Source organism: Bifidobacterium amazonense (assembly GCF_018555435.2).
Lineage (GTDB): Bacteria > Actinomycetota > Actinomycetes > Actinomycetales > Bifidobacteriaceae > Bifidobacterium > Bifidobacterium amazonense.
This window is the reverse complement of sequence record NZ_JAFEJT020000020.1, coordinates 1-49,986: the sequence shown is the minus strand read 5'-3', so window position 1 is coordinate 49,986 and position 49,986 is coordinate 1. Positions and strand designations below refer to the sequence as shown.

Annotated in this window: 49 protein-coding genes; 30 read left to right on the top strand and 19 right to left on the bottom strand. The window is 59.9% G+C overall.

Annotated features, from left to right (window positions below):
- The 11 genes from JS533_RS06405 to JS533_RS06355 form a co-directional block, all read left to right on the top strand.
- Positions 1 to 213 (top strand): hypothetical protein (locus tag JS533_RS06405; protein ID WP_241513608.1); only part of this gene is annotated, 213 nt, incomplete at its 5' end.
- A gap of 113 nt (positions 214 to 326) precedes the next feature.
- Complete coding sequence (locus JS533_RS06400) at positions 327 to 2,156, top strand: FTR1 family iron permease (RefSeq protein ID WP_420838631.1); 1,830 nt, start codon at positions 327 to 329, stop codon at positions 2,154 to 2,156.
- Between the two features lie 52 nt (positions 2,157 to 2,208).
- Positions 2,209 to 2,910: an iron transporter gene (locus JS533_RS06395; RefSeq protein WP_420838630.1), complete on the top strand. Its 702-nt coding sequence runs from the start codon at positions 2,209 to 2,211 to the stop codon at positions 2,908 to 2,910.
- Between the two features lie 251 nt (positions 2,911 to 3,161).
- Positions 3,162 to 4,439: a DUF2318 domain-containing protein gene (locus JS533_RS06390; RefSeq protein ID WP_241513606.1), complete on the top strand. Its 1,278-nt coding sequence runs from the start codon at positions 3,162 to 3,164 to the stop codon at positions 4,437 to 4,439.
- An 18-nt stretch (positions 4,440 to 4,457) separates the two neighbouring features.
- Positions 4,458 to 5,765, top strand: a complete 1,308-nt coding sequence (locus tag JS533_RS06385) for an ABC transporter permease (RefSeq protein WP_241513605.1) — start codon at positions 4,458 to 4,460, stop codon at positions 5,763 to 5,765.
- 44 nt (positions 5,766 to 5,809) lie between these two features.
- Positions 5,810 to 7,096, top strand: coding sequence for an ABC transporter permease (locus JS533_RS06380; RefSeq protein ID WP_241513604.1), 1,287 nt, complete (start codon positions 5,810 to 5,812; stop codon positions 7,094 to 7,096).
- Positions 7,097 to 7,135: 39 nt separating this feature from the next.
- On the top strand, positions 7,136 to 7,927 hold the full coding sequence (locus JS533_RS06375; RefSeq protein WP_241513611.1) for an ABC transporter ATP-binding protein: 792 nt from the start codon (positions 7,136 to 7,138) through the stop codon (positions 7,925 to 7,927).
- A gap of 159 nt (positions 7,928 to 8,086) precedes the next feature.
- Positions 8,087 to 8,668 (top strand): FMN-binding protein, encoded by a 582-nt coding sequence (locus JS533_RS06370; protein WP_241513603.1) that lies wholly within the window; start codon positions 8,087 to 8,089, stop codon positions 8,666 to 8,668.
- 474 nt (positions 8,669 to 9,142) lie between these two features.
- Positions 9,143 to 10,435 carry a putative ABC transporter permease gene (locus JS533_RS06365; RefSeq protein ID WP_420838629.1) on the top strand — a complete coding sequence of 431 codons (1,293 nt, stop codon included), beginning with the start codon at positions 9,143 to 9,145 and terminating at the stop codon, positions 10,433 to 10,435.
- Positions 10,436 to 10,475: 40 nt separating this feature from the next.
- Complete coding sequence (msrB, locus tag JS533_RS06360; RefSeq protein ID WP_241513601.1) at positions 10,476 to 11,495, top strand: peptide-methionine (R)-S-oxide reductase MsrB; 1,020 nt, start codon at positions 10,476 to 10,478, stop codon at positions 11,493 to 11,495.
- A 63-nt stretch (positions 11,496 to 11,558) separates the two neighbouring features.
- Positions 11,559 to 12,251, top strand: coding sequence for a hypothetical protein (locus JS533_RS06355; protein WP_241513600.1), 693 nt, complete (start codon positions 11,559 to 11,561; stop codon positions 12,249 to 12,251).
- A 607-nt stretch (positions 12,252 to 12,858) separates the two neighbouring features.
- On the opposite strand, the gene JS533_RS06350 is transcribed toward JS533_RS06355, so the two are convergent.
- Positions 12,859 to 13,320 (bottom strand): ATP-binding protein, encoded by a 462-nt coding sequence (locus tag JS533_RS06350; RefSeq protein WP_241513599.1) that lies wholly within the window; start codon positions 13,318 to 13,320, stop codon positions 12,859 to 12,861.
- Here JS533_RS06350 and JS533_RS06345 point away from each other — a divergent pair.
- On the top strand, positions 13,319 to 13,960 hold the full coding sequence (locus JS533_RS06345; protein ID WP_241513598.1) for a tyrosine-type recombinase/integrase: 642 nt from the start codon (positions 13,319 to 13,321) through the stop codon (positions 13,958 to 13,960). The two genes, JS533_RS06350 and JS533_RS06345, sit on opposite strands and share 2 nt — an antisense overlap.
- Positions 13,961 to 14,014: 54 nt before the next feature.
- Here the strand turns inward: JS533_RS06345 and JS533_RS06340 are convergent, their stop codons facing one another.
- The 14 genes from JS533_RS06340 to JS533_RS06275 all read right to left on the bottom strand — a co-directional run bounded on the left by JS533_RS06340 (position 14,015) and on the right by JS533_RS06275 (position 28,077).
- The gene (locus JS533_RS06340) at positions 14,015 to 14,953 is read right to left on the bottom strand and encodes a chitosanase (protein WP_241513597.1); all 939 of its coding nucleotides are present in this window, start codon (positions 14,951 to 14,953) and stop codon (positions 14,015 to 14,017) included.
- 3 nt (positions 14,954 to 14,956) lie between these two features.
- Positions 14,957 to 16,585 carry a phosphoenolpyruvate--protein phosphotransferase gene (gene ptsP, locus JS533_RS06335; RefSeq protein ID WP_241513596.1) on the bottom strand — a complete coding sequence of 543 codons (1,629 nt, stop codon included), beginning with the start codon at positions 16,583 to 16,585 and terminating at the stop codon, positions 14,957 to 14,959.
- A complete protein-coding gene (locus JS533_RS06330; RefSeq protein ID WP_241513595.1) occupies positions 16,585 to 16,845 on the bottom strand; it encodes an HPr family phosphocarrier protein in 261 nt (86 codons plus the stop codon). The genes ptsP and JS533_RS06330 overlap by 1 nt, the downstream gene beginning before the upstream one ends.
- Before the next feature lie 43 nt (positions 16,846 to 16,888).
- Complete coding sequence (locus tag JS533_RS06325) at positions 16,889 to 18,325, bottom strand: 6-phospho-beta-glucosidase (RefSeq protein WP_241513594.1); 1,437 nt, start codon at positions 18,323 to 18,325, stop codon at positions 16,889 to 16,891.
- A 33-nt stretch (positions 18,326 to 18,358) separates the two neighbouring features.
- Positions 18,359 to 18,685, bottom strand: coding sequence for a PTS sugar transporter subunit IIA (locus tag JS533_RS06320; protein WP_241513593.1), 327 nt, complete (start codon positions 18,683 to 18,685; stop codon positions 18,359 to 18,361).
- 57 nt (positions 18,686 to 18,742) lie between these two features.
- Entirely contained in the window at positions 18,743 to 19,042 is a 300-nt protein-coding gene (locus JS533_RS06315) for a PTS sugar transporter subunit IIB (RefSeq protein ID WP_241513592.1), read from the bottom strand.
- 171 nt (positions 19,043 to 19,213) lie between these two features.
- Positions 19,214 to 20,575 carry a PTS sugar transporter subunit IIC gene (locus JS533_RS06310; RefSeq protein WP_241513591.1) on the bottom strand — a complete coding sequence of 454 codons (1,362 nt, stop codon included), beginning with the start codon at positions 20,573 to 20,575 and terminating at the stop codon, positions 19,214 to 19,216.
- Positions 20,576 to 20,839: 264 nt separating this feature from the next.
- Entirely contained in the window at positions 20,840 to 21,538 is a 699-nt protein-coding gene (locus tag JS533_RS06305) for a GntR family transcriptional regulator (RefSeq protein ID WP_241513590.1), read from the bottom strand.
- Between the two features lie 171 nt (positions 21,539 to 21,709).
- On the bottom strand, positions 21,710 to 22,423 hold the full coding sequence (locus tag JS533_RS06300; protein WP_241513589.1) for a TetR/AcrR family transcriptional regulator: 714 nt from the start codon (positions 22,421 to 22,423) through the stop codon (positions 21,710 to 21,712).
- A gap of 82 nt (positions 22,424 to 22,505) precedes the next feature.
- Entirely contained in the window at positions 22,506 to 23,111 is a 606-nt protein-coding gene (locus JS533_RS06295) for a DUF624 domain-containing protein (protein WP_241513588.1), read from the bottom strand.
- Positions 23,108 to 24,454, bottom strand: a complete 1,347-nt coding sequence (locus JS533_RS06290; protein WP_241513587.1) for a glycoside hydrolase family 30 protein — start codon at positions 24,452 to 24,454, stop codon at positions 23,108 to 23,110. The genes JS533_RS06295 and JS533_RS06290 overlap by 4 nt, the downstream gene beginning before the upstream one ends.
- 86 nt (positions 24,455 to 24,540) lie before the next feature.
- Positions 24,541 to 26,169: a type 2 periplasmic-binding domain-containing protein gene (locus JS533_RS06285; RefSeq protein WP_241513586.1), complete on the bottom strand. Its 1,629-nt coding sequence runs from the start codon at positions 26,167 to 26,169 to the stop codon at positions 24,541 to 24,543.
- A gap of 30 nt (positions 26,170 to 26,199) precedes the next feature.
- The gene (locus JS533_RS06280; protein ID WP_241513585.1) at positions 26,200 to 27,111 is read right to left on the bottom strand and encodes a carbohydrate ABC transporter permease; all 912 of its coding nucleotides are present in this window, start codon (positions 27,109 to 27,111) and stop codon (positions 26,200 to 26,202) included.
- Between the two features lie 12 nt (positions 27,112 to 27,123).
- A complete protein-coding gene (locus tag JS533_RS06275; RefSeq protein ID WP_241513584.1) occupies positions 27,124 to 28,077 on the bottom strand; it encodes an ABC transporter permease in 954 nt (317 codons plus the stop codon).
- Positions 28,078 to 28,411: 334 nt separating this feature from the next.
- Here JS533_RS06275 and JS533_RS06270 point away from each other — a divergent pair, with 334 nt between their 5' ends.
- Positions 28,412 to 29,338, top strand: coding sequence for a serine hydrolase domain-containing protein (locus JS533_RS06270; RefSeq protein WP_241513583.1), 927 nt, complete (start codon positions 28,412 to 28,414; stop codon positions 29,336 to 29,338).
- A gap of 132 nt (positions 29,339 to 29,470) precedes the next feature.
- Entirely contained in the window at positions 29,471 to 30,286 is an 816-nt protein-coding gene (locus JS533_RS06265; protein WP_241513582.1) for a Cof-type HAD-IIB family hydrolase, read from the top strand.
- A 50-nt stretch (positions 30,287 to 30,336) separates the two neighbouring features.
- Here JS533_RS06265 and JS533_RS06260 read toward each other — a convergent pair whose 3' ends face one another.
- On the bottom strand, positions 30,337 to 30,741 hold the full coding sequence (locus tag JS533_RS06260; protein WP_241513581.1) for a hypothetical protein: 405 nt from the start codon (positions 30,739 to 30,741) through the stop codon (positions 30,337 to 30,339).
- Positions 30,742 to 30,985: 244 nt separating this feature from the next.
- Here JS533_RS06260 and JS533_RS06255 point away from each other — a divergent pair, with 244 nt between their 5' ends.
- The 16 genes from JS533_RS06255 (at position 30,986) to JS533_RS06180 (ending at position 48,210) form a co-directional block, all read left to right on the top strand.
- Complete coding sequence (locus tag JS533_RS06255) at positions 30,986 to 31,381, top strand: MobC family plasmid mobilization relaxosome protein (protein ID WP_241513580.1); 396 nt, start codon at positions 30,986 to 30,988, stop codon at positions 31,379 to 31,381.
- Positions 31,378 to 32,574: a relaxase/mobilization nuclease domain-containing protein gene (locus JS533_RS06250; protein ID WP_241513579.1), complete on the top strand. Its 1,197-nt coding sequence runs from the start codon at positions 31,378 to 31,380 to the stop codon at positions 32,572 to 32,574. Before JS533_RS06255 ends, JS533_RS06250 begins: the two co-directional genes overlap by 4 nt.
- A 334-nt stretch (positions 32,575 to 32,908) precedes the next feature.
- Positions 32,909 to 33,397, top strand: a complete 489-nt coding sequence (locus JS533_RS06245) for a hypothetical protein (protein WP_241513578.1) — start codon at positions 32,909 to 32,911, stop codon at positions 33,395 to 33,397.
- Positions 33,349 to 33,819 carry a tyrosine-type recombinase/integrase gene (locus JS533_RS06240; protein WP_241513577.1) on the top strand — a complete coding sequence of 157 codons (471 nt, stop codon included), beginning with the start codon at positions 33,349 to 33,351 and terminating at the stop codon, positions 33,817 to 33,819. The genes JS533_RS06245 and JS533_RS06240 overlap by 49 nt, the downstream gene beginning before the upstream one ends.
- A 535-nt stretch (positions 33,820 to 34,354) precedes the next feature.
- Positions 34,355 to 37,249 (top strand): lantibiotic dehydratase, encoded by a 2,895-nt coding sequence (locus JS533_RS06235; protein WP_338024165.1) that lies wholly within the window; start codon positions 34,355 to 34,357, stop codon positions 37,247 to 37,249.
- Complete coding sequence (locus tag JS533_RS06230) at positions 37,239 to 38,534, top strand: lanthionine synthetase LanC family protein (protein ID WP_241513576.1); 1,296 nt, start codon at positions 37,239 to 37,241, stop codon at positions 38,532 to 38,534. Before JS533_RS06235 ends, JS533_RS06230 begins: the two co-directional genes overlap by 11 nt.
- Positions 38,535 to 38,542: 8 nt before the next feature.
- The gene (locus JS533_RS06225) at positions 38,543 to 39,835 is read left to right on the top strand and encodes an MFS transporter (protein WP_241513575.1); all 1,293 of its coding nucleotides are present in this window, start codon (positions 38,543 to 38,545) and stop codon (positions 39,833 to 39,835) included.
- 1,201 nt (positions 39,836 to 41,036) lie between these two features.
- The gene (locus JS533_RS06220) at positions 41,037 to 41,930 is read left to right on the top strand and encodes a tyrosine-type recombinase/integrase (protein ID WP_274619192.1); all 894 of its coding nucleotides are present in this window, start codon (positions 41,037 to 41,039) and stop codon (positions 41,928 to 41,930) included.
- A 340-nt stretch (positions 41,931 to 42,270) separates the two neighbouring features.
- Positions 42,271 to 43,122, top strand: coding sequence for a tyrosine-type recombinase/integrase (locus JS533_RS06215; RefSeq protein WP_241513574.1), 852 nt, complete (start codon positions 42,271 to 42,273; stop codon positions 43,120 to 43,122).
- A gap of 164 nt (positions 43,123 to 43,286) precedes the next feature.
- Positions 43,287 to 43,811 carry a hypothetical protein gene (locus tag JS533_RS06210; protein ID WP_240541018.1) on the top strand — a complete coding sequence of 175 codons (525 nt, stop codon included), beginning with the start codon at positions 43,287 to 43,289 and terminating at the stop codon, positions 43,809 to 43,811.
- Complete coding sequence (locus JS533_RS06205; RefSeq protein ID WP_240541019.1) at positions 43,808 to 44,416, top strand: ATP-binding cassette domain-containing protein; 609 nt, start codon at positions 43,808 to 43,810, stop codon at positions 44,414 to 44,416. Before JS533_RS06210 ends, JS533_RS06205 begins: the two co-directional genes overlap by 4 nt.
- A complete protein-coding gene (locus JS533_RS06200; RefSeq protein WP_241513573.1) occupies positions 44,410 to 44,748 on the top strand; it encodes a hypothetical protein in 339 nt (112 codons plus the stop codon). The genes JS533_RS06205 and JS533_RS06200 overlap by 7 nt, the downstream gene beginning before the upstream one ends.
- Before the next feature lie 92 nt (positions 44,749 to 44,840).
- A complete protein-coding gene (locus JS533_RS06195; protein WP_241513572.1) occupies positions 44,841 to 45,530 on the top strand; it encodes a hypothetical protein in 690 nt (229 codons plus the stop codon).
- Positions 45,531 to 45,667: 137 nt separating this feature from the next.
- Positions 45,668 to 46,153, top strand: coding sequence for a hypothetical protein (locus JS533_RS06190; protein ID WP_214358577.1), 486 nt, complete (start codon positions 45,668 to 45,670; stop codon positions 46,151 to 46,153).
- A gap of 375 nt (positions 46,154 to 46,528) precedes the next feature.
- Positions 46,529 to 47,719, top strand: coding sequence for a hypothetical protein (locus tag JS533_RS06185; RefSeq protein WP_214358576.1), 1,191 nt, complete (start codon positions 46,529 to 46,531; stop codon positions 47,717 to 47,719).
- A 215-nt stretch (positions 47,720 to 47,934) separates the two neighbouring features.
- The gene (locus JS533_RS06180; protein ID WP_214358575.1) at positions 47,935 to 48,210 is read left to right on the top strand and encodes a hypothetical protein; all 276 of its coding nucleotides are present in this window, start codon (positions 47,935 to 47,937) and stop codon (positions 48,208 to 48,210) included.
- A 26-nt stretch (positions 48,211 to 48,236) separates the two neighbouring features.
- On the opposite strand, the gene JS533_RS06175 is transcribed toward JS533_RS06180, so the two are convergent.
- The 3 genes from JS533_RS06175 to JS533_RS06165 all read right to left on the bottom strand — a co-directional run.
- Entirely contained in the window at positions 48,237 to 49,436 is a 1,200-nt protein-coding gene (locus JS533_RS06175) for a histidine kinase (RefSeq protein ID WP_240541021.1), read from the bottom strand.
- Entirely contained in the window at positions 49,412 to 49,744 is a 333-nt protein-coding gene (locus JS533_RS06170) for a response regulator transcription factor (protein WP_214358574.1), read from the bottom strand. The genes JS533_RS06175 and JS533_RS06170 overlap by 25 nt, the downstream gene beginning before the upstream one ends.
- A 6-nt stretch (positions 49,745 to 49,750) precedes the next feature.
- The coding region (locus tag JS533_RS06165) for a response regulator (protein WP_241513571.1) at positions 49,751 to 49,986 on the bottom strand (236 nt) is incomplete at its 5' end.

Below are 49,986 nucleotides of genomic sequence, written 5' to 3'. Positions count from 1 at the left end.
TCTTCGGTTCTATTCTTGGCGGAAACAAACCTAACAGAAGAACGCCCCTCTCATACCCGCACACACGAAAGCCCCGGCAACGACGCCGAGGCCCACAACCTCACCACACAAACTGGCGAAGACTCGAATTTCCTCGTAGGTTGGTGCGCGATGGGCGAAAGCCCGTATGCGCATATCGAGAGGAAGCTTCAGGAATGTCGAATCGTGCCATGATGAGTCGCGCCGTCACGCCGGTGCAGGCTGCGGCGCGCCGCCGTATGCCGGGCATGCGCGTGCAGCGTGCCGGTCGAGCCGCGGGTACGGCGATGAGGACGATCGCGACCAGGATGGTGGTCGCGACGATCGCGTTCGTCGCCGCGCTTGTGACCATGCTGACGCTCGCCGTTGCCCCGATTGCAACGACCGGCGCGCTGTCGCCGTTCGCGGCGACCGTCGCGCGCGCCGATGATTCAGGCAGCACCGTCGACTACGAGACGTGGACGGCCGTCGCCGAGGCCATCGACAGCCAGTTGCAGGACGGCCTCAAGGAATACACGTCCGGCAACACGGCCGGCTCGACGTCCAAGTTCATGGCCGCGTACAACACGATCTACATCGCGTCCAACTTCACCGCCGTCGTGCGCGACTCGGTCAGCTCCGACAAGCAGGCGAGCCAGCAGCAGGCGTTCCAGGACATCCAGAACCTCTCGTACACGAGCGGCAACGACGACCAGCTCAAGACCAAGATCACCGATCTGGTCAACGACCTGAAGGCGACCGCCCAGCAGCTCGACGCGAACACGGCCGTCTCGAACCCGAAGAAGTACTCCGAGGACCTGCAGGCGCAGATCGCCAAGGAGCGCAAGGAACTCGACGCGAAAAAGAAGAAGAACCCGGGCAAGGGCAACCGTTCGTGGACCGACGTGGCTAACGAGATGACCCCGATCCTCGACAACGCGTACAAGGCGTACGCGGCGGGCGACGCGGCCAAGGGCGCGACGCTCGTCAACAACGCGTACTACCAGTACTACGAGAAACTCGGCTTCGAGAAGAACGTGATGAACGCCATCAGCGGCGACCGCGTCTCGCAGGTCGAATACCAGTTCAAGATGTGCCGCAAGTCGATGAACACCGGCGCGGACCTCAAGAGCACGAAGAAGCTCATCGACGATCTGAAGACCATGCTGGTCACGGATGCGGGCATCCTCGACGGCGGCGCGGCCGACAAGGAGGGCGGCTTCACCAAGCTCATCACCAGCGCGGTCGGCCAGGCGTTCCTGATCCTCATCCGTGAGGGTCTTGAGGCGTTGCTCGTGGTCGCCGCCGTGGTGGCCTACCTCGTCAAGTCCGGCAACAAGCGCTTCACCAAGTGGATCTACCTCGGTGTGCTTGTGGGTCTTGCTGGTGCAGGCGTGGTTGCGGTGATCTTTGTGCTCGCGTTCGGCGGCTCCGGCCCGATCCAGGAGATCATGGAAGGCGTGTGCGCGCTCGTCGCCATGGGCATGCTGCTGTGGACCAGCAACTGGATGCTCAACAAGAGCTCGGTCGAGGCGTGGAACCGCTACATTCGCACCAAGACCGAGGCGGCCGTCAAGTCTGTTTCGGAACAGGTCTCCAACGGCGATCACGTCGCGTTCTCCACGGTGGTGTCGCTTGCGATGCTGAGCTTCCTCGCGGTGTTCCGTGAGGGCGCGGAGACGGTGATCTTCTACCAGTCGATCTACACGATGAGCCAGGATACGCACGGCATGTGGGTCGGCGGCATCGCCGCGGCCGTGGTGCTCGTGATCATCTTCTTCGTGATCCGGTTCACGTCGGTGAAGATCCCGATCGGCCCGTTCTTCCTCGTCACGTCGATCCTGATGTCGGTGCTCGTGGTCGTCTTCGCGGGCGGCGGCGTGCACTCGCTCATCGAAGGCGACGCGCTGCCGGCCACCTACCTGCAGGGCGTGCCGACGAACGACTGGCTCGGCTTCTACCCGTACGTCGAATGCATCGTGGCGCAGGTGATCGCGGCTATTGCGGTGATCGCGCTGTTCGTGGTCGGATTCGTCAAGCAGCGCAAGGCCAAAGCCGAGCTCGCCGCGGGCGGTTCCGGCAAGTCCGGAACGGACGACGACTCCGACGATGCCGCGTCGGCCGCCTCCGCGGTCGTCACGACCGCCGCGGTCAACTGATCCGAGAATTTAAGATTTTCCCCAAAATTTCATCCAAACAACAAAGGAAGAGATTATGAAGAACAAGAAGATCGCCGCCCTGCTGGGTGTGCTCCTCGCCGGCTCGATGGCCTTCTCGCTGGCCGCCTGCGGCTCGACCACCGCGTCGAACACCGACAGCACCAAGTCGGACACCTCCACCTCCGACACCAACTCCTCCGACAACTCGTCGGACAGCTCGGATTCCTCCTCCGACTCCGCCGGCTTCGAGGAAGTCCCGGTCGGCCCGTCCGGCACCGCCGAGGAGCAGGATCAGGACAACGGCCCGCTGACCGTCGGCGCCGTGTACTTCCAGCCGATCGACATGGAGCCCGCCTCCTCCGGCCTGAAGGCCGCGGACGCCTCCTTCCACCTCGAGGCCGACATCCACGCCAACGAAGAGGGCACCAAGCTCGGCTACGGCAAGGGCGACTTCGTGCCGGACCTGACCGTGAACTACACGATCATCGACAAGTCCACCGGCAAGGAGGTCGAGGGCGGCAAGGCCACCTCCGGCACCTTCATGCAGATGAACGCCTCCGACGGCCCGCACTACGGCGCCAACGTCAAGCTCGACAAGGCCGGCACCTACCAGCTCAAGCTCTCGATCGAATCCCCGGCCGCCAAGGGCTGGATGCTGCACGTCGATCCGGAGACCGGCGTCACCGGCCGCTTCTGGACCGAGCCGATCGAGGTCACCTTCGACAACTGGGATTACACTCCTCGCCAGTGGTAATGAAATCCGCGGAACGCGGTTTCATTACCACGACGGAATGGCCGAGCCGTGAAGCAAACAGCCCGGTGGGCTGTTTGTAGGCGAGGGCGAGCGATAGCGAGCCAGCAGCAACGCGTTCGCGATAGCGAACGTCCGAATACTACCGGCGGTATCGTTGATTCCATTGTGGCGATAGGCAAAACGCTCCCTTCCGCACGAGGGGAGCTTTTGCTGTTTTTACGGCGTGCTGAACAAGGGACGAAAGGACGCGGATGCTTGAACAATTCGTGGCGGTGATGCCGGGGACGCTGGCCCCCGCATTGCTCGTGATGTGCCTGAGCGTGATGCTCACGGTCGGCGAGGGGCGCGACAAGCCGGTCAGCACGCATTGGCGTCTGGGCGGCCTGCTTGTCGGCACGGTCGCCGCGATCGTGTTCGCGGCCCTGCGCGCGACCGCCGTCATCAACCAGCGCACGTTCGTCAACTATCCGGTGCTGTGTGTCGCGGTCGTCGTCGACCTGCTCGCGATCGCGGTCGTCGTCGCGGCCCGCCGCATCACGACGAACTGGCAGCGCCACGCGGTCTGGATGCACGTCGCGAACGCGATCGCCGCGGTCGACATCGCGCTCACGCTGTTCTACGCGCTGCCCGACGTGATCCTGCAGCTGACGATCTGGGTCGAGCCCGGCGACCCGGTGTTCACGTCCGCGATGCTGCTGCGTGCGCTCGGATTCGCGCTGGGGCTTGCGATGTCGATCGTCGTCGCCGCGATCTTCCGCACGATGCGCTCGACCGCGGTGCGTCCCGCGTTCACGGCCGCCGTCGTGATCGTCATGGCGCTCCTGTTCGTGCAGCATCTGACCGGTCTCATGCAGATCCTGCAGGCGCGCGGATTCCCGATGAACCACACCGAGTTCGTGCTGCTCGCCTGGTCGATCAACAACAACCGCGGCATGATCATGGCGCAGGCGTTCGCGTTCCTGATCCCGGCCGTCGCGTCGATTGTGGCCGGGTTCCGCATGAAGACGAAGCCCGTCGACGGCGAGAACGACGCGACCGTGCGCCGACACAAGGCGTTCCGCCGTCGCGCGGTCGCGGCCGCCGCGTGGAGCGTCGTCGCGGCGCTCGGCGTGGCCGCGACGCTCACGTTCGGCGTGGCCTCCACCCAGCAGGAGATCACGCTCTCGCCGCCGGAAGCGTATTCGTTGAAGGACGGCGTGGCGACGATCCCGTTCACGCAGGTCGAGGACGGTCATCTGCACCGCTTCGAATACAAGGCGAAGGACGGCACGGTGATGCGGTTCATCATCATCAAGAAGAACGGCGGCGCGTACGGCATCGGCCTCGACGCGTGCGACAACTGCGGCGATGCCGGCTACTACGAGAAGGACGGCAAGATCATCTGCAAGAAGTGCGAGGTCGCGATCAACCTGGCGACCATCGGCTTCAAGGGCGGATGCAACCCGGTGCCGTTCCCGTACAAGACCGGCAACGGCAAGATCACCATCCAAACCGCCGATCTGGACGCGCTCAGCGCCCACTTCCAGTAAGTCAGGCAGGAGGTCACCATGTTCTTTCTGCGTATGATCGCGCGGTCGTTCACGCGCCAGCTGCGCCGGCGGCTGCTTATCGCGCTCACCGTGTGCCTGTCGGCCACGGTCAGCGTTTCGATGCTGGGCGTCGTCTTCGACGTCGGCGACAAGCTCAACGCCGAACTGTCGACGTACGGCTCGAACATCGTCGTGCAGCCGAAGGCCGACGCGGTCGTCTCCGACCTGTACAACACGACCGGCGTCACGGGCGCGGCCGCGCAGGCCGATCCGACCGCGTTCCTCAAGGAGTCGGACGCGGCCAAGATCAAGACGATCTTCTGGGCGTTCAACATCACCAACTTCGCGCCGCAGCTCAACATCCACGCCGAAGTCAACGGCGTGAACGCGCCGCTCGTCGGCACGTGGTTCAACAAGGAGCTGAAGCTCGCGTCCGGCGAGACGACCGTGGTCGGCGTCGACGGCATGCGCTCGTGGTGGAAGCTCGACGGCTCGTGGCCGAAAGACGATACCGATCAGGGCGTGATCGGTACGACGCTCGCGGGCCAGCTCGGCGTGAAGGTCGGCGACACGGTGACGCTCAAGAAGACCACCGCGTCCGGCAAGCACAACGAGCAGGCGATCAGGATCGTCGGCATCTATGATTCCGGCGACGACGAGAACGGCTCGCTGTACCTGTCGTCGTCCGTTGCGCAAGTGCTCGCCGACCTGTCTGACGCGGCCGACAAGATCGAAGTCAAGGCCCTGACCACGCCGGAGAACGACCTCGCGCGCAAGGCCGCGCAGAACCCGGCCGCGCTCAGCCAGGACGACTGGGAGACCTGGTACTGCACCGCGTACCCGAGTTCGATCGCCTACCAGATCGAGGAGGTGATCCCGGGCGCGGTGGCCAAGCAGGTGCGTCAGGTCGCCGCGTTGCAGGGCAACGTGTTGCAGAAGACGCAGGCCGTGATGATTCTGATGACCGTGCTGAGCCTGATCGCGGCGGCCGTGGCCGTGGCGAACCTGATGGTCGCCTCGATCGGCGAACGGTCGGCCGAACTGGCGCTGCTCAAGGCGATCGGCGCGACGGACGGCGCGGTCTCGCGTCTGATGATGGCCGAGACGGCCGCGATCGCACTGCTTGGTGCGATCGTCGGCGCGGGGCTTGGTTCGGGTGTCGCGCAGCTGATCGGACACGTCGTGTTCGGATCGGGCATCACGATGCGGCCGATGGTGTTCGTGCTCGTGTTCGTGCTGCTCGCGATCACCGTGCTGCTCGCGTCCGCGTCGTCGATCCGCTCGATCCTGAGCCTTCGCCCTGCGGAGGTGCTGCATGGCCGGTGAGTTCGGATTTGTGTTGCGTGTGATGCATGGAAGGGAGCGGTGAGATGACGAATACGGGGATGTTCTTCCGCATGCTGTTCAGCGCGGTGTTCCGCCGGCGCTCGCGTGCGATGATGGCGGTCGTCGCGTCGCTCGTCGGCGCGGCCACGCTGTTCTGCCTGGCGATGATCTGCATCGCCGTGCCGCAGCAGATGAACGAGGAGATGCGCGCGTACGGCGCGAACCTGATCGTCACGCCGACCTCGTCCGTGGACTCGTCGTCCGGCGACAAGGCCGGCATCGACGAGGCGATGGTCAAGCACACCACCGAGATGGTCGCGGCGAAGGGCTCCGAGAAGCACGCGACCTACCGGTACGAGAACGTGCGCGTGAACGCCGCACCGTACGTGATGGCCGGCGTGGACGCGAAGCAGGTGAAGAACCTCAACCATCACTGGGTGGTCGACGGCTCGTGGCCGTCCGACGGCAAGGTGCTCATCGGCCGCGACATCGCCGACGCGATCGGCCTCAAGGTCGGCTCGCGCATCACCATCGGCTACCGCGCGTCCGACAACTCGTCGTCCTCGTCGTCGTCCACTGATTCATCGTCGTCCGCCGACTCGTCCGACGGTACCAACGGCACCACGGACTCCCAGCAGTCCTCCTCCGGCCAAGCCATGCAGGACGGCCGCGTCTCCAGCGACATCATGGACACGTCCGGCACCGAATTCCGCGTCGCCGGCATCGTCGACACCGGCGGCAGCGAGGACTCGATCATCTACGCAACGAACGCCGACGTGAACAAGCTCACCGGCGTCACGCGCGGCGTCGACGTCATCGAATACTCCGCCGGCGCGAGCGATCTCAACGCGCTGGTGACCAGCATCAACGACATGACCTCCATGCACGTCAAGGCGCAGCAGGTCACCAAGATCACCGCATCCGACACGCGCATCATCACCATGCTGCAGACGCTGTTCTGGATCGTCTCGCTCGTCGTGCTCGTGCTCACGCTCGTCGGCGTCGGCACCACGATCAGTTCGATCGTCTCGCAGCGACGCAACGAGATCGGCCTGCGCAAGGCGCTCGGCGCCAGCTCGTCGGCGATCGGCGTCGAATTCTACGTCGAATCGGCCATGTACGGCCTCATCGGCGGCCTGATCGGCACCGCGGTCGGCTACGGGCTCGCGCAATGGCTGTGCGTGGCCGTGTTCGAACGTTCGATCGGCTTCAACTGGTGGCTCGGCGTCGCGTCCGTGCTGCTCGCGGCGCTCGTCGCGGTCGTCGCGTCGATCCCGCCCGTCCACCGCGCCACGCGCATCGACCCGGCCGTCGTGCTGCGCGAGGAATAATCGTCCCGACATTAGCGAGTAAGGAAAATCATCATGGATATGCTGCTTGAACTCGACCATATCTCGAAGATCTACGGCGACCTGCATGCCGTGGACGACCTGAGCCTGACCGTGCCGGCCGGGCAGTGGCTCGCGATCGTCGGCTCGTCCGGCTCCGGCAAGACCACGCTGATGAACATGATCGGCTGCATGGACACGCCGTCGAAGGGCTCGGTCAAGCTCGAAGGCCGCAAACTCGAGGACCTCAACGCCGGACAGCTCGCCGACGTGCGCAAGAACATGATCGGACTCGTGTTCCAGAAGTTCTACCTCGTGCCGCATCTGACGGCCGTGGAGAACGTGATGGTCGCGCAGTACTACCATTCGGTCGTCGATGAGAAGCAGGCGCTGGAGGCCCTGGACCGCGTGGGACTGAAGGACCGCGCGCACCACCTGCCGAGCCAGCTGTCCGGCGGCGAACAGCAGCGCGTGTGCATCGCGCGTGCGCTCATCAACGATCCGAAGCTGATCCTCGCCGACGAGCCGACCGGCAACCTCGACGAGAAAAACGAGAAGATCGTGCTCGACCTGTTCCGCCAGCTGCACGAGCAGGGCACGACGATCATCGTCGTCACGCACGACGCGCTCGTGGCGAGCTGCGCGGAACGCGAGATCATGCTCAACCACGGTGTGCTCGTGGGGGAGAAGTGGAACGACGACGCGGCGCGCGAGGCGTACGAGGCGGCGGGTGGTCGCCCGGCGTCTACGGGCGCTGAGGTCGAGGGCGCGCAGAGCGGCGAGACCGCGATCGGCTTCGCCGACCCGACCAAGGCCGCGAAGACCGGCGCGTGAGGCTTTTCTCGGCTCTCCTGGCAAGGGAGCTGTCACGCAGTGATTGAGGGGTAGTCAGAGGATTATGCGTTACGACGCTCGGCTACCCCTCAGCCCGCTTCACGGCCAGCTCCTCTGGCAAGGGGAGCCGAGACAATACTGATAGGTACAGTGGGTGGTATGAGCGATACGAGTAGGTTGAAGAAGTCGGCGGTCGCGGCGGCGGCCGGACTGGTGGTGGCCGGCGCGATGCTGGCCGGATGCGGCGAGCCGAAGGCCACGCCGATGAACGACGAATACGCGGGCAATTCGGGCGAGACCGAGCAGTCGCAGGAGGAACAGTCGCAGTCGTCGTCGGATGGCTCTTCGTCCGACTCGTCCGATTCGTCCGGATCGTCGTCGAGCTCGTCGACCGGCGCCGGCTCGCGCGACACCGGCACCAAGTCCGACAAGAAGGACACCGGCAACTACGCGGACGGCACGTACTCGGTCAACGGCCAGTACGGTCCGATCGGCGAGGACACGATCGACGTGCACGTGACCGTCAAGGATCAGAACGTCGAAAAGGTGGAGATCGTCGGGCACCCGTTCACGAGCATCTCCAAAAAGCACCAGACCGACTTCGCGAACGCGATCAACGGCGTGGTGGACGGCAAGCCGCTCAAGGATCTCAAAGTCGACACGGTCGCCGGCGCGAGCTGGACCACCGACGCGTTCAACGCCGCCCTCGAGGTCGCCCGGCAGGAGGCGTCGATCCAGTAGCGGTCCCCGGGATGCCTCGGGGTCAGGTTTACTCTCCACAGACCAACGCTGGGTTAGGGTTTGGCGTTGGTTTGTGGCGGGTGGAGTCATGCTTCTCGCCGGTTTCCAACGTTGTGAGGGTGTTCGGCGTTGGCTTGAGGTGGGTAACAACATGATTCTCGCCAATGTATAACGCTCGGTCGCCTCTCGGCGTTGGTTTGTGGCTGGAGTATCCGCCGGGAGTCGGCATGGGGTGGCATACGAGAAGGATGCCGGATACCCGTAATCATTCAGGGAAACAGGTTCGCCTCCGCTGATAGCGTGGACCGTATGACTGAAGAGCTTGAACCCACCGCGAAGATCGAATCGCAGCTGGCGGCCGCGCCGGTGGCAACGGCCGACGCGGATGATGCGGACGGCATCGGGCCGGTCATCGGCATCCCCGGGGAGGTGCCCGTGGAAACCGGGCAGTCGGAACTGCAGGACGCCGCATCCGTGGCTGCCGTTGATCCGGCGTCATCGGAATCCTCCGACGAGCCGCAAATCGAGCCGCAAACCGAGTCGTACACCGAGCCGCAGGACGGGCCGATTCCCGGCGACGTGAACGGCGACGGCGTCGTCGACATCGACGACAAGCGACTGCCGCTCGTCACGCGCGTCTACGGCATCATCCTGCTCGTACAGGGTCTGCTCACCGTGCCGATGATCGTCATCGCGTTCGGCTACGCGATCCGCGCGATCGTCGACGGCGACGCGACGCTCGACCAGGCCGACCTGACCGTCATCCTCAGCTGGATCTCCGCCGTGCTCAGCTCGGCCACGACCGTCGTGCTCATGATCTTCGGCGGTCTGCTCACGTTCAACAAACGCAAGCATGCGGCCCGCTGGACCGAAGTGCTCATCCCGATGACCATCGCGGAAGGCCTGTTCGCGGTCATGCTCGACGGGCTCGGGCTCAACCTGCTCTCGCCGATCATCCAGCTCGTGATTCTCGTCACGCTGTCGATCACCGTCGATCCGGCACTGCGCGAGGAACGCCGGCTCAAGGCCGCGCTGTGGCGCATGGACGAGCGCGCCGCGTACGAGGACGCGGCCTCGCGCGGCATGCCCGGCCGCGACCTGACCGGCAAAGGCTATATTTCGCTCGACTTCTTCAACCTGTTCTGGCTGTTCGTGGTCGGCTGCGTGTTCGGCCTGACCATCGAAACGATCTACCATTTCGCGCTGTACGGCGGCGAACTGCAGGACCGCGCGGGCCTGCTGTGGGGACCGTTCTCGCCGATCTACGGATTCGGCGCGGTGATCCTCACGGTGCTGCTCAACCGGCTGTGGCGGTCCAACTGGCTGCTGATCTTCTGCGCGAGCGCGGTGATCGGCGGCACGTTCGAATACCTGACCAGCTGGTTCATGGAGGTCGCGTTCGGCATCACCGCATGGGACTACACCGGCCAGTGGCTGTCGATCGACGGGCGCACGTCCGGCAAGTACATGTTCTTCTGGGGGCTGCTCGGGCTCGCGTGGATCAAGCTGATCCTGCCGCATCTGCTCGCGATGATCCAGCGGATCCCGTGGAAATGGCGGTACGGCCTGACCGCGGTGTGCTTCGCGTTCATGCTCGTGGACGCGGCGATGACCCTGATGGCGCTGGACGCATGGTATTCGCGGCTCGCCGGCATCGCGACCGATTCGCCGGTCGCGGACTTCTTCGCGCGGCACTACGGCAACGAGTTCATGGCGGACCGGTTCCAGACCATGAGCCTCGACCCGTCCAAGGCCGGGCGCATGTAGGTGGCGTGCGTGCGCGGGGCGCGGGTGTACCGTGGGGTGCATGAGCAATACCGTGAATGATCAGGGACATGACACCGTGGCCGGAACATCCGAATCGACTGGAACATCCGAATCGACCGGCGCGACCGGAACGCAGACCGCGTACTTCGCCGGCGGCTGCTTCTGGGGACTTGAACGATACTTCCAGAACGTCGACGGCGTGACCGACACGACAGTCGGCTACGCGCAGTCGCAGGTCGCCTCGCCCACGTACGAGCAGGTCTGCTCGGGCGCGACCGACGCGGCCGAAACCGTGCAGGTCGAATTCGACCCGGCACGCGTCAGCCTGCGCACGCTGTCGCTGCTGTTCCTCGAAGTCATCGACCCGTTCTCCGTCGACCGGCAGGGCGAGGATACGGGCCGGCAGTACCGCACCGGCATGTTCTACACGGACGATACGCAGCGGGCCGTGTACATCGCCGCGCTGGAACAGCTCGTCGACCGTCAGCCGCAGCGTCCGGCCGTGCTCATCGAACCGCTGCGCAACTTCTACCCGGCCGAGGACCGTCATCAGGACTATCTGATCAACAACCCCGGCGGCTACTGCCACGTGCCGTTCGCGGCGATCGCCAACGTGAAGCGGCGCCAGAAGTACGTGGAGCGCATCTGGGACCTGACGCTGGAACAGTTCGCCGTCACGCAGCAGGCGGCCACCGAGCGCCCGTTCGTCAACGAATACGACGAGGAATTCGAGCCGGGCATCTACGTCGACATCGTCAGCGGCGAACCGCTGTTCTCCTCGCGCGACAAATTCGACTCCGGCTGCGGCTGGCCGGCGTTCTCGAAGCCCATCGCCGACTCGCTGCTCACCGAGCACGAGGACCATCGCATTCCCGGACGCGACCGTATCGAAATCCGCACGGCCGAAACGCAGATCCACCTGGGACACGTGTTCAACGACGGCCCGGCCGACCGCGGCGGACTGCGCTACTGCATGAATTCCGCCGCGTTGCGGTTCATACCGCGCTCGCGCATGGAGGCGGAAGGCTACGGCGACTGGATCGCGGCGGTGGACGACTGACGGTTCATTGAACGTTCATCCGGTACCGCGCGAGCCGCACGCAAGGATCGGCATAATCGAATCATGGATGCGGATATGCGGGCGGACGCCGTGGACGCCACCGAGGACGCGGCACAAGAGGCGTGGAACCGGGTCAAACCCTGGTCGGGAATCCCGGCGGCGCTGTGCTTCGTCGCGTGCTGGACGGTGATCGTGGTGACGTTGCTGGTCGTTCCGGCCACGCACGAACTGGCGACTCATCCGAAGGAGCACACTCCTGTGATGCTGGGGTTCATGGCATTGGCGTTCGTGATATCGAAGGTGGTGGCGCGGCTGCAGGTCCTCTGGCATCGGGTCCACATGCCGGACGGGCTGGTCGGAGCGGACACGGCGGCGTTCGTCGCGCAGGGATACGAAATCGTCGGCGGCAACGATTATTACGACGATGACCATGATGAGCGGATGCCCAGAACGGTGCGCACCATCCTGTTCCGTCCGGCGGCGGGGGATCGCAAGATCAGCGTGTTCGCGTATCCCGCAGGCAGCGATGAGACCCGGCTCCGGGGACGGGCGCGACGCATCACCCTGCTGATTTCCGGGTCGCGGGTCCGTGTGGATGATGCCTCTGCGGGCGACTGGTTTGCGGGCGGGTCTTCTGGGGCTGATGCTTCCAGGGGTGGTTCTTCTGCGGCCCACCCCAAGCCCAAGTACAAAGAAAACGGCCAATACCTGCTGGTCTTGGACAAGTCGGCCCCGTCGGGGCAGGCCGGGTTCTGACGTTGCTTTGGGCTTCGGGCTGATTGGCCGGAATATGGGCGACGGTGCATGCTGTTACGCTGGATGGTGCAAGCGCGGGCAAGTCGTTTGCACCCATACTTGCCGTGCTGGCCTCCACACGTAAAAGGATTCCGTCGCCCGATACGAATGGCGTCGGGGGTTGCAAAGCCCCGGAACGTATCCAGTCCCACCACGGGGACGCTAAGCATCGTGGGGAACGCGTCCGCGCAGGTGGGCATGGATTGTCGCCGCGGTAGACGTGAAAGGCCGCAAGCAAGCCGGTCAGTCCAAGGGCTCCGGCTTCTTTCGCTTCAGGAGAGATTTGGACTGACGTTCTCGCTATTTCGTCACAAGGTCCAGTACTACCCACTCAGGCAGGGCGAGCAATGATCCGATTCTCTAGTGGGAAGCACTTCCCACTAGGTTCCCACTAGTTCTCACTAGAATCGTCCCGGCGATCCAGTCTGATGGTGGCTCCGACAGTTTGCTTTTTCATCCAGCGGTTGCCTCTCGAATTGGAATCGGTGTACAAGTACCGCTATCCATGAAGACTCCGAAGTACTATGACATGCTATGACATGCTATGACATACACATGTCGGAGTATGTCACTCTTGGTTGTAGTACTGCTTGGGATCACGCGGCCCGGATCCGTGCCAGTGCAGCAATCCCTGCTGAACGAGCTGTTCCAATGCTCTTGACGCCGTACGCGAATGCACTCCCGCCTTTTCAGCCAGTCGCTTGGGGGTCACTTTCCCCTCGACCGTGGCAATGGTCAGTGCTTCACGCTCGATGCCGGTCAGCCCGGTGGCGGGTATTTCGGTCTGGTTGACGATGGACGGGTCCGTGTCGTGTCGTTCGCTGAGGTAGGGCACGCGTTGCCTGATGTTATTGCGGAGCACGAGTTTGACCATGAAGTTGTTGGGTTCGCTGTATTCGGGGTCGGACAGGCCGAGCTCGGCCATTTCCTCGTACATGCGGTGCACGCCCTCGTTGAGCTCGCGCACCAGCTCGAACGCGGTGAGCACATGGCAGATCTTCGGGTTGCGCGCGTACCGGGTGGTGCGCATGTTCTCCTCGTTCTACGGATGGGCTCAGCGCAACGGCAGGCGTAACGACAATCCGGTGGACGATCTACCCTCCATCAAGCGCGAACACCGCAAGAAGCGTGCCGCACCCGAACAAGCCGTGATCATCGGCCGCGATAGCAGCGATCCGCTCACGAGGCTGATCATCAGGCTCGCCGCCGACGCAGGACTGCGCCGCGCCGAAATCGCACAGGTGCGCGGCGACGATCTGATCGACGACGCATTCGGCTGGAGTCTAATCGTCCACGGCAAAGGCGGCAAGGACCGCATCGTGCCGCTCAGCGACGAGCTGGCCATCGAAATACGCCGGCGAGGCCCCGGTTGGCTGTTCCCCGGAGAAAAAGTCTGCGACCACATCTGCGGCGACACCGTCTATCGCATCATCAAGGAAGCCACCGGCTACCCGCCCCACTCATTGCGCCGCCGCTTTGCGACCGCCGCATACATCACTTCCAACGGCAACGTCATGGCCATCAAGGAGATCCTCGGACACGAAAGTCTGTCCACCACGCAAGGCTACATCACCGTCAGCGGTCGGACCTTGCGTACCGTGGTTAACCAGGTCATCGGTTACAGGGAACGGGACATGTCGGCCGACGGCGAACGTCGGGAACGTGAGTGAGCCGAGCTGCTAGCCGGCTCCGTCTGCCAACAATCCCGAGAAACGCAAAACACCTTAAGGCAGGCGTCGCAGCATGGCCGGGGTGAGTTCGTACCGGTCGCCGTACATCGTCCAGTGCAACGGGAGTGTCAGTCGGAAGTTGCCGTCGTTGATGAATCCAAGTTGGGTCTGCAGTCGCGATAGGTCGCGGTGGGCTTCTTCCGATTGCATCACCGGGGTGCGGGCATCGAGGAACGCGCGCAGGTAGGTCGCCTCGTCGCCTCCCCGGGAGGGCGTCGTCGCAGTCTGCATCGCCGCGGCGCGGATCGCCTGGAAACTGCTGCCGTCGTCCGCGGATCCCGGACCGTGGACGACCAACGCATCGTAGTAGATGTACTGCCCCAAAGGCGAGAGGCCGTCCTTGCGCGCATACCGGACGGCGGGGTCGAGGTATTGCTCGTGCACGATGTTGTTCTGCGCCTCGATGAACTTCCGGTCACGGGCCGCGCGTTTCCACGCAGCGGTGAAACCATCACCCAGCCCCTTGTGGGTGTCGGTGCCGTTGGCGTCGGCCAGCGCGGGCAGGAACCGCGCGAGCCGGTTGTCCGGTTCGATCCGCGTGTATCGGCGCACCACGTCGAGCATGTCGCCGGTGCCGGAAGTGAACCCTACGATGCCACCCGTGTATCCTCGCCCGTCGCCGATGTCCTCGATGTATGAATACGTCCGGGAGTAGTCAGTGGTGCTGTTCTCGGCGCTGGAGACCAACGCGAACACGATCTTGCGCAGGTCTCCAGCGGCGATGGTCCGCTCGTCGGCGGAGTGTGGGGATTGCGTCGGCACGGGCGATGCGGCGACTCTGACATTGTGCAGCCGCATGGCCGACTGCGATGCGGAACACCAGGCGCCGGACAGGGCGACGATCACGGCTATGGACGCGGTCGCCAGCATGCCGACGCGCGCCGGCATGCTGGCAGGGATGTTGCCCTGCGTCGATGGTGTGGTGTCGTTCATCGTTCAGTGGTTGCGGATGGCGTTGCGCAGGGGCAGGACGCTGGTGGGCGAGACTGACAGTTCGTCGAGTCCGATTTCAAGGAACGTGTCGGTCAGGCTCAGGTCCGCGCCGAGTTCGCCGCAGATGCCGCACCAGATGCCGTGACGATGCGCGGCCTCGGTGGCCATGCGGATCATGCGCAGCACGGCGGGCGAGTGCGGGTCGGCGAATCGTCCGAGGTTCGGGTTCTGCCGGTCGCAGGCCAGCGTGTACTGGGTCAGATCGTTGGTGCCGATGGAGAAGAAGTCGACTTCGGCGGCCAGTTCGTCGGCCATGATGACCGAGGCGGGCGTCTCGATCATGATGCCGACCTGGATGTGCTCGTTGAAGTCGACGTGTTCGCCGCGCAGCTCGTTCTTGACCTCGTCGAGGATCTGCTTGGCGTCGCGCACTTCCTGGACCGAGGTGATCATGGGCAGCATGATGGCGATGTTGCCGTACACGGAGGCGCGTAGCAGGGCGCGCAGCTGGACCTTGAAGATCTCCGGGCGGGTCAGGCAGATGCGGATGGCGCGGTAGCCGAGTGCGGGGTTGTCCTCGTGCTCCAGGTTGAAGTAGCCGACCTGCTTGTCCGCGCCGATGTCGAGCGTGCGGATGACGACCAGACGGTCGCCCATCTTCTGCGTGACTTCCTTGTAGGCTTCGAACTGGAATTCCTCGGTTGGGTAGTCCTCGCTCTCCAGGTACAGGAACTCGCTGCGGAACAGGCCGATGCCCTCAGCGTCGTTGGCCAGCACGGCGGTCACGTCGGAGGGGCGGCCGATGTTGGCGTACAGGCGGACCTGCTGGCCGGACTTGGTCTCGGTGGGCTTGCCCTTGAGCTCCTGCAGGAGGCGCAGACGCTCCTCGTACTTGGCCTTCCTGCCCCGGTATTCGGCCAGCGTCGTTTCGTCCGGGTCGACGAATGCCATGCCGCTGGTGCCGTCGATCACGGCGGTGTGGCCGTCGTCGTCCGGGTCGAAGGCGTCGCCGATGTCGATGATGGCCGGCAGGCCCATCGTGCGGGCCAGGATCGCGGTGTGCGAGTTCGCGGATCCTTTGGCGGTCACGAAGCCCAGGACCTTGGCGCGGTCGAGCTGCACGGTTTCGCTGGGGGCCAGGTCCTCGGCGAGAATGATGTGACTCTCACCGCCTTCGTCATCCGCAGCAGCCCCGCCGCGCTTGCCTTCGAGCACGTTGATCACGCGGCGGGAGACGTCCTTGACGTCGGCGGCGCGCGCCTGCATGTAGGAGTTGTCCATTGCAGCGAACATGGCGGCGAACTGTTCGGCGGTGCTCTTGACCGCATACTCGGCGTTCACCTTGCTTTGCGTGATGAGGGCCTCGACGCTTTCCACGTAGTCGGGGTCCTGGAGCATGAGCTGGTGGGTGTCGAACAGTTCGGCCTTGCCCTCGCCGAGTTCGGCGGCGGCCTTGTTGCGCAACTGCTTCAACTGGGCGACGGCCGCATCGCGTGCCGCGCGGAAACGCTCCACTTCGGTCTTCGGGTCGTTGACCACGCGACGTTCCACGGCGTGGTCGGCGGTGTCGAGCACGCGGATCGTACCGATGGCGATACCGGCCGAAACCCCGACTCCCTGTATTGTCCGCATCACAGGTTCTCCTTGAGGAACTGCTCGAATTCCGCGGCGGCCTTGGCTTCGTCGTTGCCCTGTACCTTGACATTGACCTCGTCGCCCTGCTTGACGCCGAGACCCATGACGCCGAAGATGCGCTTGGCGTCCACGGACTTGCCGTCGCGGGTGATGATGATGCTTGACTCGTATTTCTGGGCTTGGGAGACCAGAAGGCCGGCCGGGCGGGCGTGCATGCCCTCGGGGTCAGATACGGTGAATGTGAATTCCTGAGACATGATAATGCTCCTTATGCGTTTGACGCGCGTCGTATACTGCGATTTACAGCTGCTCGCCGTTGGTGGCGATGACCTTCCGGTACCAGTCGAAGGATTTCTTGCGGCGACGCTCGAACGTGCCGTGTCCTTCGTCGTCGGCGTCGACGTAGATCAGCCCGTAGCGTTTCTTGAATTCGCCGGTGCCGAAGCTGACCAGGTCGATGCATCCCCACACGGTGTAGCCCATGACCTCCACGCCGTCGAGGTCGATGGCCTTGCCGACCTGTTCGATGTGCGCGCGCAGATAGTCGATGCGGTCGTCGTCGTCGATGGTGCCGTCCGGGTTGACGGTGTCATATGCGCCGTAGCCGTTCTCCACAATGAAGATCGGCTTGCGGTAGCGTTCGTACAGGACGCTCAGCGCGTAGCGCAATCCGACCGGGTCGATCTGCCAGCCCCATTTGGAGGCGGGGATATACGTGTTGCGCACCACGCCGGCGATGCCGGAGTCAAAGTCGCCGGGAGTGGAGGCATCTGCGGACAGGGCCATCGACATGTAGTAGCTGATGGAGATGAAGTCGACCGTGCCTTCGGCGATGGCCGTCTCGTCTCCCGGCTCCATGCGCGGGGCCACATCCTCACGGGCCCACATGTTCCGCGCGTAGTTCGGGTATTCGCCGTTGACGTACACGTCGCCGAACACGAGTCGGTCGCGCATGGCGACTTCGGCGCGCATCACGTCGTCGGGGTTGCAGGTGGCCGGGTAGATCGGCACGATGGCCAGCATGCAGCCGATCCGGAAGTCGGGGTTGATTTCGTGGCCGCGCTTGACGACCAGGGCGCTGGCGACGAACTCATTGTGCACGGCCTGCCAGACCTTGCGCTTGCGATCGTGGATCGTGTCCGTCTCGGAGAACCGGATACCGGAGTCGGTGTAGGCGAAGATCGGGTTTTCGAGGTTCATCTGGTTGTTGACCTCGTTGAAGGTCAGCCAGTACTTCACCTTGGTCTTGTAACGTTCCATGACGGTGAGCGCGAACTTGACGAACAGGTCGATGAGCCTGCGGTCGGTGAACCCTCCGTATTTGAGGCTCAGGTTGAGCGGCATCTCAAAGTGCGAGAGCGTCACGACCGGCTCCATGCCCTTGGCCTTGAGGTCGTCGAACAGGTCGTCGTAGAACCTCAGTCCGGCCTCGTTGGGCTCGTCCTCCTCGCCGTCAGGGAAGATGCGCGACCAGGCGATGGAGGTGCGGAAGCACTTGAAGCCCATCTCCTGGAACAGCGAGTCATCGCCGCGGAAGCGGTGGTAGTAGTCGTTGCCCCAGTGGTTCGGGTAGATCTTGCCAGTCTCGACACGGTCGGTGATCTGCCGGGGCACGCCGTGAGCGCCTGCGGTCATCACGTCGGCGATGGACACGCCCTTGCCGTCTTCGTTCCACGCACCTTCGAGCTGGTGGGCGGCCACTGCGCCACCCCACAGAAAGTTGCTTGGGAAACCCATGTTTGTGTTCCTTTTCCTGAAAAACCTTATGGTTCAGTTGAACTTCTTGTACAGTGCGATGAGCTCGTCGACCAGCAGCTTGACGGTCTCCGCGGCCATCATCTGGTCCTCGACGTGCGTCATGAGCAGGCTGACCTCGATCTTTTCGCCCGCTGCCTCGCGCTGCACGAGGTTGGTGTGCAGCTCATGGCCGGTCGCGAAGCTCTGGTCGCCGCTCTTGATGAGTTCGTCGGCCTTGTCGTAGTTGCCGGCCTTGGCCGCCTGCAGCGCCTCGATGTAGTCGGATTTGGCGCTTCCCGCGGCCGTAATCATCTGGAAGCAGAGGGTCTCCCAGTCGAAGTCCTTGTTGTCTTCTGCCATTGTTACCACCCTTGGTTCGTTCGTTTGGTTGTCGGTTGTCTGTCTGTTGGTGTCGGGTTACTTTGCGGCGATGGCGATGGCGTGTTCGAGTACCTTGTCGCCGCGCACCATGCCGTAGTCCTGTGGGTTGATGGCTTCGACCGGCTTGCCGGGCAGCAGCTTCTTGACGTGGTCGAGCTCGTAGCGCACCTGTGGGCCGAGCAGCACGGCGTCGGCGTTCGCTGCCTTCTCCTCGACCTCGGAGATCGGGTAGGCGTCGATCTCGGCCTCGATGCCCTTGGCCTCGGCGGCGGCGCGCATCTTCTTGACCAGCATGCTGGTGGACATTCCGGCGTTGCAGCACAGTACGATCTTCATGGTGTTGTTCCTTTCAATGGGCCCCGCACCGGTCGTGGGGGCGGTTGGTTGTTATGGGTGTTGTGAGCGTTGATAAGGCGGGAGCCCGGCAAGGGTGGTCGCTCGTACCGGGCTCCCATGTGTCGTCCGACCGTCGCCGATCGGAAGATCGGAGCCGTTCGATGCGCCGGCTCAGGCCTTGGCCGCCGCGGCAGCGGTCTCGAGATCGGATTCGTTGGCGGCCTGTTCGGCGATCCACGCCTGGTCCTGCTTCTTGACGAACGGCAGGTAGACGGCCACGGAGATCACGAGGATGATGAGCTGGATGAGCGCGCCCTTCCAGCCGCCCAGCAGGAAGCCGGAGATGATCACCGGGGTGGTCCACGGCACTTGGACGGCGCCGAACGGGGGCATGAAGCCGATGTACATCGCGCCGTAAGTGATGATCATGGCGATCAGCGGCACGACGATGAACGGGATCAGGAAGAACGGGTTGAACACGATCGGCAGGCCGAAGATGACCGGCTCGTTGATGTTGAACAGGCCGGGCACGATGGACAGCTTCGACATTTCCTTCATCTGGCTGGACTTGGCCACGATCAGGCCGGCGATGAGCAGGCCGAGTGTGATGCCGGTGCCGCCGAACTTGACAAAGCAGTCGACGATCTGCGGGGTGAGGATGTGGCCGCCGTCGGCGGTGGTCACGGCCTTGCCGGCGTCCATGAGGGCCTGGTTGGCCACGGAGTTTGCGGTCAGCAGCGGGGCCATGATGCCCATGACGACGTTCGGGCCGTGGATGCCGCACCAGAAGAGGATAGAGATGAGCAGGGTGATGATGATCGCGCCGGCCCAGTTGTCGGTGAGGTTCTGCATCGGGGTCTGCAGGATCTTGAAGATGAGCTCGGTGAAGCTCACGCCGCCGAACGCCTGGCACAAGTGGTAAATGACGGCGGAGCCGAGCACCACGAAGAAGCCAGGGATCATCGCGGAGAACGCGTTGGACACGCCTTCGGGCACGGAGTCGGGCAGCTTGATCTTGAGGTTATGCTTCATGCACTTGACGAACACCAGGCCGGACAGCAGGCCGACGATGATGGCGGTGATCACGCCGTTGCCGCCGGTCCACGAGGTGGAGATCGCACCAGACACGGAGGCGGTGGCACCCTCCTTGATCGCGTCGACGGTGCTGTGATCGATGCTCACCGAGGACGGTGAGAGGATGAAGAAGGCGACCAGGGCCAGCAGACCGGAGGAGATGCCGTCCTCCTTCTCGTTGCGCGCGTAGGCGTAGCCGATGCCGACTGCGATGATGATGGCCAGGATGTTGAACGTGCCGGCGGACACCTGATTCAGGCCGATGTTCCACTTGTCGGTCAGCAGGTTGTTCATGAAGTCCGTGTAGCCCTCGAACGGCAGGTTCGCGAGCAGCAGGAACAGTGAACCCACCAGAGTGGCCGGCATCGTGAGCACGAAGCCGTCCTTCAATGCGGTGACCGCCTTGGTCGTCGCGAATTTCATGAAGCCGTTGAGCAGTGTATTGCCGAACTCCTTCATTCTCGTCCTCCTTCGGACTGGTGTGATTGTTCCGGGCGGGCTTTGCGCCGGCCCGGCATCTTCGATCAATAGTCATTCGGATGGATAGGAAACATTCGAATGACTTAAAGAGAATATATGACAATCATTCGGCTGTGTCAAATTCATTCGAATGATTATCGGGTGCGGCGTGTCGCATTGGAACGCCGCGGATCAACGGGACGGCGCGGTCGCGGCGTCGGCCATCCGCATCCGGCCGCGTCTGTTACGTCCGCGCGCGGTGACCTACTTCAGATCGGCGAGGTTGAAGAACGTGGCCTTCTCGTAGTGGTAGTAGACCGTACCCGCGTTGAACAGCCGCCCGTTGGACAGATACGCGTCGTCCTCGACCACCAGGGCCGGGTCTCCGGCGGACAGTCCCAGCAGATCAGCCTGGCCGTGGTCCAGCTTGCGCGCGTACATCAGCTTGTCGGCGAAGCCGGGAATCAGCCCCAGGTCCTCGCGGATGTACGAATAGATGGATCCGTTGGCGATTTCCTCGTTGAGGTACGGCACGAACTCCTTGAGATACAGGGCGTACTCGATGGCGAACGGCTCGCCGTCCAGCAGACGCAGGCGCGAGACGCTGTAGATCTTGGCGCCGGAGGCGCACTTGAGCCGCGTGGAGTCCTTGCCTGCCTCGCGCTGCTCCAGCTTGATCACCTTGGAGGACACGGCGTGGCCGGGGAACTCGGAGGTCATGCCCCTCGTGTTGTTGATGTTGAGGCATCCCTCCCGCTTGTTCTCCCGGACGAACATGCCACTGCCCTGCACCGGATACACGTCGCCCAGATCGACCAGCAGGGCTATGGCGTTGCGCACGCAGTAGCGTGTCACGCCGAAATGCTCCATGAGCTCGGGTTCGGTGGGCAGCTTGCCCGTGTCGTGGTACTTGCCCTTGTCGATCTCCACCTTGAGGATCTTCGCCAGCTCGCGGTACTTCATACGACCTCCGCAATCGCATCGTTCCATCGCGCCATGTCGACGCGGTATACGATAGCCATCGTATCGCATGACTCGTATTCATTCGAACATCTGGGCACCCCGATGTCCGAACGTCCTGCGAGTCATTCGCATGAATCACGTCTGCCGCGAAGACCGTCCACGACATGCCGGTCATTGGATCAGTGGCGGGTCGTCATGGTGTTCGAGCACGGCCGCGACTATCACGTTGATGGCGTAGCGCGTGTACTCCGCGAGGTCGATGGCGACGCCGTCGCCCTCCGGCGAATTCGCCGTTTCGCCGTCGCCCTCGCCCTGCTGCAGCAGCCACTGGTATTGCAGACCGTCCATGACCGCGATGATGGCGGAACTTGCCATCTCGGCCTCCGCCATGTTGATGGTGGCCTTGCGCTCCTTGGCCATTTGGACGAACGAGGCCATCAGGTCGTTGCGCAGATCCCGGTAGCGGTCCCGGAAATACGGCATGCTGGCGTTCTTCTCCACGGCCGATTCGCCGGACACCATGGTGAACAGCCGCACCATGCCTGGGTGCTTTGCATTGTCGTCGGCGGTGGCGGCAAGGTGACGGAACCAGTCCTCGCCGTGGTCGACATGCGCCCGTTCGCGTTGCACGCCGCCGGAGACGTCCCTGTTCTTCACCACCTCCATAAGCAGCGCGCGTTTGGATCCGAAGTGATGGAGCACGCCGGCCCGGGTAAGGCCGGTGCGTTCGGCGATCTCTTCCAGCGTGCCGTCGTTGAATCCTTTCTCCCCGAACACCTCGGCGGCGGCGGCGATGATCTCGCGCCGCTTCTGCTCGGTTTCGGGACGGTGCTTACGCGGCTTGACCTGGCGCTCCTGAGCGCCGCCCTGCACATGTTCCTGCATGATGACCTACTTCACAATCATGGTTTTTTCTATACGGTTCCATACGACATTCACCGGCGGGATCGAACCTGCAACGACCATATCACTCCGCGCACGCCCAGCGGACGAGCCATGCCCTCGCATAGCAGGTCAGACCCGGGAAGAACAACACCGCCGCAAGCAGCAGCCATGGCACGAACATCACCGACAGCGCGGCGGCCAGCAACACGCACGCCATCAGCGCGGATTGCAGCACGTGCCCCAGCCCCAGCGAGACGGCCTCCCGAAATAACACGGCCAGCGGCAGGCTCTGCCCCGATCGGAGCGCGAGCAGCGGAAACACGTTGACGCATGTCAACATCCACACGGCGCCGACCACGACCAGCGGCATCAGCGCGTACTGGCTGCCGCCGGTCAGTGCGGCGACGCCCCAGTACGCGCCAAGCAACGCGGCAAATCCGGCGATCACGCTCAGCCACATGGCGACCGCCCGTCCGAAATCCCTCCGGTACGCCGACCAGAAGCGGGACATGATGGGCACGTCCCCCTCCTCGATCATGTCGAACCGAGTGCGGAACATCGCCGTCGCGCTCACGCCGATCGTGACGACCGGCAGACATCCCAGCAGGAACAGCAGGCTCAGCTCCATCACCTGCCAGATTTGCTCCAGCACCTGATACAGCTTGCCGTCAATGGAGAACAGTTTCATCGTGCACCATCATCCGCGTCGTCCCAGACCACGGTCGCCGCCGCCTTGGACGGCAGCGACACCGTGCGGGACGGACCGGCCACGCCGACGACGTCCACGCCCACCCGCGCATCATGATTGGAGTCGTTGAACAGCACGACGACCACGGACCCGTCCTCGTTGCGGCAGGCCAGCGAACGCACGCCACCGTTCTGGTCACTGCCGATGCGCACCGCGCCGGGGCGGATGAACTTGCTGAAATGGGCCAGACCGTAATAGTCCAACATGTACTCTGCCGTCCGAGTGCGCCGATCGACGCGCAGCAAACCGCGGCAGGTGCTGCGGCCGAAGCCGGGCACGACCGGGCCGTTGTGTTCGTCGAGCGCGAGGTTCCACAGGATGAACGATTTGGAGCCGTTGCGCAGGATGTCGATGCCGGTGCGCATGAGGTTGCTGAACGCCGGCTCGAATTCCGGGATCCATTCACCACCGGAACCTTCGGTGAAGTACACGTCCTTGGCGGGGAAATGCGAGGCGACGCGGGACTGGCTGACGGCGCGGCCACCGTACCAGTGCCAGGCGATGCCATCGAACGCGTCTTCGGCGGCATCAAGCAGGTCGAACGCGTAGTCGACGCGGTCCCAGTTGTGGTCGTATCCGAGCACACGCGTTTCGAGACCCGCGTCGCACAGGGCGGGGCGCAGGAAGTCGCGTACGAAGCGGGCCTCCCGGTCGGCCGGGAACAGCATGCCCGGATAATGGCCAGGGACGAACAACGGCTCGTTCTGCGGCGTTACGGCGAACACCGGAACACCCTGTTCGGCGTATGCCTGGAGGAAACGCACGAAGTATCGGGCGTATGCCTCGTAGCAGTCCTCCCTGAGCTCGCCGCCGATCATGGAGCCGCTGGTCTTCATCCAGCCCGGCGCACTCCACGGCGAGGCGATGAGTCTGAGCCGTGGGTTGAGTTCCATGGCCCATGTGGTCAGAGGAAGGATGCTTTCGAGGTCATGTCCGATCGAGAAACGATCGAGACTCTCGTCGCGCTGTCCGTCCGGCATGTCGTCATAGCTGTAGATCGTACGCGCGTAGTCCGAGGCTCCCATCGGGTTACGCAGCAGGGACAGCCCGATGCCGAGCTTGGGGTCGAACAGTCTGGACATCGCGGTCGCGCGGTCCTCCTCGTCGAGCACCTGATCGATCAGATGTGCGGATGCGTCGGTGAACGACGCGCCGAATCCGTCGATGCTCTGGTAGGAATGGGTTGGATCGGCCGTTATCGTCACGTCGGCGGCACCGGGGTCGGTCCCGTCGATCGGCTCGAACATATGCTTGGGGCCGTCTGTCAGATACATGGTGCGCATGGGTTCCTCTTCTTCGGATGCGGATGTCGGATGCGGATGTCGGATGCGGATGTCGGGTGGGACCCGCGGGAGAGCGGGCGTCCCGGTCATTCGCCGAGCAGCTTTTCGTTCTGCTTGATCTTCTCGTTGCGGATCGCGTTGATGGCGTCGATGTCGTTGTTCTTCAGGAACGTCTTGTACTGGTCGACGAGCCTGTCGAACTGCTTGTCCGAGCCGGCGCGGATGAGCGAGACCAGCGTGGACGACCATTTGGTCGTGATGGCCGAATACGAACGGGCCTCCAGCGTGCCGGCGTCCGGCGCGATGTTCTCGATCTCGTACTGCGGGGTCAGGTACTGCTGGTTGTGCTCCTGGAACTGCTTGATGGCGTCGGCGAAGGAGTCCTTGTTGAGCGCCTTATACCGGTCGTGGCCGAAGAGCACGAACTCGCCCATGCGGTATTCCTTCTGCCATTTCTCGGAGTCGTTGAGGCGGATCTTGTCAGCGGCGGGCGTCCATGAGACGGTGCCGTCGGCGTTCGTCGTATACGTTTCGCCTTCGATGCCGTAGTTCACGAGCATCTCGCCGTAGTCGGACAGCAGGTAGGTGAAGATCTGGATGGCTTTGGCCGGGTTCTTGCACTGCTTGGTGATGTAGCTGACGGTCCAGCCGCTCAGGCCGGTCTCGCTCAGCGTCGGCTTGCGCCCTTTGGTGCTGCGGATACCGTCGATGGCGACGTACTGTCCGGCCGGGTCGTTCGACGCCCACTGCTGCAGCGGGGCGCTTTGGCCGACGAAGCTGGTGAGCAGCATGGTCGCGTATTTGCCGGTGCTTTCCTTTTCCTTGAAGGTGTCGCCGTCGTCGGCGAAGCTGTCGTCGGAGATGTTGCCGTCCTTGTGCACCTGCCGCAGCGCCTTGAGCCAAGTCAGGTAGTCTTCGTCCATCTGACGGTCGTAGAACGTGCCGTCGTCGCTCAGGGTGGGCACTCCCAGCATGTTCTGCAGCACGGTGTCGAGCGAACTGTTGCCTCCGCTGAAGTCGTTGAATCCGAAGGGTACGAGGTCGGGGAACTTCTCCTTGATCGCCTTCATGCCGGCGATGAACCCTTCGGGCGTGGTGAAGTCCTGGTCGCCGATGGCGGCGAGCACGTCCTTGCGGATGACGAACGCCTGCGAGGTGTGGATCATGCCGGACTTGTAGTCCTCGGACGTGTTGGAGTACGAGGGGTAGCCGTGCGTCTTGCCGTCGGAGAGCCTGAACCAGTCGAGCGTCTCCTGCTTGGCGACCTTGGTGAAATACGGATCGTATTTGGCGGCGAGGTCCTGCAGCGGGTACGACCAGTTCGCCGCGGCCTTGGCGACGCGCGACGTGCTGTCGAACACGGTGATCACGTCGGGCAGATCGCCGCCGGCGAAGTACGTGTTGAGCTTGGTGTCGTCGCCCGTGACGAACTTGATGTCGACGTTGAGGTCCTTCTTGATCTTCTTGGTGATCAGGTCGTTGCCGAACGACTTGTTCCACCAGTCGGCGTTCACGTACCAGGTGAGCGTGTTGTCCTTGGATGTGTCGGACTGCCATGCGGGCTTGTCCGTGGAGACGGTGTACGTGGGGTCGGGCAATGCGTCGACCGTGTTCGTGGTATAGGCGTTGTCGACGCCGCAGCCGGCCAGCGGAAGGGCCAATGCGGCAGCGGCCAGGCCCGCGATGAGGGTTCGTGTGATGCGATTACGCTTCATTGCTTTGCTCCTTGATGCCTTGGTGACGTCTCAGCCCTTGACCGCGCCGAGCATCGTGCCGCCGACGAAGTAGCGCTGCACCAGCGGATAGAGCACGAGGATCGGCACGATCGTGATGATGATGGTCGACAGGCGCACGCCGCGCGTGGTGGTGTCGAGCACGGTGGCGGCCATGTTGCCGTTCTCCGACGCGGCCTGCGACTGCATGATGATGTTGTACAGGCGCATCTGCAGCGGGTAGAGGGCCTCGTTGTTGACGTACAGCTTCGTGGTCATGAAGTCGTTCCACTGGGCGACGCCGTGGAACAGGCCGATCGTGGCCAGGCCCGGCATGGACAGCGGCAGGATGATCGAGGAGAAGATGCGCCATTCGCTCGCACCGTCGATCTTCGCCGATTCGATCAGCGATTCGGGGATCTGGCGGAAGAAGTTCATCAGGATGATCACGTCGTAGTAGCTGAACAGCGCAGGGATGATGTACACCCAGAACGTGTCGAGCAGGCCGAGCGACTTGATGAGCAGGAACGTGGGGATCATGCCGCCGCCGAAGAACATGGTGATGATGCCCATTGCCGAATAGAGCTTGCGTCCCTTGAGATAGGCCTTGCTCATCGGATAGGCGAACAGCGCGCAGAACAGCGTGTGCGCGACCACGCCGACCGCGGTCTTCGCGATGGAGATGAACAGCGCGTTCCACATGCCGTTGTCGGTGAACACGGCCTTGTAGTTGTCGAGCGTGAATTTGTCGGGGACCAGCGCGAAGCCGCCTGTCGAACCGGAGGCGGAGAACGAGGCGACGACGATGTTCCACACCGGCACGGCGATCAGCAGCGTGAAGATGACCAGCAGGACGCAGTTGGCCACGTCGAACGTGCGTGAGGAGTGGTGGATGCGGCGCTTGGCGTCGAGCGCGCCGAACGGCTTGGACTTGTCTTGTGCCATGATGCTGCTTCCTTACAGTACCGATTGGTTGTCGTTGATCTTCTTGGTGACCGTGTTGGTGACGACCAGCAGGATCGCGGAGATGACCGAGATTCCCAGTCCCACGGCGGTGGCGTAGGAGAAGTCGCCCTGCGTCATGCCCATGCGGTAGACGTACGAGTTGATGACCTCGGCCTTGGCCTGGTTCTGCGAGTTCATGAGCACGAGCGTCTGATCGAGGTTCGAGTTGAGGATGCCCGAGACCGACAGGATCAGGTTGAGCGTGATCATATTACTGATGCCGGGCAGCGTGATGTGCCAGATGCGCTTGATCTTCGACGCGCCGTCGAGCTCGGCCGCCTCATACAGGCTCTGGTCGATGCCGGCCATGGTGGCCAGATAGAGGATCGTGCCCCAGCCGGCCTCCTTCCACACGTCGGACAGCGACGCGATGCCCCAGTACTTGTCGGCGTCGAGCAGATAGTTCGCCCCCGCGTCGATGCCGAAGACATGCAGTGTCGAGTTGAGCAGGCCATTGGAAGACAGCCAGCTGATCAGCATGCCGCCGAGGATGATCCACGAGAAGAAGTGCGGCAGGTACGTGATGGTCTGCACGATCTTCTTGAACGGCCCCCACGGCACCTCGTAGATCATCACGGCGAGGATGATCGGCAGGATGAATCCGAGGGCCAGTTTGATCACACTGATGCCCAGTGTGTTAACGACGGAATCCCAGAAATAGGAGTCGCCGAGGATGATCCTGAAATTGTCGAGTCCGACCCACGGCGCGTCGCCGATGGTGTCCACCACGGTGTAGTTCTTGAACGCCAGCACCAGGCCGTAGATCGGGATGTAGTTGAACACGATCATGAAGATGATGCCCGGCAGCACCATGATCTGCAGCTGCCACTGGTAGAAGAATCCCTGCCACCAGCGAGCGAACCGTTCTGCCGGCGATGACGACGTGCGTCGTTCCGCAACCGCCATGTCCCTGTCCTTTCTTGTTGGGTGGATGCGCGACGGCAGCGCCGCACCTTCCGTGGTGCCGCTCTCCGTTGAGGGGTGTCCGCCGCTCTCCAATGATCGAAAGTATATTACTCAGAGTCAGTAAAAGTCAAATTCGTGACACCGGTCTAAAAAACGCGTATTTTCGTTGAAATATCAGTATTTCATACACCTCATACGTCATTCTGAGAAAAATAATATATACTTACTCTCAGTAACATATTGGAGGGCCGGTCTGAAGCGACGCAGGGAGCATCCACCCAAGCCTTCGGCCGAAAGCCGGCGGCCGTCATCGACGAATGAAAGGAAACCGATCATGGACGAAACCGCACGCATCGCGGATCTCATCGCGTCCCGCACGCAGGAGCAGCGCCTGAACGTGTACTACATACAAACGAGGCGTGCCGGCAAGATCACCGCCGACCTGCATCGGCTGCCGCGCAAGACCAGGCTGAACATGTACTCCGTCAGCAAGAGCGTCGCCTCCATCGGCGTGGGGATGGCCATCCAGGAGGGGCTGACCGAACTCGACGAGCGCATATGCGACGCCCTGCCCGAATACGTCCCCGACAATCCCAGCGCCAACCTCCAGACCGTCACCGTGCGCGACCTGCTCACCATGAGCTCCGGACTGCGCGATCCGCTGTTCTTCTCGGAGGACGAGGACCGCTACCGAGTCCATGACTGGATCTCGTACTTCTTCCGCGCCGACTTCGCGTACCAGCCGGGTACGCGGTTCCTGTACAGCAACTTCAATACCTACATTGCCAGCTGCATCGTGGAACGGCGGTCCGGTCAGAACCTGCTCAACTACCTGCGCAACCGACTCTTTGAACCGCTCGGCATCGGCAACCCGGACTGGACGCTATGCCCGCAAGGCCACGTCTACGCCGCCAACGGCCTATACCTCACCATCGACGAACTCGGCAACTTCGGCCAGATGCTCTGCCAAAACGGAACTTTCAACAACCTGCATCTGGTCGACGAGCGATGCGTCCGCGAGGCGACGACCAAGCACATCGACACCGACCCCGATCACACCTCAGACCACTCGTACGGATACGGATATCAGTTCTGGATGGCACCGTGGCCGGGCTCCTTCCTTTGCGCCGGCCGATACGGCCAATACTGTCTCGTCGTCCCCGACCGGGAAACCGTGATCTGCATCATGGCGATGGAACCCGATTCGGGCAAGATCAACGACATCATGCTGGACAGTACGGCCGAGGCGCTTCGACTGTAAATTGCGGTCGCGTCCGTTGGCGTCCGACGACGGGCGCAACCCCTTGCGCAAATTCATTCGAATGAATTATACTATGGGGAGGGTGATCGCAGTCAGGACATCGCAGTCGGCATTCCACGGGAGGACACGCGCATGGGCAACCCCAAACTGGTATTCATCGACATCGACGGCACGCTGCTGGACAGCAGCCACCGCATTCCCGAATCCGCGCGAGAGGAATGCCGACGGGCGCAGCAATCCGGACATCGGCTGTTCATCTGTTCGGGCCGCGCGGCGCTGGACATCGATCCGCCGGTACTCGCACTCGGATTCGACGGCATCGTATCCGACGGCGGCGCATGCGCCGAACTCGACGGCGAGACCATCATCGACGAACGCATGCCTGCCGAATCGGTCCGCAGGGCGACCTCGTTCTTCACCGCGCACGGCATGCCATACGCCTGGCACTGCCCCGACGGCATGCACGCCACCGAACGCTACCTGTACCGGCTCGGCATATGGCGCAGACTGCTGCGACATCCGCAGATGCGTGCCGCCTGGCACACCATCGCCGACCATTCCGCTCCTCTGCCGCCGGTGCGCAAAGGCACGTTCTACGTTCCCGAGGACGGCAGCCTCACCGTGGAGAACGTACAACAAGAGCTCTCCGGCTACGCGACCATCATCCACGGATCCATCAACGCCTCCAGCGACGACAACGGCGAAATCCTCATCCCCGGAGTGGACAAGGGCACCGCACTCATGAAGGTCGCGCAACGGCTCAGCGTTCCGCTGCCCGACACGATCGCCATCGGCGACAGCGACAACGACCTTGAGATGATCCAGGCCGCCGGTGTTGGCGTGGCGATGGGCAACGGCACCACGTCCGTCAAATCGGCGGCCGACATGATCGCCCCGAACGTCGACAACAACGGTCTCGCGGCGGCCCTGCGCCAACTGCTCCGCTGACGCGCCACCATATGTTTTGAGACGAAGACTGCTGCGTATATGTGCCGCTTTCACGTGCAATCGTCAAGGTATGGAGCAAACCCGCACGGCGGAAGATGGGGAAAGTCCGGCGTTTCTGCCGCAACCGTTCCCGCCATACGCTCGGTTTGCCCCTCTCCATCATCGTGCGTCGAAGCGCCGGGAGATCGGACGTCCTTATGCGGTGACTCGAATAGCGCGCTGAGCTGACGTGGAGTGAGCCCGAACTGTTTGCCGATCTCACTGCGGGGCACCCCGTAGTCTCTGGTGAAGTCCTGGATGAGCGGGCGTGCGGTGTCGAGCGCTTTGATAAACGCGGTGATCGCGTCGTAGAGGGCTGCGGTACGGATCTCGCGTTCCCTGAGCTGCGCCCGATGGGTTTCGAGAGCCTGTCGTACCCATTCGTTGCGCGCTTTCCTGCTGGTGCGCTTCGCCATCGCAGGTCTCCTTTCCGCTGTCTTGCGTGATTATCCTTGCGCGACCATCGTCGGTCCTTGGGTGCGGTTCAATCGCTGTATCGGCGTTGGAATCGAGGGTAATCATGACGGTTTCGGTAAATGGTCCCACGATGATTTTGGAATCGGTTCAGGGAGTAGCAAGCATTGCAACCGTACGTACGGTTGCGCGGATTCCCTGCCGGTCATCCGCTGCGGGACACCCGCGACCCGATAGGCGACGGCCATGAGCTGGCAGGACACGCATCCCAACCGTTGCCATCGCAAGACGGTCACGTTCACCCCGGAGGAGTGGGCCGAGGCGAACCGCTTCTACCAACGGGTGAAACGGTCACGCGGCGGTGTGCTGTCGTTTTCGGCGCATGCGCGCGAATTGCTGATCGACGCGCACACGGTCGTGATCACGGTCGCGTTGGATCCGGGCATGGTGCGCGCGGACATGGCGCGTATCGGCAACAACATCAACCAGATCGCCCGCGTGGCGAACACGAGCGGACAGGTGACGGCTAGCGATCTGGAGCCTGTGCTTGCCGGGCAGCGGGAGCTGCGTTCGTTGTTCCTGCGCATGTGCCGCGAACGCGACGAGGCGTTGGAGACGGTGTCATGGCGGTCGTCAAAATGAGTCAGATCACCGCGACACTGCACAAGGCGATCGCCTACATCACCAACCCGGCCAAAACCGAGCAGGGCTTGCTGGTGTCGTCCACGTTCAGCGACGAACGACTGGACTCCGCCGTGATGGCCCGGCGCATGCTCGCGACCATCGAACGGTCCGCGGGCGGAGAACGAGGCAACGGCGTGCTCGCGCATCATGTGGTGCAGTCGTTCAGTCCGGAGGACAGTCGGCGTATGACGGCGCGGCAGTTGCACGAACTCGGCATACGGTTCGCGGACGAGTTCACGGGAGGCGAGTATGCGTACGTGATCGCCACGCATGTGGATCGCGGGCATACGCACAACCACATCATCATCTGCGCGACCAGTGATGTGACCTTTCGCAAGATGCGCACCAAGCCGGGAACGACGATACGCAGGCTGCGTGAGATCAGCGACCGACTGTGCGCGGAACACGGGTTGAACGTGCTGCCCGAGTTGAGGCCGGAACGCGGACGGAGACGGCATGGTGTGAGCCTGGCGGAACTGTACGCGTCGGCGAAAGGTGACGCCATCAAGGACCGGATCCGCGCGGCGATCGACACGGTGGCCGGTTCGGCCCTGGACTTCGACTCGTTCTCTCGCGAGTTGAGACGTGCCGGCGTGACGGTCGCGGTGCGTGGACGGCATCTGACGTTCACGGACGTGGCGAGTGGATTGCGGGTGCGTGACATGAGGCTGGGGCGCGCGGAGATAGCGGTGGTGCGCCGCGAGGACGTGACCGAGGACCTGGCCGGCCGCAGCCTGATCGTGCACGGCAAGGGCTCCAAGGACCGGATCGTGCCCCTGACGGACGAGCTCGCCGGGGAGATACTCGCATCGCCCAGGGGCTGGCTGTTCCCGCACGTCACTGGCAGGGGGCCGGTGTGCGGCGACACCGTGTACCGGCGCATCAAGCACGCCACCGGCTGCTCGCCGCACACGCTGCGCCACCGGTTCGCGACCGCCGCGTACATCAGCTCGGGCGGCGACATCCGCGCCGTCCAGGAGCTGCTCGGCCATGAGAGCCTGGCCACCACGCAGGCGTACGTGACCGTCACCCCGCGCAACCTGCGCTCCGTGGTCGACTCCGTCAAGGAGTACGGCGAGGGCATGGCCGTCCGGCAGGGCGTCGAGCGCTCCGCCGTCGGGTCGGTCGCGCCCCTCGCCGCGAACCGCTGACAACCTTCGCATACCCGTCCCCGACGACGCCTACGGCGGGGGCGGCACTGCAAAACGTTGCAAATATCCCTTTATCCTGACAACACCCTTATGGTTTGCCGTGAAGTTCATGGGAGTTTCGGCCTGAAACGATTGAATACGTTGTCAAAACCGCGGCCGTAGGGTACCGTGTTGAGGCTCGGGCTTGACGGAAGGGACGAGTTCGGCCATCGGCGGCCGGCCCGCTTCAAGGACGAGAGAACATCCATCCAGTCGATCATCGACGACGACCAGATACGGCGCCGCCGCCCTCCCTTGCCGCGCCGCGTATCGGAAAGCCAACGAGAGAAGACCCATGACCAACAACGACATGACGCACCAGTGGATCGAATGGATCGAAGAATGGTCGGCGGACATGCGGCTGCGCAACTTCAGCGAGGCCACCATCAGCCTGCGCCGCTACCAGGCGCGCGCCTTCGCCCGCACATCCGGCAAGCAGCCCCACGAGGTCGAGCCGGCCGACATGAAGCGATGGCTCGGGCGCAAGGGCCTGGGCAACTCGGCCAAGCGCGGCGACCGGTACATGCTCTCCTCGCTCTACCGGTGGGCGCAGGAGAACGGCAAACGCGACGACAACCCCGCGGACGAGCTGCCCTCCATCAAGCGGGAGCGACGCAAGAAGACCGCGGCCCCGGAGATCGCCGTGGCCATCGGCAAGGACCACCGCGACCCGCGCACCCGTCTGATGATCATGCTCGCCGCCGACGCGGGCCTGCGGCGCGTGGGGAGATCGCCGTGGTGCGCGGCGACGACCTTGTGGACGACGTCGTCGGATGGAGCCTGATCGTGCACGGCAAGGGGGCCAAGGACCGCGTCGTGCCCCTGAGCGACGAGCTGGCCAACGAGATCCGGCGGCGCGGGCCCGGATGGCTGTTCCCCGGCGAGAAGGGCCGCGAGCATGTGTGCGGCGACACCGTCTACTGCATCATCCGCGAGGCGACCGGCTGCCCTCCCCACTCCCTGCGCCGCAGGTTCGCCACCGCCGCCTACAACAGCTCCAACGGCAACGTCATGGCCGTGCAGGAGCTCCTGGGCCACGAGAGCCTCTCCACCACGCAGGGGTACATCACCGTCAGCGCCAAGGCCCTGCGCACGGTGGTCAACCAGGTCACCAGCTACAGGGAACGGGACATGCCGGCCGGCGACGAACCGCGGGAACACGAGCGGACAGAGCCGTTAAGCGGCTCTGTCCGCCAACGACCCTAAGGAACGCGAAAACGTCTTACGGCGGATTACGACAGGCGTCGCAGCATAGCCGGGGTGAGCTCGTACCGTTGCGCCGTACATCGTCCAGAGTAACGGGAGAGTCGACCAGAAGTTACCGTCGTTGATAGAGACCGCAGTCGCGATAGGTCGTGGCAGCTCTCTCCCGATGCATCACTGAGTGCAGCCGTCGAGGAAAGCACATAGATAAAGTAATGAAAACTAATATACAGAACCAACATTACTTATATGTAAATCCCAGATAAACTTTTCTGATGAAAGAAAAGTATTAAGAAATATAATTAAAGAGAAAATGTTAAAGATAAACATTTTCGGAAAGAAGCTATAATGTCAGGAGAAAAGAACATTCTGACGCTAGATATGAGTGCAGTGAAGGTTGAGGACAGCGATATCAGTAATGTTACTGGCGTTACCGCAACAGGATGCTGCATCGATCTTGTAGCTAGCAACTGACAAAAATAGCAATAGAGGAGGAAGAGCACGTTGTCTCTTTCTCCTCTTTTTTGTAAAGAGAAAAATGTATTCAAAAATACTGCAAATATCAAAAAGAACAGCTGTTTTACCTGTTAGTGCATATACCAGACTCTCAGTGGATAAAAACCGCAAAGACAGAGAACTTAAACTATGGATGAAGAATGACTTATTCCTAGAAATGATCGAAACATCGAACTTCGAATTATATGAGACGATCCTTAAATACGAAACACTGTCCCCGAAAGCCCAGAAGAAGGTTATGCATGCCGTAGAACATTACCTAATTCGCGCATCGATGCGACCGACGCCAATGGGCGTCTTTTCGGCGTTGTCATTCGGACAAAACACAGAAAATATGACAGGAGAATACAAAAAGGTCGTGTCGATTGACGCCGAATGGGTCTCAAATTTATATAAGGGACTAGAAACAAAGAGAGAAGTAATTCCAAATTTAAAAATAAACTGGAACGTTTCATTAAAATGTTCGAGCGATGCATACGTAAATCTATTCTCTAATTTCTGGAATAGCACAGGGGATGAAGAGATACTCGAATACCGCAAAACTAAATTATTGGAAATTATTCGGAAAATTACACAAACCCCTATTGTTGGAAGTATCTTAGTTGATCAATTGACCATTGAGTTAGGAAAAAGTAGAACGGAAATTTTAGATTATATTATACTCCTATTAGAAAAAGATGTATTGGTATCGAATCTAAGGCCAAAAGCTTATTCAGCAAGTATTTCAAGCATAATTCAAACTATAAACTCCATAAAAGTGAACAAAGATTTAATTATTGGCATGAAAGAAATAGAGGAATTGATAGGAAAATATGAAAGAATAGATCTAGGCAAAGGAAGGAGCCTCTTCGAGAGAATATGTAACCGCATGAGACAATATGCGAAATCAACCAATTATCTAAAAATAGACTTATATAAAAGAGAAGACCAGAAAATAGATTTAAAGGAAAAAGATCAAATATTACTACAACATGCCATTAATAAATTAACCTATCTGACGCCTAAGACCCCAGACTTGAACTGTATACGAGATTATGTTCAAATGTATATAAAAAAATATGGCCTTTACAGAGAAGTCCCATTACTCGAACTATTAGATCCAAAAACAGGTCTGGGCTCTCCATATAAAGGAACATACACAAACGTAGATAATCCAGTAAATAAAAACTTTGACTACCTTGATAATGAAATACAAAAAGCGATTTTTTTACATCAAAAAGAAGTTGACATTTCCGATTTTCCCCTTGAAGAATTACCGGCTGAGGTGAAAGGATCATTATCAACGGACTTTGATTTTGTTGTTGTTCAATTAAATGACAATAAAATGATGATATCTCCACATACGGGATCGGATAGATCTGGAAAAATGATTGGACGATTTGGTCTTTCAAATAATTTAACCGTCTCTAAGGATGTAATGAGGGTAGAACTTCTAGCATTGCCTAGATCCTCTCGACTGCTAAATATATATCCCAAATGTAGTAACTGCGATTTCGAGTTACCCATCGGGATGAGAGCCTCTGGTTTAAAATCAGTATTAGACATACATGATATCTATGTATCTCTTGCCAGAGTCGAGGACGATTATAGATTTATATTTTACTCATATAAATACAATAAATATCTGGAATTTCAAACAAATTCAATGCTCAATTATAAAACAGAAGGAATTCTACCCTATGTAGGACGTTTCCTATTAGAGGCAACTTCCCATTCACGAGGAGCAAGTACACCTTTATTTGTCAGTGGGGCATTAGAAACTCTTAAAAAATATGTAATGATACCGAGAATTACATACAAGCGAGTAATTATTCGCCCCCAAAGCTGGACGATAAGATTATCCTACTTCAATAAAGAAAGGGTAACCGAAAACGATATTAAGAAGTTCCTTACTATATGGTCAATGCCCAAGTATATCAGAATTCAAGATCAAGATAAATGGATCATTATCGATGTATCGAATATCGAATCGCAGAAGGAGATATGTCATATACTTAATCGGGATCATGAGGTCCTTTTGTATGAAAATCTTCAAGAAAGAGGAACGAACGCGGCTGAACTAGTCCTTAGTGCAATTGGGAACAATGGAACCCAAGCGAAGAAGCTATGTAATCTGCACTATTGTGATAGCGTATCTACGAATGATCGACAAAGAAAATTTGTGCCAAACGATAGCTGGGTATATATAAAGCTATATATGCCTCGGAATGACGAAAGAAATTTTTTAATCAATAATTTGTTTGTTTTTTTAAAAAACAATCAATCGTTATTTGAAAAAGCATTTTATATAGCCTATTACGATTCCGAAGATCACATTAGACTAAGGGTTCTACCGAAAGCGGCGGATAAAGATAAATTAAAAAATCTGATAGGTTGCTGGGCAGAAAAACTATTCGATGAAAATAGTATATCTAAATATACCTACGATACTTACGATAGGGAAATAGAAAGATATGGAGGAGTGAGACATTTTTCGCAGATTGAGGATATTTTCAGCTTTGATTCTATGCAAGTTCTAGGGTCGCTAAAGAATCCATACAATGATATCCAAATTTGTAAGTCTCTTATTTCATTTTTAAAACAATTATCTATAAATTATAATGATTTACGTCCATTCGGTACGGAATTCAAAAAAGAACATTATTCTTCACTCTTTGGTCAGGAATATCATTTAGTAAGATCAGAGATCATAAAATATGTTAACACGGATGAGGATCGTGACTATCCTTATACTCTAAGGAGTATATTCCAAGCCGATAACTTATCTCATCAATATTTTTTTGATATTTTACAAAGTCTCATTCATATGCATTTTAATAGATATCTCGTACCTAAAGAGTACGAGGTTAAATATCTTTATTTTACATATAACTCATTGAAAGAGTCTTTTTACAAGGAAATGAATCATGCGCTCTGACTATTCGGATGTGCCTAAGGAACTAATTAAATCCATAAGCACCTATAATGATAGGTTATTTTTCCAGAACAGTGATTCTTTCACCCTCGAATATGATCCATCTTTTTTGGTTTTATGCGCTACTTTTTTATCGGGGAAAAATGACCCAACAATTCATAAACAAATGCACATCATTCTTCGTGATCTAGGGAAAAAGCTTTCTTCGCTCAACAGATGTTCCTTATCTTTATGTTTTGGAATGACCGGTGTTGCTTATTCCCTATTAATCACCTCTTCAATATGCTCTGTATGCAAGAAATTCTTTTACGAGAAGTTTATGCCATACTATTTATCTTTTGTGAAAAATAGGTTGAATATCTTTCGAAAAAAGATTATTTTACATCATATTTCGGAATTCGATTATGATATTATAAATGGCCTAAGCTCGGTACTTATTATACTGTCGAGTATCCCCTCCCAAAAAAGGGTTTCCTCTATAATTGCAGATTCCTTATTGAAGCTTTTTTCTAAAGATCCAAAGGATGGTATTTTATTATGCACTATATTGCCACAGTTGAACAAAAAAGCTATTCGTGCAACTAAATTTCCTAGTGGCTATATTGATCTTGGCTATGCTCATGGTATTGCTGGAGTTATCTCAGCGCTAAGTTTTGCCCATAATAAAGGGATACCTATAGAAAACTTTTCCAACCGAATAACTACCGCATTATCTCTTTTTTTAAATGAGAAAAAGAGTGTGCAATGTTCTGGGCATTCTTTTACGACATGGCCGGAGGTCTTGTCAATAGCAAATAGCGCAATAGACGAAGATCATCATTTTGGTCGTGCTAGCTGGTGCTATGGTTGCCCTGGAATTTCGAAGGCGCTGTATGATGTATCGTTGATTATTGATAATGATAGCATGAAACAAATTGCGGTCAATAATTTTGTAAATTTGTCGTATGTTCCTATTCCAGCGCTTAATTTGGTGTCGCCAACTATTTGTCATGGTCTTTCGGGATTAGTTAATATACTCCACATAGTCAATTCGTCATTAAATCTTGCATGCATTCATAGCCGGGAAACTGAATTATTAAATGCAATAAACTCAATGAGGATTCAAGGGGCCCCCTTTATTTTTAAAGAGATTAATCATTTTCATCATGGCATTTATTACAACTCCTTACAAGAATTCGACGACACAGGATTGCTGAATGGTTCCACCGGAATCGCACTTTCTCTTTTTTCTTGTTCTGCCGACATCACTGCAATGTGGCAAGAAATTTTCTTTGGGACTCTTTATTAGGGGTATACATGAAAAAACAAAATCTGATGAATGTATGGAGTATTCATTTTTACAGGGTTTGGTTTGTTGCCGATACGTCTGACGTACTCGCAGATACGTTGCAGACCTTCGTCATCCCATTGCTGGCCTTCCAGCTATCCCACTCACAGTTTATCTCCGGTTTGATTTCAGCACTATCTACTTTTGTTTCCCTGCTACTTATGCCTTTTGGTGGCACCCTGACCGACCGACACGATCGTCGCAATATTATGATATTGCAAAGTACCTGTCAATTTATAATCGGCTTCGTTCTTGTTCTATTTGTATCGTCAGGTACGCTCACCATACCGACATTGACGACGCTGGTCTTTGCGGCAGGGACGGTTAACGGACTGTTGGGATCAGCGACGCACGCGATCCTGAGATCTTTGATTCCCGTCGATTTATATGCTCGCGCACAAGCGATACGGGAGGGCAGGGAAGCATGCATCAGCCTGGCCGGCAACCCACTGAGCGGCCTGATGTACGGGCTGGCGCGTTGGATGCCGTCACTCTTCTACTCAGTCATGTCGCTGATCGGCGCGATCTGCACGTTCTTTCTCCCGTCCAATCGATTACAAGTCGAGTCTCATCACAATACTTCTTCGTCAAAAGAACAAACTGCTCCACAATCCGCCAATAAGTCCGGAAACTCTTTCCTGGTTGATTTCCTGACTGGCTGGAAATGGTCTCTTTCCCGCAATTGTCTGCCGTGGATCATGCTTTTTGGCACAGTCATCAACATCGCAATCTCCGGCATACAAAGCGGCATCCAACTTATGCTCATCGCGCATGGCACAAACACGGCGCTCATAGGCGTCGTATTCGGCACCATGGGAGTCTCATCATTCCTAGGATCCTTAGCCGCTGGAAATCTTACCGATCTCGTTCCCACAGGCAAACTGATTGTCGGCTCAACAGCCTTGATGCTCTTGGGCATCACGCCATTGATGATTTGGCAAAGCTATGCCGCTTCGTTGATCTGCGTCACCTGCATAGGCTTTCTTCTTCCGGCATTGAACTCCGGACTGTTCGGATTCATGTACGGGCGCACCCCCAATGATATGCAAGGACGAGTTTCCACGGTCTTCGGAACCACTGTCGGGCTTCTTGGTGCCGCCACCCCAGCCGCTGTCGGAGCGATCCTCGAATACGCGAAAAACGGTTTCACCATCATCGCCTCGCTCGCTGTCGTGCTCACTGCGGCGAGCTTGTCAATCGCATTCTTCACCGGTATCCGCCACATTCCCCAAGCCAGTCGCTGGCAAAGCTATGAACTTTGAATCCACGGTATGACAAAGGGAACAAGAGGGGACGTTCTCCTGCTAGGTTTGCTTCTGCCAAGACACAAAACCGAAGAACAAGAGAACGCCCGTGCCCACCATAACAGCCGGCGCGCTCAAACACATGCTCGGTTTGCCCGCGAACGTCGTGGCCGGCACGCCGCGTATCGAAAGAGATCCGCCTGGAGGACAGATCGTCATCGTCCTGATGCGTCCGTACGTGAAGGTGAAGGACCCGAACCAGTGCACGAAATGCGGCTGGTCCGGCCGGATACACGATCGTTTGCCCATGCAACGTTGGCGTCATCTCGACATCGGGTGCGCAAGGCTCCTTGCTGGAGCATGCGTCCGTCCGCGTCAACTGCGCGTAGCAAGGCGTAACGGTCGCGATGGTACCGTGGGTGAGGAGGAAGGGCGCGTGCACGCGTGACTTTTAAGCGACAGGCCGCTTGGATGAAAGTGCACACGCCGTGTCCCGATTGATGCGCGTGGACGAAACCAACTACAGAAAAAGCCATAAGCATGTATTTACTTCAATGCTAGTTGAGCGGTTCCGGCTACATTTCTCCCATTATCCCTGCGTGACCATCAGCGCTGTGGCGATGCGGTTCAATTGCCGGTATCGGCGTTAGGAATCGAGGTTAGTCATGGCGTGTTCAGGTGGTGGTCCCGGACTGATTTTTGAGTCAGTTCAGGGAGTAGCAAGCATTGCAACCGTACGTACGGTTGCGCGGGTTCCCTGCCGGTCATCCGCTGCGGGGCACCCGCGACCCGATAGGCGATGGCCATGAGCTGGCAGGACACGCATCCCAACCGTTGCCATCGCAAGACGGTCACGTTCACCCCGGAGGAGTGGGCCAGAAAACCCTCGGAAGCGTTGGCTTCCGAGGGTTGAACTGTGCCCCCTGTGGGATTCGAACCCACAACCCACGAATTAAACGAATCGGATTCCGGTCATTCGATAGGGGCTTTCTTATGTTGTGAGACCAGTGTACAGCACTTGGAACCGTTGGGGTTTCAGCGGGACTGACCGGCCCCGCGAAAGCCCATGCGGCCGTAGGCGACACGCCCGTCCTTTTAAGCTTTTATTTAAGCGGATTGGACGAGGGGCCGCCGCGGCGCCTTCTCCGGGCGGTCCGGCATGGTGCCGTTCCCCGCGTCCGGCGCGGTTTGCCGGGGTCGCAAAAGGGAGAACGCGATCATGGAGTTCAAGGATCGCCGGCAGCCGCCGGACAGCTGGATACCGTGGCTCGACCAGTGGGTCGCGGATATGCGCTTCCGCAATCTGAGCGAGCGGAGCATCGGATACTACTGGTACAAGATCACCGATCTTGCCAGGCTGACGAACAAGCCGCCGTGGCAGATCGTCCAGGCGGATCTCAAGTCGTACATCGTGCGCCCGCCGTCGAACGCGGCCCGCCGCTCGACGATGAACGCGGTGCGCAACTTCTTCGGCTGGGCCAAGAAGGCCGGCCTGCGCGCCGACAATCCCGCCGAAGACCTGCCGCCCATCAAGCGCGAGACCCGTCACAAGGTGCCGGCCCCGGAGACCGCCGTCGGCCAGGGGCTGCATGACGCCGACCGGCAGACCCGGCTCATGGTCATGCTCGCCGCCGAGGCCGGTCTGCGCCGCGCGGAGATCGCGATCGTGCGCCGCGAGGACGTGACCGAGGACCTGTCCGGGCGCAGCCTGATCGTGCACGGCAAGGGCGCGAAGGACAGGATCGTGCCGCTGACCGACGAGCTGGCCGACGCGATCCTCGCCTCACCCAAGGGCTGGCTATTCCCGCACGCCAGCGGCAAGGGGCCGGTGTGCGGCGACACCGTGTACCGCAGGATACAGAGCGCGACCGGCTGCTCTCCGCACACGCTGCGCCACCGGTTCGCGACCGCCGCGTACATCAGCTCCGGCGGCGACATCCGCGCCGTGCAGGAACTGCTCGGCCACGAAAGTCTTGCCACCACGCAGGCGTACGTGACCGTCACCCCGCTCAACCTGCGCTCCGTGGTCAACTCCGTCAAGAAGTACGGCGAGGGCATGAACGTCGGACAGGTCGTGTCCACCAGTGGCGGAATGATGCCGGCGACGGAATGACAACGTAAGCGCAAACGGTCTCTCCAAGTTATTGAAAGAGACCTGGAGGGACCAACATTTCATTAAACGATTAGATTTACAGATATTGTAAATGAACGGTAAACGTAGTCTAAACTTCCCGTGCAGGTGTGCAGATGGAATGGCTGTTAACGTTGTCATAAATGCGGTTCTACGCTACCGTCTTGTGCTTCGGGCTTGACGGAAAGGGAAGAGTATGGCCAGCAATGGCCGGCCCGCTTCAAGGACGAATCACCACACGCGCCGCAGCGTCGGCGACGACCAGATACCCGCACGTCTCTCCCTGGCCGTGCCGGCGTATCGGAAAGCAAAATGAGAGAACATGAGCAAGAAGAACATGATGCCCGAACCGTGGAACGACTGGGTCGACGAATGGTCCGCCGACATGCGGCTGCGCAGCCTGAGCGAGAACACCATCAACCTGCGCCGCTACCAGATCGGCGCGTTCGCCCGGCACACCGGTAAGCATCCCGGCGAGGTCACGGCCAGCGACATCCGAAAATGGCTCGGCCGCAAGGGACTGGGCAATGCGGCCAAACGCGGCGACCGATGCATGTTCTCCATATTCTACGGCTGGGCGCAGCGCAACGGGAAGCGCCTCGACAACCCCGTGGAAGGCATGCCGACCATCAAACGCGAACAACGCAAGAAGCGAGCCGCGCCAGAACAGGCAGTCCTCATCGGCCGCGACAGCAGCGACCCGCGCACCCGGCTGATCATCATGCTCGCCGCCGACGCCGGCCTGCGCCGAGCCGAAATCGCCCAAGTGCGCGGAGACGACCTGATCGACGACGAACTCGGCTGGAGCCTGATCGTCCACGGCAAAGGAGCCAAGGACCGCATCGTGCCGCTAAGCGACGAACTCGCTCGGGAAATTCGCCGCCGCGGACCGGGCTGGCTGTTCCCCGGCGAGAAGGGCTGCGACCACATCTGCGGCGACACCGTATACCGCCTCGTCAAGGACGCCACCGGGTATCCGCCCCACTCCCTGCGCCGCAGGTTCGCCACGGCCGCGTACATCACCTCCAACGGCAACGTCATGGCCATCAAGGAACTGCTCGGCCATGAAAGCCTCGCCACCACGCAGGGCTACATCACCGTCAGCGGCCGCATGCTGCGCACCGTCATCGAGCAGGCCCGCGGATACGAGGCGCGCGGAACTGGCGACGGATAAAGAACCTTCGCTGGCAGTTATGCCGCAAGATCACAAGCGTAGAAACGCAGACTGACGGACGATGAGACTATGGCTGTCATGCGATTGCATGACAGCATGTTGTCCGGCTTACGTGACGGCGCTATATATCGACTTATCACAATGATTGTCGAAGGGGATTCGTCATGGATGGTCGCACGGTATCGGTCAGGCTTTCGGTCTGGTTCGAGGGCGTCAAGTGGCGTATCGCCAGTGGCCGGCGGGCGACGTTGCATTGGTGGTATCTGGTGTTGGCCGGCGTGCTGATCGCATGGCTGGGAGTCGCGGAGGTCGTGGCGTTGCCTTCGTATGGCGGGTATGCGCGGGAGGTGTTCTCGAACCTGTTGGCTGGAGTGCCGTCCGCGCCGCCCGCCGCCGTGCAGGTGACGGTGTTCCAGTGGTCGTGCTCGGCGGCTTGGCTGGTGTCGGCGTATCGGCAGTGGGCTCGTCGCCAGTTCGCGTGGATGATCGTGACGATGGTGTGTAGTCTGTTGTATGTGCCGTTCGTGGTTTATCTGGTGCATGAGGTGATGGACCAGCGTAAGGGAGTCGTCCGTTTGGAGGAGAAGCCGGCGGAACCGGATATCGTTGACGACGATGGGATGGCCGACGACGAGGCGGATGTGCAAGATTCGGAGCCGACGGTTCGTCACGACGAGGTTTTCTCATGAACGCCGCGGTCGAGGCCCGTGGTTTGGTCAAACGGTATGCGTCCGGTCCGACGGTAGGTCCGATCGATTTCGAGGCTTGGCCGGGTCAGGTGCTGGCGGTGGCCGGGTCGAATGGTGCGGGCAAGTCCACCACGCTGCGCATGGTGCTCGGCCTGTCCGCTTCCAGTCAGGGCCGAGCGTTGATTATGGGATGCCCGTACCGGCTGTTGGAACAGCCCGGATTGCATGTGGGCGTGTTTCTGGGTGGACGTCTGGGTGACGAGTCGATGACGGGCGGCGAGTATCTGACGTTCATGGCCGGCATGATGGGATTGCCCGACGTGCGTCGTCGTGTGCGTCACGTGATGCGTGATTGCGGATTGGATCGCTGGCCGAAGGCTCGGATCAAGGGGTATTCCACGGGCATGCGCCAACGGTTGGGAGTGGCTGGGGCGATGCTCGCCGACGCGCCGATCATCGTGTTGGACGAGCCGTTCAACGGACTGGACATCGCCGGCAGGCTCTGGCTGCACGATTTGCTGCAACGATGGGCTCTGCCGGCAGGACTGTTATTCTGGCCGCCCATGAGATCGACGAACTGCAACGCATGGCCACTCACGTGCTGATCATCATGCACGGCAGGCAGATGGCCTACGGTCCGCTCGAACAGGTCATTGCCAATGGTGGTGGCGAGTCGGGAACCGTATTCCGGTTCGCTCCCGATGTGAACGAAACCGGAAAAGCCCTGGTGCTGGATGATCTGACCGCGATGGGAGCCGACGTTCGCTCCTTGGAGAATGGCCTGTATTTGGCCCGACGGATGGATGCGGCCGACGTGTTCTCCGTCTCGGCCAGACGCGACGTTCCACTGGTTCGACTCGACCACGTCGAGCCGACGCTGCGCGATGTGATGATTGGCGTGATTCGCCGGTCTTCGGAAAAGGAAGGCACATCATGAACGGGTGCGGACAGTGTTTGCGACGCATGATACTGCTCATGCGTTACGTGGTATGCCGCCCTGCGCCGCTCATGGCATGGACCGGACTGCCGGTGGCGTTCACCGCGTTCGCCGCACTGGCCAGCGCCTCCGTCCGGCTCATGTTCTCCTCCGATTCCAGACTCGATGGCCTTGCCACGCTCACGGGATTGGGGCCAAGCATCGCCGGGGCGGTCATGCCCATGAGCGAACCCGTGGCGATCATCGCGGCGCTGCTATCCGTCCGCGTCCTGATCAACACGGCCACAGCCATGCCATTGTTCCTGAGCGAACCGAAACGGACGCGACTGTTTCTGACCCTGTGTGCCGACATCGTCGTCGCCGGTTTCCTTGCATCTATAGTCGGAGGGCTTGCCGCGACCGGTGCTTCCCGTCTCATCCTCGGCTCCGTTGTACCGGCGCAGGCATGGCCCGCTCCGCTGTCCGCATCGTTGCTCCTCTGCCTCCCCGTGGCGCTGATACTTACAGGGCGCATGCTTGTCGCCGCCTCACTGTGCGTGGCCTTCAATTCGATTGGCAAGGGCGCGATCGCCTACATCGCCTTGTACTATCTGCTGCCCATCATCGCAGCGAACCTGCCGAACCCTCAGACATTGCACGAGTGGCTGCCTTCCATCGCCGGCACCGCCATACTGGAACAGTCTCCCGGCATGAATCCGACGTTGAGCGGGCTGATCGTATTGGCATACGTCATCATTGCGGTCATCGCCGCATGCGCGGCCCAGACGCAAAGGGACGTCTAAAACCATGCAGAAGGAATCCGCCTATGTCTACGGAGATTCCTGTCATGCGATCGCTTGACATGATGTTGTGCTGTCGGCCGTTCTCGGATTGAATAAGGATTATCGGAAAGTGCCGGCCCTCGAAGAGGAGGATGATCATGACCGATGGTACTTCACACGGCTCCAGTAATAGGCGTTTGTGCGGGAGCGAGGGACGATGGCGTTTGTCCGCTGCGGCCGGAACCTGCGCGTTGTATTCCGTTGTGCTGGCCGTATGCGGTCTTATCCGGTACGGATGGACTACGGAATGGTTCTGGAGTTCCGGATCACAGGCGATCACGTTTCTCCTGCTGGGTGCCGGCTCGCTTGCCGCGAAAGGATTCGCCTATCGCGGCAAGGTGGCCGAACGGCTGGAGCCGGATACTCATGACCGGCTACTCGCCGATAGATCCGACGCTATCGCCGCGAAGATAACATTCATCATCTGCATCAACCTGTGCATCAACATGTTCACCATCGCCTCGGTATTCGGCGTCGAGCCGCTGCAGTATCTGGCATGGGGCTTGGCATTGGCCTGCATGTTGTATGTGGTGGTTTCGATCGTCGCCAAAGCCCAGTACCGAAAGACACTGGAGAAGCCATGAATCAGCAGAAGGACGCAACTGGAATGAAACAGATTACAGCGGACTTCGCGAGCTCCTCGGCTGGATTCCACCATTTGCTTGTAAAAGTGTGGGAGCTTGTAGCGTACGCATTGATCCTTGCAGTGACATTGGTCTTCAACTCGATGCAATTCCCTAAATAGGTGGTCGTCCCACTCGTTCTGGCAATCCTATCGGTCCGGGTCGCCCGAATACTTCTCGCAAAAAGAAGGAAGGATCGGGCGGATAAAGCCTGTGAGCAGGGACATCACATATAGTCAGGTTCCGTAAGTTGGGGGTTCCTTATCCTGTATAGCCGGTTTGCGTGCCTGTCCTGTGAGTGATGACAGCGTGGCAAGCGGACGTGGAATCGTTCGTATGCTGACGGTATCGGTTCGGATCGATGATCGATTTGGAAAACATAGGAAAGGCACAACGAGGAAGATGCGACACTGTCACAAGACGGCGATTGCCATAGTCGCCGCGGTATCGGCGGCGGTCATAGCGGCCGCCTCGCTCATCGTCTGGTATCTCGTCCCGCATTATGAGCGCTCGAACGAGCCGGCAGCCTATCGGATCATCTATTCGGCCATGCTGGAATCGAACAAGGGCGGCGTGCTGACCATTGACCGCAGGGGCGGCATCATTGCGGATGAACGGGTCCCCGAATTGCAGGATGTGTCCGTATACTCGTATGAGAACGGCGAATTCATCGCCGGCGGCCAACGCTCGAACATGCATCTCATCATCGACAAGGATGGCGTGATGCGATCGTTCCATCTATTGGATAATCCGAACTATTCCGGTGTCATGTCCATCGGACCGTATGGCGGCGGGGTCGTGGCGGTGATGAACGGCAACGATTCTCCGGAAGACGACTCGTACCTCAACCTGCTGGTCGTCCAGGACGGTGCGGGCAAAGTCACCGAGCGGAAAAAACTGAAGATCTACACCGAAGGCCAGGCCTCCGACGGGCAGCACCTGTTCATCACCGGTCATGAGCTCACGTTGAGTTCCAACCGATACCAGGGCAAGATCATCCGCTACGGGTTATCCGACCGTTCAGTCAAGGCACAGGTGACCGACGACGCTCTGCTGTACTTGCGGCCGGTCGTATGGAACAATCACGTGCTGGTGGCCGGCACGGACATGAACGGGACTCCCCGGCAAATCGACATGTTCGATGCGAACACCTTGGAACGGACGGACAGCACCACGATCTCCTCGGACTTCCAGACGCTTGTGATCGTTGCGGGAAAGCCATGGGCCGTAGGAACACGGCAAATCTGCCCCGTCATCAAGCAGCCGTTCGGCATCGGTAATCAGTGCATCTCCATGACTACGGGGTCATCGCCGTATGTTTCGCAGGCCATCGTCGTGGACACGCGGATCGTCATGCTGGTCCGAGAGTCCTTGAACCCGGCCGTGAAGGTCCCGGCACGTGGAGTGAAGCAAGTCGGCATCATCGCGGATGCCGACACGACTACCGGCAAGGTGTCGACCACACCCGCGCTTATTCCGACCAACCGCAGCAGCGACAGCATACTCATCACACCGGCGGCACCATAACCGCGAACGAACAACGACATCTCCGTATGTCCGATTTGCACTAGCTCGATATTGAGAGCGATGCATGTTCACCTATCGGCAGGCTTGATCAGGTGCGGATCTCGGCCGATGATTCCTGTTATGTGATCGCTTGACGGCATGTTGTGCGGTCGGCCGTTCCCTGATTGAATGGAAATCGCAAGAGAACCGAGTCCCAACGAAGGGAAGTGATCGCAGTGGGAAAGCCCACTCCTAACACGTCGGTACAAGACGTCAACGCCAGACGATTGGTCGTGATCCTGCTGTGCGCATCCATAGCATTGCAGGCTCTTACGTTTGCGATCCCGGGAGGCGCCTTGAGCCTGCTCTGCCGAGCCGTCGAAGTGTTGCTGCTGGTCATGGCGTTGCTTGCCGCTGTGAAAAGCAACGCTCAGCAAAAACCGCTTCTTGCCATAGGGATTGGCGTAGCTGCAAGTTTGGCGGCTACCGCTCTGGTGATCGCGCTCCTGTAGTTCAAGCTGCTGAACCTGCCGATGGTTCACGGCTTGTTTGGGATGGTGGCATCCAGTTGCCAGTGCCGCTGTTCCGTGTGGATGGTGAAGCTGCCGCCGGCTTTTTCGATGATGGCGCGGTAACGGTCGAGGCCACTGCCCAATCCAAGTTTCCCGTCATGTTCAGTGATGGTGTCGCTGACGGAGATGTGGAGCTCTTCAGTGTCGAAGCTGATGGAGACGGCGTACCATTCGGCCGGGTCAGCGTGCTTGGCGATGTTCGCGTAGAGTTCCGTCAGCAATCCTGTGAGCAGTCGCATCATGCCCGGGGAGAGCGGACGACGGAGTTCACCGAGCAGGTTGTCGCCGGTGAAGCCGAGCGATTCGAGTTTCGTCTCCTCGTCGTCGATCAGGGATTGCAGTTCCGCCTGTTGCACGGTGGCGTGATCTGCGGTCGTTGCCAGCGGGAATGTTGCCGTGCTTCGCGGTTCCGACGGTTCTGACTGCGGATGTTGCTCCGGATGTTCCTCAAGCGAGTCGATGACCTCGTGAGTGTGGGTCATGGCGCGATCGGCCGCGTCGCGCAGGTCCTGAAGCTGCCGCCGATACGTGTGCTCGTCGGCGGGCATGTCTTCGGTTTCGGCGTGGTCGATGCGTAGGATGAGATAGGCGAGATCGTTGCTGATGGTGTCATGCAAATTGCGGGCCGTGTCCTCGTGTTCCTGCTGGCGACGCAGCAGATACGAGTCATTATCGCGCTGCCGCATCATGTGCAGTAACAGTCCGGTCACTAGCGGGAAGCAATAGAGCGCGATATGCATCAACGTAGATACCAGCAGACGGCTGCTACTAGGTGGTGCGGGAGCGACCAGCAACACGAGCAGCATGCCGGTGGCTATTACGCCAGACCGTATGTTGAGATAGGCAAGGAAGCCCGTACAGATAATGCTGATGGCCAGTGGAGTGATCATGAGTGTCATCACCAGCAGTATTTCTCCGCCCACGAGTACCATCCAGAGGAACCATTGCGGGCGGAACATGCCGCCGATCAGACCGATGAGCATCACCAGGACCAGCGCAAGATGCTGCACGCTCACCGTTGAGGAGGCATCCGTCGCAGTCCGAGCCGTGTATTCCGCGATGAGGGCCGCGGCCAGCAGCAAGCAGGTCGTCGAGATGACCGGATGGTCGTTGCCCGGGCCGAGTCGCCCGGCAAGCCGGCCTACAGCAGATCGTATCTGGCGCATGTCTCCAGCACCTCCTTGCGACTGGTCACGCCGAGCTTGTCGGCCGCGCGATGCACGTACGTGAACACGCTGCCCTTGGCGATGCCCAGACGGGCCGCGATCTCGTCGGTGGTGAGCCGCTGCGCGTACAGGCGCAGGATGTCCTTCTCACGCGCGGACAACGAGTCCTTCATGTCCTCGGACATCCTCGCCGGCACCGTGCCGGACGGCAGCGCATGCGCCGAAACCGCGTCACGGAATCCCGCTTCGGACTGAGCGGCGGTCGGCATGCCATGCGCCGCTTGCCGCACGGCGTCAACGATGTCCATCCTGAGCTATTCCTTGGCGAGCAGTCCCTGCGCGCCGGCCGCGATCGCCTCCGCCCGGTAGACGTCCGTCGAATACGAGGTGACGCACACGATACCCACCTCGCTCGTCCTGCGCCGGATGCGCCGGCACACGTCCGCGCCGGTGATGCCGCCCAACGCCATGTCCAATACGAGCACGTCCGGCCTCGTGTGCGCGTTGTGACAGTGCTCGATCGCCACCGCAGGCGAACCCGTGCTCCACA

Bases quoted from the DNA above. Each gene is read 5' to 3' on its own strand.
- JS533_RS06205 (WP_240541019.1), top strand. From the start codon at position 43,808: ATGAACGCCGCGGTCGAGGCCCGTGGTTTGGTCAAACGGTATGCGTCC.
- JS533_RS06320 (WP_241513593.1), bottom strand. From the start codon at position 18,685: ATGGCAGAAGACAACAAGGACTTCGACTGGGAGACCCTCTGCTTCCAG.
- JS533_RS06275 (WP_241513584.1), bottom strand. From the start codon at position 28,077: ATGGCGGTTGCGGAACGACGCACGTCGTCATCGCCGGCAGAACGGTTC.
- JS533_RS06280 (WP_241513585.1), bottom strand. From the start codon at position 27,111: ATGGCACAAGACAAGTCCAAGCCGTTCGGCGCGCTCGACGCCAAGCGC.
- JS533_RS06295 (WP_241513588.1), bottom strand. From the start codon at position 23,111: ATGAAACTGTTCTCCATTGACGGCAAGCTGTATCAGGTGCTGGAGCAA.
- JS533_RS06230 (WP_241513576.1), top strand. From the start codon at position 37,239: ATGCGCTCTGACTATTCGGATGTGCCTAAGGAACTAATTAAATCCATA.
- JS533_RS06370 (WP_241513603.1), top strand. From the start codon at position 8,087: ATGAGCGATACGAGTAGGTTGAAGAAGTCGGCGGTCGCGGCGGCGGCC.
- JS533_RS06175 (WP_240541021.1), bottom strand. From the start codon at position 49,436: ATGCGCCAGATACGATCTGCTGTAGGCCGGCTTGCCGGGCGACTCGGC.
- JS533_RS06245 (WP_241513578.1), top strand. From the start codon at position 32,909: ATGACCAACAACGACATGACGCACCAGTGGATCGAATGGATCGAAGAA.
- JS533_RS06305 (WP_241513590.1), bottom strand. From the start codon at position 21,538: ATGAAGTACCGCGAGCTGGCGAAGATCCTCAAGGTGGAGATCGACAAG.
- JS533_RS06325 (WP_241513594.1), bottom strand. From the start codon at position 18,325: ATGGGTTTCCCAAGCAACTTTCTGTGGGGTGGCGCAGTGGCCGCCCAC.
- JS533_RS06260 (WP_241513581.1), bottom strand. From the start codon at position 30,741: ATGGCGAAGCGCACCAGCAGGAAAGCGCGCAACGAATGGGTACGACAG.
- JS533_RS06220 (WP_274619192.1), top strand. From the start codon at position 41,037: ATGGAGTTCAAGGATCGCCGGCAGCCGCCGGACAGCTGGATACCGTGG.
- JS533_RS06375 (WP_241513611.1), top strand. From the start codon at position 7,136: ATGCTGCTTGAACTCGACCATATCTCGAAGATCTACGGCGACCTGCAT.
- JS533_RS06285 (WP_241513586.1), bottom strand. From the start codon at position 26,169: ATGAAGCGTAATCGCATCACACGAACCCTCATCGCGGGCCTGGCCGCT.
- JS533_RS06315 (WP_241513592.1), bottom strand. From the start codon at position 19,042: ATGAAGATCGTACTGTGCTGCAACGCCGGAATGTCCACCAGCATGCTG.
- JS533_RS06340 (WP_241513597.1), bottom strand. From the start codon at position 14,953: ATGAACGACACCACACCATCGACGCAGGGCAACATCCCTGCCAGCATG.
- JS533_RS06400 (WP_420838631.1), top strand. From the start codon at position 327: ATGGTGGTCGCGACGATCGCGTTCGTCGCCGCGCTTGTGACCATGCTG.
- msrB (WP_241513601.1), top strand. From the start codon at position 10,476: ATGAGCAATACCGTGAATGATCAGGGACATGACACCGTGGCCGGAACA.
- JS533_RS06355 (WP_241513600.1), top strand. From the start codon at position 11,559: ATGGATGCGGATATGCGGGCGGACGCCGTGGACGCCACCGAGGACGCG.
- JS533_RS06190 (WP_214358577.1), top strand. From the start codon at position 45,668: ATGACCGATGGTACTTCACACGGCTCCAGTAATAGGCGTTTGTGCGGG.
- JS533_RS06215 (WP_241513574.1), top strand. From the start codon at position 42,271: ATGAGCAAGAAGAACATGATGCCCGAACCGTGGAACGACTGGGTCGAC.
- JS533_RS06380 (WP_241513604.1), top strand. From the start codon at position 5,810: ATGACGAATACGGGGATGTTCTTCCGCATGCTGTTCAGCGCGGTGTTC.
- JS533_RS06225 (WP_241513575.1), top strand. From the start codon at position 38,543: ATGAAAAAACAAAATCTGATGAATGTATGGAGTATTCATTTTTACAGG.
- JS533_RS06300 (WP_241513589.1), bottom strand. From the start codon at position 22,423: ATGCAGGAACATGTGCAGGGCGGCGCTCAGGAGCGCCAGGTCAAGCCG.
- JS533_RS06255 (WP_241513580.1), top strand. From the start codon at position 30,986: ATGAGCTGGCAGGACACGCATCCCAACCGTTGCCATCGCAAGACGGTC.
- JS533_RS06390 (WP_241513606.1), top strand. From the start codon at position 3,162: ATGCTTGAACAATTCGTGGCGGTGATGCCGGGGACGCTGGCCCCCGCA.
- JS533_RS06250 (WP_241513579.1), top strand. From the start codon at position 31,378: ATGAGTCAGATCACCGCGACACTGCACAAGGCGATCGCCTACATCACC.
- JS533_RS06290 (WP_241513587.1), bottom strand. From the start codon at position 24,454: ATGCGCACCATGTATCTGACAGACGGCCCCAAGCATATGTTCGAGCCG.
- JS533_RS06310 (WP_241513591.1), bottom strand. From the start codon at position 20,575: ATGAAGGAGTTCGGCAATACACTGCTCAACGGCTTCATGAAATTCGCG.
- JS533_RS06330 (WP_241513595.1), bottom strand. From the start codon at position 16,845: ATGTCTCAGGAATTCACATTCACCGTATCTGACCCCGAGGGCATGCAC.
- JS533_RS06385 (WP_241513605.1), top strand. From the start codon at position 4,458: ATGTTCTTTCTGCGTATGATCGCGCGGTCGTTCACGCGCCAGCTGCGC.
- JS533_RS06350 (WP_241513599.1), bottom strand. From the start codon at position 13,320: ATGCGCACCACCCGGTACGCGCGCAACCCGAAGATCTGCCATGTGCTC.
- JS533_RS06210 (WP_240541018.1), top strand. From the start codon at position 43,287: ATGGATGGTCGCACGGTATCGGTCAGGCTTTCGGTCTGGTTCGAGGGC.
- JS533_RS06345 (WP_241513598.1), top strand. From the start codon at position 13,319: ATGTTCTCCTCGTTCTACGGATGGGCTCAGCGCAACGGCAGGCGTAAC.
- JS533_RS06170 (WP_214358574.1), bottom strand. From the start codon at position 49,744: ATGGACATCGTTGACGCCGTGCGGCAAGCGGCGCATGGCATGCCGACC.
- JS533_RS06265 (WP_241513582.1), top strand. From the start codon at position 29,471: ATGGGCAACCCCAAACTGGTATTCATCGACATCGACGGCACGCTGCTG.
- JS533_RS06185 (WP_214358576.1), top strand. From the start codon at position 46,529: ATGCTGACGGTATCGGTTCGGATCGATGATCGATTTGGAAAACATAGG.
- JS533_RS06270 (WP_241513583.1), top strand. From the start codon at position 28,412: ATGGACGAAACCGCACGCATCGCGGATCTCATCGCGTCCCGCACGCAG.
- ptsP (WP_241513596.1), bottom strand. From the start codon at position 16,585: ATGCGGACAATACAGGGAGTCGGGGTTTCGGCCGGTATCGCCATCGGT.
- JS533_RS06235 (WP_338024165.1), top strand. From the start codon at position 34,355: ATGTATTCAAAAATACTGCAAATATCAAAAAGAACAGCTGTTTTACCT.